This is a genomic window from Sporosarcina aquimarina (genome assembly GCF_019748715.1).
Lineage (GTDB): Bacteria > Bacillota > Bacilli > Bacillales_A > Planococcaceae > Sporosarcina > Sporosarcina newyorkensis.
Genome location: NZ_JACLBZ010000039.1, coordinates 1 through 57671 on the forward strand (window position 1 = coordinate 1; position 57671 = coordinate 57671).

49 protein-coding genes, 1 tRNA gene, 1 rRNA gene, 2 pseudogenes and 2 riboswitches (1 of these 55 running past the window's edge) are annotated in these 57671 nt (G+C 40.4%); of the genes and pseudogenes, 40 read left to right on the forward strand and 13 right to left on the reverse strand.

Translation table 11 applies throughout. From position 1 onward, the window contains the following. Nucleotides 1–35: 35 nt before the first annotated feature. From rrf to tsaD, 6 genes are all read left to right on the forward strand, one after another. A 5S ribosomal RNA gene (gene rrf / locus H7J92_RS16555) occupies nucleotides 36–151 on the forward strand. A gap of 25 nt (nucleotides 152–176) precedes the next feature. Next, a tRNA-Asp gene (locus tag H7J92_RS16560) sits at nucleotides 177–252 on the forward strand. 172 nt (nucleotides 253–424) lie between these two features. Next, a complete protein-coding gene (gene tsaE, locus H7J92_RS16565; protein WP_050804727.1) occupies nucleotides 425–841 on the forward strand; it encodes a tRNA (adenosine(37)-N6)-threonylcarbamoyltransferase complex ATPase subunit type 1 TsaE in 417 nt (138 codons plus the stop codon). Beyond that, on the forward strand, nucleotides 838–1539 hold the full coding sequence (gene tsaB / locus H7J92_RS16570; protein ID WP_221838080.1) for a tRNA (adenosine(37)-N6)-threonylcarbamoyltransferase complex dimerization subunit type 1 TsaB: 702 nt from the start codon (nucleotides 838–840) through the stop codon (nucleotides 1537–1539). Before tsaE ends, tsaB begins: the two co-directional genes overlap by 4 nt. Beyond that, on the forward strand, nucleotides 1532–1984 hold the full coding sequence (rimI, locus tag H7J92_RS16575; RefSeq protein WP_009498849.1) for a ribosomal protein S18-alanine N-acetyltransferase: 453 nt from the start codon (nucleotides 1532–1534) through the stop codon (nucleotides 1982–1984). Before tsaB ends, rimI begins: the two co-directional genes overlap by 8 nt. Next, on the forward strand, nucleotides 1981–3000 hold the full coding sequence (tsaD, locus tag H7J92_RS16580; protein ID WP_221838081.1) for a tRNA (adenosine(37)-N6)-threonylcarbamoyltransferase complex transferase subunit TsaD: 1020 nt from the start codon (nucleotides 1981–1983) through the stop codon (nucleotides 2998–3000). The genes rimI and tsaD overlap by 4 nt, the downstream gene beginning before the upstream one ends. Nucleotides 3001–3481: 481 nt before the next feature. On the opposite strand, the gene H7J92_RS16585 is transcribed toward tsaD, so the two are convergent. After that, on the reverse strand, nucleotides 3482–5407 hold the full coding sequence (locus H7J92_RS16585; RefSeq protein WP_221838083.1) for an ABC-F family ATP-binding cassette domain-containing protein: 1926 nt from the start codon (nucleotides 5405–5407) through the stop codon (nucleotides 3482–3484). Nucleotides 5408–5574: 167 nt separating this feature from the next. On the opposite strand from H7J92_RS16585, the gene H7J92_RS16590 reads away from it, so the two are divergent. The 4 genes from H7J92_RS16590 to dacB all read left to right on the forward strand — a co-directional run bounded on the left by H7J92_RS16590 (nucleotide 5575) and on the right by dacB (nucleotide 8910). Continuing rightward, nucleotides 5575–6222 carry a redox-sensing transcriptional repressor Rex gene (locus H7J92_RS16590; protein WP_009498844.1) on the forward strand — a complete coding sequence of 216 codons (648 nt, stop codon included), beginning with the start codon at nucleotides 5575–5577 and terminating at the stop codon, nucleotides 6220–6222. A gap of 64 nt (nucleotides 6223–6286) precedes the next feature. Then, on the forward strand, nucleotides 6287–6475 hold the full coding sequence (locus H7J92_RS16595) for a twin-arginine translocase TatA/TatE family subunit (protein WP_009498842.1): 189 nt from the start codon (nucleotides 6287–6289) through the stop codon (nucleotides 6473–6475). A 17-nt stretch (nucleotides 6476–6492) separates the two neighbouring features. Beyond that, a complete protein-coding gene (tatC, locus tag H7J92_RS16600; RefSeq protein ID WP_009498840.1) occupies nucleotides 6493–7299 on the forward strand; it encodes a twin-arginine translocase subunit TatC in 807 nt (268 codons plus the stop codon). A 120-nt stretch (nucleotides 7300–7419) separates the two neighbouring features. Next, nucleotides 7420–8910 carry a D-alanyl-D-alanine carboxypeptidase/D-alanyl-D-alanine endopeptidase gene (dacB, locus tag H7J92_RS16605; RefSeq protein ID WP_078818813.1) on the forward strand — a complete coding sequence of 497 codons (1491 nt, stop codon included), beginning with the start codon at nucleotides 7420–7422 and terminating at the stop codon, nucleotides 8908–8910. Between the two features lie 41 nt (nucleotides 8911–8951). Here the strand turns inward: dacB and H7J92_RS18000 are convergent, their stop codons facing one another. Continuing rightward, nucleotides 8952–9683 carry a CPBP family intramembrane glutamic endopeptidase gene (locus tag H7J92_RS18000; protein WP_176132628.1) on the reverse strand — a complete coding sequence of 244 codons (732 nt, stop codon included), beginning with the start codon at nucleotides 9681–9683 and terminating at the stop codon, nucleotides 8952–8954. A gap of 192 nt (nucleotides 9684–9875) precedes the next feature. Between H7J92_RS18000 and groES the strand changes: the two genes are divergently transcribed. Both groES and groL read left to right on the forward strand, forming a co-directional pair. Continuing rightward, on the forward strand, nucleotides 9876–10160 hold the full coding sequence (gene groES, locus H7J92_RS16615; RefSeq protein WP_009498837.1) for a co-chaperone GroES: 285 nt from the start codon (nucleotides 9876–9878) through the stop codon (nucleotides 10158–10160). Between the two features lie 51 nt (nucleotides 10161–10211). Beyond that, on the forward strand, nucleotides 10212–11846 hold the full coding sequence (gene groL, locus H7J92_RS16620; RefSeq protein WP_009498836.1) for a chaperonin GroEL: 1635 nt from the start codon (nucleotides 10212–10214) through the stop codon (nucleotides 11844–11846). A gap of 65 nt (nucleotides 11847–11911) precedes the next feature. Here groL and H7J92_RS18085 read toward each other — a convergent pair whose 3' ends face one another. Then, nucleotides 11912–12268: a tyrosine-type recombinase/integrase gene (locus H7J92_RS18085; protein WP_078818811.1), complete on the reverse strand. Its 357-nt coding sequence runs from the start codon at nucleotides 12266–12268 to the stop codon at nucleotides 11912–11914. Nucleotides 12269–12882: 614 nt separating this feature from the next. Between H7J92_RS18085 and pdxR the strand changes: the two genes are divergently transcribed. Further along, nucleotides 12883–14319: a MocR-like pyridoxine biosynthesis transcription factor PdxR gene (pdxR, locus tag H7J92_RS16630; protein ID WP_221838084.1), complete on the forward strand. Its 1437-nt coding sequence runs from the start codon at nucleotides 12883–12885 to the stop codon at nucleotides 14317–14319. 1308 nt (nucleotides 14320–15627) lie between these two features. On the opposite strand, the gene H7J92_RS16635 is transcribed toward pdxR, so the two are convergent. Beyond that, nucleotides 15628–17034: a hypothetical protein gene (locus H7J92_RS16635; RefSeq protein WP_221838085.1), complete on the reverse strand. Its 1407-nt coding sequence runs from the start codon at nucleotides 17032–17034 to the stop codon at nucleotides 15628–15630. A gap of 905 nt (nucleotides 17035–17939) precedes the next feature. After that, nucleotides 17940–18674 (reverse strand): SH3 domain-containing protein, encoded by a 735-nt coding sequence (locus tag H7J92_RS16640; protein WP_221838087.1) that lies wholly within the window; start codon nucleotides 18672–18674, stop codon nucleotides 17940–17942. Nucleotides 18675–18908: 234 nt separating this feature from the next. On the opposite strand from H7J92_RS16640, the gene H7J92_RS16645 reads away from it, so the two are divergent. Further along, nucleotides 18909–19625 (forward strand): toast rack family protein, encoded by a 717-nt coding sequence (locus tag H7J92_RS16645; protein ID WP_078818807.1) that lies wholly within the window; start codon nucleotides 18909–18911, stop codon nucleotides 19623–19625. A gap of 165 nt (nucleotides 19626–19790) precedes the next feature. Here H7J92_RS16645 and H7J92_RS16650 read toward each other — a convergent pair whose 3' ends face one another. Then, on the reverse strand, nucleotides 19791–20615 hold the full coding sequence (locus H7J92_RS16650) for an endonuclease/exonuclease/phosphatase family protein (protein ID WP_078818806.1): 825 nt from the start codon (nucleotides 20613–20615) through the stop codon (nucleotides 19791–19793). A 442-nt stretch (nucleotides 20616–21057) separates the two neighbouring features. On the opposite strand from H7J92_RS16650, the gene H7J92_RS16655 reads away from it, so the two are divergent. Then, nucleotides 21058–22527, forward strand: a complete 1470-nt coding sequence (locus H7J92_RS16655; RefSeq protein WP_078818805.1) for a carbon starvation CstA family protein — start codon at nucleotides 21058–21060, stop codon at nucleotides 22525–22527. Between the two features lie 136 nt (nucleotides 22528–22663). On the opposite strand, the gene H7J92_RS16660 is transcribed toward H7J92_RS16655, so the two are convergent. Beyond that, the gene (locus tag H7J92_RS16660; RefSeq protein WP_078818804.1) at nucleotides 22664–22957 is read right to left on the reverse strand and encodes a hypothetical protein; all 294 of its coding nucleotides are present in this window, start codon (nucleotides 22955–22957) and stop codon (nucleotides 22664–22666) included. A gap of 184 nt (nucleotides 22958–23141) precedes the next feature. Here H7J92_RS16660 and H7J92_RS16665 point away from each other — a divergent pair, with 184 nt between their 5' ends. Together H7J92_RS16665 and H7J92_RS16670 are read left to right on the forward strand one after the other, a co-directional pair. Beyond that, a complete protein-coding gene (locus H7J92_RS16665) occupies nucleotides 23142–24056 on the forward strand; it encodes a hypothetical protein (protein ID WP_246603100.1) in 915 nt (304 codons plus the stop codon). 89 nt (nucleotides 24057–24145) lie between these two features. Next, the gene (locus H7J92_RS16670) at nucleotides 24146–25192 is read left to right on the forward strand and encodes a hypothetical protein (RefSeq protein ID WP_221838089.1); all 1047 of its coding nucleotides are present in this window, start codon (nucleotides 24146–24148) and stop codon (nucleotides 25190–25192) included. A 337-nt stretch (nucleotides 25193–25529) separates the two neighbouring features. Here the strand turns inward: H7J92_RS16670 and H7J92_RS16675 are convergent, their stop codons facing one another. Next, nucleotides 25530–26186, reverse strand: coding sequence for a reverse transcriptase-like protein (locus H7J92_RS16675; protein ID WP_221838091.1), 657 nt, complete (start codon nucleotides 26184–26186; stop codon nucleotides 25530–25532). Between the two features lie 425 nt (nucleotides 26187–26611). Between H7J92_RS16675 and H7J92_RS18090 the strand changes: the two are divergent. The 9 genes and pseudogenes from H7J92_RS18090 to H7J92_RS16715 form a co-directional block, all read left to right on the forward strand. After that, nucleotides 26612–26920: pseudogene (locus tag H7J92_RS18090) on the forward strand (PAS domain-containing protein); the annotation flags it as partial. 60 nt (nucleotides 26921–26980) lie between these two features. Further along, the gene (locus H7J92_RS18095; protein WP_425441363.1) at nucleotides 26981–27352 is read left to right on the forward strand and encodes a methyl-accepting chemotaxis protein; all 372 of its coding nucleotides are present in this window, start codon (nucleotides 26981–26983) and stop codon (nucleotides 27350–27352) included. Nucleotides 27353–27438: 86 nt separating this feature from the next. After that, a complete protein-coding gene (bluB, locus tag H7J92_RS16685) occupies nucleotides 27439–28086 on the forward strand; it encodes a 5,6-dimethylbenzimidazole synthase (RefSeq protein ID WP_221838092.1) in 648 nt (215 codons plus the stop codon). Between the two features lie 313 nt (nucleotides 28087–28399). Then, a complete protein-coding gene (locus H7J92_RS16690; RefSeq protein WP_221838096.1) occupies nucleotides 28400–29761 on the forward strand; it encodes an ethanolamine ammonia-lyase subunit EutB in 1362 nt (453 codons plus the stop codon). 16 nt (nucleotides 29762–29777) lie between these two features. Next, nucleotides 29778–30635 (forward strand): ethanolamine ammonia-lyase subunit EutC, encoded by an 858-nt coding sequence (gene eutC / locus H7J92_RS16695; protein ID WP_221838099.1) that lies wholly within the window; start codon nucleotides 29778–29780, stop codon nucleotides 30633–30635. A 657-nt stretch (nucleotides 30636–31292) separates the two neighbouring features. Continuing rightward, nucleotides 31293–31790, forward strand: a pseudogene (locus H7J92_RS16700) (class I SAM-dependent methyltransferase); the annotation flags it as partial. 264 nt (nucleotides 31791–32054) lie between these two features. After that, the gene (locus tag H7J92_RS16705) at nucleotides 32055–32885 is read left to right on the forward strand and encodes an alpha/beta fold hydrolase (RefSeq protein ID WP_221838100.1); all 831 of its coding nucleotides are present in this window, start codon (nucleotides 32055–32057) and stop codon (nucleotides 32883–32885) included. After that, a complete protein-coding gene (locus H7J92_RS16710; protein ID WP_221838103.1) occupies nucleotides 32878–33861 on the forward strand; it encodes a sensor domain-containing diguanylate cyclase in 984 nt (327 codons plus the stop codon). Before H7J92_RS16705 ends, H7J92_RS16710 begins: the two co-directional genes overlap by 8 nt. A 489-nt stretch (nucleotides 33862–34350) precedes the next feature. Beyond that, nucleotides 34351–34638 carry a hypothetical protein gene (locus tag H7J92_RS16715; RefSeq protein ID WP_009498817.1) on the forward strand — a complete coding sequence of 96 codons (288 nt, stop codon included), beginning with the start codon at nucleotides 34351–34353 and terminating at the stop codon, nucleotides 34636–34638. Nucleotides 34639–34771: 133 nt separating this feature from the next. On the opposite strand, the gene H7J92_RS16720 is transcribed toward H7J92_RS16715, so the two are convergent. Together H7J92_RS16720 and H7J92_RS16725 are read right to left on the reverse strand one after the other, a co-directional pair. Further along, nucleotides 34772–35650 carry a DMT family transporter gene (locus H7J92_RS16720; RefSeq protein WP_009498816.1) on the reverse strand — a complete coding sequence of 293 codons (879 nt, stop codon included), beginning with the start codon at nucleotides 35648–35650 and terminating at the stop codon, nucleotides 34772–34774. Between the two features lie 186 nt (nucleotides 35651–35836). Beyond that, nucleotides 35837–36685: a pyridoxamine kinase gene (locus tag H7J92_RS16725; RefSeq protein ID WP_221838106.1), complete on the reverse strand. Its 849-nt coding sequence runs from the start codon at nucleotides 36683–36685 to the stop codon at nucleotides 35837–35839. A gap of 292 nt (nucleotides 36686–36977) precedes the next feature. On the opposite strand from H7J92_RS16725, the gene H7J92_RS16730 reads away from it, so the two are divergent. The 5 genes from H7J92_RS16730 to H7J92_RS16750 all read left to right on the forward strand — a co-directional run bounded on the left by H7J92_RS16730 (nucleotide 36978) and on the right by H7J92_RS16750 (nucleotide 42765). Continuing rightward, the gene (locus H7J92_RS16730; protein ID WP_221838109.1) at nucleotides 36978–37616 is read left to right on the forward strand and encodes a GGDEF domain-containing protein; all 639 of its coding nucleotides are present in this window, start codon (nucleotides 36978–36980) and stop codon (nucleotides 37614–37616) included. Between the two features lie 484 nt (nucleotides 37617–38100). Further along, complete coding sequence (locus H7J92_RS16735; RefSeq protein ID WP_221838114.1) at nucleotides 38101–38796, forward strand: GntR family transcriptional regulator; 696 nt, start codon at nucleotides 38101–38103, stop codon at nucleotides 38794–38796. Between the two features lie 16 nt (nucleotides 38797–38812). Then, on the forward strand, nucleotides 38813–39427 hold the full coding sequence (locus tag H7J92_RS16740; protein WP_221838117.1) for a sterol desaturase family protein: 615 nt from the start codon (nucleotides 38813–38815) through the stop codon (nucleotides 39425–39427). 334 nt (nucleotides 39428–39761) lie between these two features. Further along, nucleotides 39762–41885 carry an ATP-dependent Clp protease ATP-binding subunit gene (locus H7J92_RS16745; protein WP_221838120.1) on the forward strand — a complete coding sequence of 708 codons (2124 nt, stop codon included), beginning with the start codon at nucleotides 39762–39764 and terminating at the stop codon, nucleotides 41883–41885. A gap of 304 nt (nucleotides 41886–42189) precedes the next feature. Next, nucleotides 42190–42765, forward strand: a complete 576-nt coding sequence (locus tag H7J92_RS16750) for an exonuclease domain-containing protein (protein ID WP_221838123.1) — start codon at nucleotides 42190–42192, stop codon at nucleotides 42763–42765. A 41-nt stretch (nucleotides 42766–42806) separates the two neighbouring features. On the opposite strand, the gene H7J92_RS16755 is transcribed toward H7J92_RS16750, so the two are convergent. Next, nucleotides 42807–43367, reverse strand: a complete 561-nt coding sequence (locus H7J92_RS16755; protein WP_221838126.1) for an MEDS domain-containing protein — start codon at nucleotides 43365–43367, stop codon at nucleotides 42807–42809. Between the two features lie 378 nt (nucleotides 43368–43745). On the opposite strand from H7J92_RS16755, the gene H7J92_RS16760 reads away from it, so the two are divergent. Continuing rightward, on the forward strand, nucleotides 43746–44885 hold the full coding sequence (locus tag H7J92_RS16760) for a zinc-dependent alcohol dehydrogenase (RefSeq protein ID WP_009498806.1): 1140 nt from the start codon (nucleotides 43746–43748) through the stop codon (nucleotides 44883–44885). Between the two features lie 156 nt (nucleotides 44886–45041). Here H7J92_RS16760 and mgtE read toward each other — a convergent pair whose 3' ends face one another. Next, complete coding sequence (gene mgtE, locus H7J92_RS16765) at nucleotides 45042–46034, reverse strand: magnesium transporter (RefSeq protein ID WP_221838129.1); 993 nt, start codon at nucleotides 46032–46034, stop codon at nucleotides 45042–45044. A 231-nt stretch (nucleotides 46035–46265) separates the two neighbouring features. Then, a riboswitch (M-box (ykoK) riboswitch) is annotated at nucleotides 46266–46432 on the reverse strand. A gap of 467 nt (nucleotides 46433–46899) precedes the next feature. On the opposite strand from mgtE, the gene ahpC reads away from it, so the two are divergent. The 4 genes from ahpC to H7J92_RS16785 all read left to right on the forward strand — a co-directional run bounded on the left by ahpC (nucleotide 46900) and on the right by H7J92_RS16785 (nucleotide 51797). Next, on the forward strand, nucleotides 46900–47469 hold the full coding sequence (gene ahpC / locus H7J92_RS16770) for an alkyl hydroperoxide reductase subunit C (protein WP_221838132.1): 570 nt from the start codon (nucleotides 46900–46902) through the stop codon (nucleotides 47467–47469). 12 nt (nucleotides 47470–47481) lie between these two features. Continuing rightward, nucleotides 47482–49011, forward strand: coding sequence for an alkyl hydroperoxide reductase subunit F (gene ahpF / locus H7J92_RS16775; protein ID WP_221838188.1), 1530 nt, complete (start codon nucleotides 47482–47484; stop codon nucleotides 49009–49011). A 350-nt stretch (nucleotides 49012–49361) separates the two neighbouring features. Beyond that, a complete protein-coding gene (locus H7J92_RS16780; RefSeq protein WP_221838134.1) occupies nucleotides 49362–51008 on the forward strand; it encodes a catalase in 1647 nt (548 codons plus the stop codon). A gap of 237 nt (nucleotides 51009–51245) precedes the next feature. Beyond that, a complete protein-coding gene (locus tag H7J92_RS16785; protein ID WP_009498800.1) occupies nucleotides 51246–51797 on the forward strand; it encodes a biotin transporter BioY in 552 nt (183 codons plus the stop codon). A 92-nt stretch (nucleotides 51798–51889) separates the two neighbouring features. Here H7J92_RS16785 and dapA read toward each other — a convergent pair whose 3' ends face one another. Continuing rightward, nucleotides 51890–52774, reverse strand: coding sequence for a 4-hydroxy-tetrahydrodipicolinate synthase (dapA, locus tag H7J92_RS16790; RefSeq protein ID WP_040759873.1), 885 nt, complete (start codon nucleotides 52772–52774; stop codon nucleotides 51890–51892). A gap of 120 nt (nucleotides 52775–52894) precedes the next feature. After that, nucleotides 52895–53073, reverse strand: a riboswitch (Lysine riboswitch). Between the two features lie 509 nt (nucleotides 53074–53582). Here dapA and H7J92_RS16795 point away from each other — a divergent pair. The 4 genes from H7J92_RS16795 to hisC all read left to right on the forward strand — a co-directional run. Next, nucleotides 53583–54599, forward strand: coding sequence for a TRAP transporter substrate-binding protein (locus H7J92_RS16795; RefSeq protein WP_009498798.1), 1017 nt, complete (start codon nucleotides 53583–53585; stop codon nucleotides 54597–54599). A gap of 194 nt (nucleotides 54600–54793) precedes the next feature. Then, nucleotides 54794–55300 carry a TRAP transporter small permease gene (locus tag H7J92_RS16800; RefSeq protein WP_009498797.1) on the forward strand — a complete coding sequence of 169 codons (507 nt, stop codon included), beginning with the start codon at nucleotides 54794–54796 and terminating at the stop codon, nucleotides 55298–55300. Beyond that, nucleotides 55297–56577 carry a TRAP transporter large permease gene (locus tag H7J92_RS16805; protein WP_221838136.1) on the forward strand — a complete coding sequence of 427 codons (1281 nt, stop codon included), beginning with the start codon at nucleotides 55297–55299 and terminating at the stop codon, nucleotides 56575–56577. Before H7J92_RS16800 ends, H7J92_RS16805 begins: the two co-directional genes overlap by 4 nt. A 30-nt stretch (nucleotides 56578–56607) precedes the next feature. Continuing rightward, nucleotides 56608–57671: the 5' portion of a histidinol-phosphate transaminase gene (gene hisC / locus H7J92_RS16810; protein WP_221838138.1), read on the forward strand. 25 nt of this gene lie beyond the right edge of the window; the window shows 1064 of its 1089 coding nt (coding positions 1–1064); it begins with the start codon at nucleotides 56608–56610; its stop codon lies beyond the right edge, outside the window.

Below are 57671 nucleotides of genomic sequence, written 5' to 3' on the forward strand. Positions count from 1 at the left end.
TATTCAGTTTTGAGTGAACAAGCTTTACTCATCTGTCTAGTAACGATGGCGAAGAGGTCACACCCGTTCCCATACCGAACACGGAAGTTAAGCTCTTCAGCGCCGATGGTAGTCGGGGGCTTCCCCCTGTGAGAGTAGGACGTTGCTAGGCTTTTTATTTTTTTGAATTTTTTCATGGTCCCGTGGTGTAGCGGTTAACATGCCTGCCTGTCACGCAGGAGATCGCGGGTTCGATTCCCGTCGGGACCGCCATATTTTAACATTCCAAACGATTTCACCTTACCGGTGAAATCGTTTTTTCTTGTAGATGAACTTCCGCTGTCTAAGCTTTTGTTTTACTTTGTTTTTCTGTACACTAGTATTATGATGAAATTAGAAGGGTGCGTTGGCTGTGTGGAGAAAAGAAATAAAGTCAGTTGAAGAGATGGAAAAGTTGGCTGCTGAGATCGGCAGTTACTTGAAGCCGCCTGATGTACTGACACTTGAAGGCGATTTAGGTGCTGGTAAAACAACATTTGCGAAAGCACTTGCGAAGTCTATAGGTATCACCCGGACGGTCAGCAGTCCTACTTTTACGATTATTAAACAGTACGAAGGGAATTATCCCCTTAATCATTTAGACGTGTATCGTTTGGCTACTAGCGATGAAGACTTAGGGTGGGACGAGTTGTTTTATGGAGACGCGATTTCCATCATTGAGTGGGCGCAATTTATTGCAGATGAATTGCCTGAACAGCGCTTGGAGGTTGTTATTCATCATACAGGACCGGAAACACGCACAGTTGAACTAACGGCAAAAGGTGAACGATTTACACGTATTTGTGAGGAGATTTTTATATGATATGGTTAGGTATTGATACAGCGAACTCTCCATTGTCAGTAGCAATCGTCAAAGATGGCGAGTTACTGATTGAAGAGTCGAGTATGATGAAGGTCAATCACTCTTTGCGGGCAATGCCGGCTGTTGAAGAGGTCTGCCGAAAAACATCAATATCCCCTTCGGAAATTGATGCGATTGCAGTTTCTGAAGGACCGGGTTCTTATACAGGTGTGCGGATCGGTGTAACGATTGCAAAAACACTTGCTTGGACATTGGGCAAGCCGCTTTATGGAGTTTCCAGTTTGAAGTCTTTGGCTATGAATGGTCAGCTTTACAACGGGCTCCTATGCCCACTATTTGATGCTAGACGGTCTAATGTCTATTCGGCGATTTATCGTATGGCTGGAGAAGAGCTAGTGAGTGTGATGGAAGATCAGCACTGTGCACTGGCAGAGCTTTTAGAACAACTGAAAGAGATGAAAGAACCCATTTTATTTATTGGTGAAGATGTGAAGTTGCATGAGCAAAGTATTCGTGAGCAGTTGGGAGAACAAGCGAAATTCGCTTCATTTGCTGTGAATGTACCACGCGCTTCCTCTGTTATTTCATTAGCTATGCGGGCTGAACAAGCCGACTCTGTACATTCTTTTACTCCGCAATATAGACGCATCACAGAAGCGGAAGTCAACTTGGTGAAGAAGGAGCCTACCAATGAGTGAGGATGTAGTATTTCGGAAAATGACGTTAGCAGATATTACTTCGGTGGCGAGTATCGAACGTGAAGCATTTGCTACGCCCTGGACAGAAGAGATCTTTGAGCATGAGCTGGCAGGCAATGAGTACTCTCATTATATTGTAGCGGAACTGGATGGCGAGATTATTGGTCACTGTGGTATGTGGATTGTTTTGGATGAATGTCATATTACGAATGTAGCAGTTCGCTCATCATTGCGCGGAAAAGGAATTGGAGAAGATCTCATGCGAAAGGCAATGGAGTTGTGCAGACTAAATGAAGTACGAACAATGACGTTGGAAGTGCGTGTCAGCAATGAACCAGCGCGGTCTCTTTATCGTAAATTGGGTTTTCAAGAAGGCGGGATCAGGAAAAACTATTATACGGACGACCATGAAGATGGGCTCGTTATGTGGGTGGAATTCGAATGAAGAAAGATCATTATATTTTAGGTATTGAAACAAGTTGTGATGAAACGGCAGCTTCGGTCGTGAAAAATGGTACCGAAATTGTATCATCTATAGTATCTTCGCAAATTCAACAGCAGAAACAATTCGGCGGAGTAGTGCCTGAAATCGCTTCTCGCTTACACGTGGAGCAAATCACACTCGTTATTGAAGAAGCGCTACGGGAAGCTGAAATTGTTCCAAAAGATTTGGAAGCTGTTGCTGTGACGGAGGGTCCTGGACTGGTAGGAGCCTTATTGATTGGGGTAAATGCAGCGAAGGCTTTTGCGTTTGCTAACCAATTGCCGCTGATCGGCGTACATCATATTGCAGGTCATGTGTATGCCAACCAACTAATGCATCCAATGGAGTTTCCGCTGCTAGCACTGATTGTTTCTGGAGGCCATACGGAACTCGTTGTCATGAAGTCTCACGGGTCCTTCGAGTTGATTGGAGAAACACGTGATGATGCAGCAGGAGAGGCTTACGACAAGGTGGCCCGTGTGCTTGGATTGCCTTATCCAGGTGGTCCGCAAGTAGATAGGCTTGCATTGGAAAGTGAGCAAAGCATTGATTTTCCGCGCGCTTGGCTAGAGGCGGATTCGTATGATTTCAGTTTCAGTGGTTTGAAATCAGCGGTCATTAATTATAAGCATAATATCGAGCAAAAAGGCGGACAGATCGATCCTCAGCATGTAGCTGCAGGTTTTCAACAGAGCGTTGTGGATGTGCTGACGGTAAAGACTGTGAAGGCAGCCAAACAATTTGATGTAAAACAAGTAATCGCTGCAGGAGGCGTAGCAGCCAATCAAGGCTTGCGCAAGTCTTTAACAGAGGCACTGCAAAAAGAAGGAATTCCTTTCTATGTTCCACCTATTGCGTTATGCACAGATAACGCGGCCATGATAGCGGCAGCTGGGTATGAGATGTGGAAAAGTGGCGTCCGCAGCGACTCAACGATGAATGGTCGTCCTGGTATGCCATTGAAATCATGGAATTAATAATAATGAACACATATTTTGCTAATATTCAGCAAAATATGTGTTTTTTCATTATGCGCAAGAAGAATTGTCAATAGAGAACATTCGTACTTATACACAATTTGTGGATTAAATGTGGGTAAGTTTAGAAAGTTGTGCACGATACGGGTGTGTCACTTGGATAACTTTGTGGATGTTTAGCATAAACCCTGTGGATAATGTTCATAACTATGTTCATATGTATTCAAAATGGGATTTATACTGTGGAAAAGATTGTGGAGAAAAAAGGTGGATAAATCAAGAGAGCTCTTTGTGTATCAGTCATGTTGACGAATTGCGTTTGCAATTGTAATGTGAAAGTCGCAATTTGTCAGACTATAAGTTATCATAATTTGTTGCGGTGCAAACAATACTTTATGTCGCCCTTTCACTTCACTTACCCGGAATATAAGAAAAGGCTGTCACTGAAAGAGTATCTTACTTTCAGGACAGCCGACTTTTCTTATAAATTGTCTAATTCATCTTGCAGCATTAACCATTCTTCAGCTTGTTCATCGTGTGTTGCTTGCAACTCGTCGATACGTCGTTGAATCTCCATCAACTGGACGTGGTCGTTCGCGATATCAGGATTCAATAACTGGGCTTGTAGTTCGGCGATTTCATCATCAAATGTTTCCATCTTCTTTTCGATTTCAGCAATCGCTCTAGTTAGCCGACGTTCTTGACGCTGAAACTCTTTTCCGGCATTTTCTTTCTTTACAGCAGGTTCCTTTTCACGTTGCTCAACCTGTGTCACTGCGGCGATTTCTTCCATTTCTGTTTTCTTCTCGACATAGTAATCATAGTCGCCCAAGTATTCAACTGCGCCATGTTCGCTCAGTTCTATAACTTTCGTTGCGAGTCGATTGATGAAGTAGCGGTCATGCGAAACGAAAAGAATCGTGCCAGGAAAGTCATCCAGCGCGTTTTCAAGAATTTCCTTGCTGTCAAGATCCAAATGGTTTGTCGGCTCGTCCAAAATAAGTGTGTTGGACTTTTCCAGCATGAGCTGGGCCAATGAAAGCCTGGCTTTTTCTCCGCCTGATAACGACGTCACGTGCTTTTCGATGTCGTCGCCAGTAAACAGGAAGCGACCAAGCAAGGAGCGGATATCCTTTTCGTTCATCATGGGCCAGTCATCCCAGATTTCCTGCAGAACCGTACCAGACCCAATCAATGTTGCCTGGTTTTGGTCATAGTATCCGAACTGGACGTTGGTACCATAGCGAATATCGCCGTCAAGCAGCTCATTACGCTTGACGATGGTCTTCAGTAACGTCGACTTGCCGACGCCGTTCGGCCCGACAAAAGCAACGCGGTCTCCTTTATAGACGCGTACGGAAATATGTTCTGACACGGGCTGTGATCCATAGCCAATCTTTACGTCATCGAGAGAAAGGACATCATTGCCGCTCGGCCGATCCAATGAAAATGAAAAGTTTGCGGACTTTTCATCGCCTTCAGGTGAATCCATCCACTCCCTGCGTTCCAGTTGTTTGCGGCGGCTCTTCGCCATTTTGGAAGTCGAAGCGCGTGCGATATTTTTCTGGATAAACTCCTCAAGCTTCGCGCGCTCACCTTGTTCCTGCTCGAAAAGCTTTTGATCGCGTTCATAATTCTTCGCTTTCTCATCTAAGTAGGTACTGTAATTTCCACTGTATTTCGTCACTTTTCGACGAGATACCTCATAGACTGTTGTCACGACCTTGTCGAGAAAATAACGGTCATGCGAAACAATCAGAATCGCCCCTTCGTAAGCGGATAGATAGCGCTCCAGCCAATTTAAGGTCTCGATGTCCAAATGGTTCGTCGGTTCATCCAGTATTAATAAATCCGGCTTGCTCAGCAGCATCCTAGCCAACGCGAGCCGCGTCTTTTGGCCGCCGGATAATAGATCGACAGGCTTCTCATAGTCTTCCGGATAAAACCGCATTCCATGAAGGACAGAACGCGCATCGGCCTCAAACTGATAGCCTCCTGCTTCCTTAAATGCAATCTGCAGTTCATCATATTCAGCCATAACACGCGCATAGCGGTCTGCGTCTTCGTAGACGGAAGGCTCGGCCATTTGATGCTCGAGGGTGCGTAAACGTTCTTCTTTTTGTCGAAGCGGTGCAAATACTGTCATTACTTCATCCCAAATCGTCAATTCTGAATCAATGCCGCTATGTTGCTCCAAATAGCCGACTCGTATGTCTTTCGGGATGATAATATCGCCTTCGTCGGCTGATAATTCGCCTGCTATTATTTTTAATAATGTCGATTTTCCGGCACCATTGCGTCCAACTAGTGCAACGCGGTCTCGATGTTGAACTTCGAGACGCACATTTTCCAGCAGGTCCGTGCCTGAAAAAGACTTGGTCAGTCCATTTACTTGTAAAATAATCAAGCCTCACACCTCTATTCCCTTCTAAGTTTAATGGAATCGGTAGCACCATGCAATAATCGGCTTTACAACTGATGGGTTCTCCTGTACGATAAAAGCGGCTCACCTTCGTTTTCCTTGAGGATTTAAGCGGAGGATGTAATAGGGCAACACTGGGGGTAAGGAAAGCAGTGGGTACAAAAAGAATTCCGCAGGCAACAACGAAACGATTGCCTTTATACTATAGATTTTTACGCAATTACGCAGATGCAGGTGTACAGCGAATTTCGTCTAGTGAATTAAGCGAAGCAATGAAGATTGATGCCGCTACAATTCGCAGGGACTTCTCGCATTTTGGTGCGCTGGGACGTAAAGGATACGGCTATGATGTTGATTCATTATTGCAGTTTTTCCGCGAGACACTAGACCAAGATGAAGAAACAAATGTGGCTTTGATCGGGGTCGGGAGTCTAGGGAATGCATTTCTGAAGTACAACTTCCAAAAGATTCACAACACGAAAATTGTTGTAGCATTTGATCCGAAAGCGCCTTATGACGGCGAAGAACGGAATCATATTCCGATCTATCCGCCTGATCGACTGGAGGAGAAAATCCTTGAACTAGGGATCGAAATGGTTATTTTGACCGTACCGAAGAGAGTGGCACAGGAATTGACGGACCGCCTCGCTCAAACTGGTGTGAAAGGAATTTTGAATTTCACCCCTGAACGGCTGGCTGTACCCGATACGATCCGTATCCAAAGCATCGATCTTTCCGGCGAGTTGCAGACATTGATTTATCTCATCAAAAATGACGTAAAAGATTCACAAATGAACTGACCTGGCAATAGTAAATGCGAGGGTTTTCGTGTAGAATAGACATATTATGAGGAGGTGACCAATCATGGCTCCAGGCGTTGGTAGTTTGTTAATTATTGCGGTTATCGCATTGCTTATATTTGGTCCTAAGAAGTTACCTGAAATCGGTAAAGCATTCGGTTCTTCATTGCGTGAGTTTAAAAACGCAACGAAAGGTCTTGCGGATGACGATGAGGTAAAAAAGGTTGAAGACAAGAAAGAAGAAGTGCGCTAAGTTAGGGTGTTAGTCTGATGGCAGATAAAAACTTAACGATCGTTGAACATATAGATGAGATTCGAAAACGGCTGATGGTTATCGTCGTTTTCTTTATTGTTGGCGTGATTGCCAGTTTCTTTTTTGCAAAGCCTTTGATTCACTTTATCCAATATGATACACCGGCAGAAGAAGTAGTGTTGAATGCATTTAATGTCGTCGATCCGGTTGTCATTTATTTAAAGGTAATCATTTTCTTGGCGATCATCATTATTTCACCGGTCCTAATGTATCAATTGTGGGCGTTCATATCCCCAGGTCTTCGTGATTTAGAAAGAAAAGTCACACTGTCGTACATTCCCTTTGCTTTTCTTCTGTTTTTAGCAGGGATCAGTTTCTCGTATTTCGTGTTACTGCCATATATTATGAAATTCATGATTAATTTGTCTGATCAATTAAACATTGAACAGACAATTGGTATTAACGAATACTTCTCTTTTCTTTTTTCTATACTTTTGCCGTTCGGTTTCGTTTTCCAGCTGCCGATCGTCATTTTATTTTTATCCCGTTTAGGAATATTGCAGCCAAAAGTCTTGGTGAAGGTACGGAAATATTCCTACTTTGGCCTGTTCGTATTGGCGGCATTCATCACACCTCCTGACATCGTATCGCATTTGTTCGTCACGGTTCCTTTGTTCATCCTATATGAAATCAGTATCGTGATCTCACGTCTAGGATATAGGAAGTTTGAAAAAGCTGAACAACTGCGGAAACTGGAAGAAGTGAAAGCAGAGCAGCAACGTCAAATCGATGAAGTGATGAATCAAACCGATTCAAACAAATAAAATTCAAGTCCTCTTGCCTATGCAGGAGGATTTTTTGTTTCTGTTATAAATTGGGTTCAGTTGAAGTACGCAGTATGGTAAACTAGCAGGGACAACGAGATTGGGAGGAAATGAGATTCAGTGAATAGAAAAAAGACTCAACGTCGATTGAGTAAATGGTTACTAGGTGCAGTTTTAGTCAGTGCGAGTGTCTATACTCCTATAACAGGAGGTCAAGCGGTTGCTGCAGAGCAATCTTATAAAGCTATGGAAGCGGGAATCAATCAGGTTATTACGAGTCAGCGCATGCGCGGTACGAAGAGCAGTATAGTTGTACGTGAGGCGGATTCGAATAAAATCGTATATCAATACCGAGCGGATCAAGGCGTCACGCCGGCGTCCAATGTTAAAGTGTTAACTGCGACGACTGCTCTTGAAGTGTTGGGCGAAGATTATACCTTCCAGACAGATGTATTAGCGAGTGGGCCCGTGAAAAACGGTGTCCTGAACGGCCAGCTTTATTTGCGGGGAACAGGGGATCCGACCTTAATGGAACGGGATTTGCAGCAGCTTGCGAAAGAGGTGCGTCAGTCAGGCATCAAGTCCATCACAGGAAATATTGTGGCGGATGATACATGGTTTGACACAAAGCGTTTATCTCCGGGTATTTATAAATCGGATGAAACGCATTATTACGCTGCACAAATCTCGGCATTGACGTTGTCGCCGAATGAAGATTATGATGCAGGGACAACGATCGTTCAAGCAAAACCAACGAAAAACGGCAAGCCGGCAGCCGTTACGTTAACTCCACACACAAACATTGTTAAAGTTGTCAATCGAACGCGAACGGTTCCTAAAGGTAAGCCGAACACAGTGACAATGGCTCGCCAATATGGAACGAATACGATCATCGTCTCAGGAAACATCCCCGTCAACTCGAGCGGTAAACGTCAATGGGTGACGGTTTCGAATCCGAGTGCATACACAGCAGATGTTTTCAAACGAGCGCTTGCTAAACAAGGCATCAGTTTCAGTAAAACTACGAAAGTAAGTCGATCCAAAACTCCAGCGAATGCCCAATTGCTTGCAACGAAAAAGTCGATGTCCTTGTACTACTTGATGATGCCCTTCATGAAGCTTAGCAACAATGCACATGCTGAAATTTTAGCAAAATCGATGGGACGGGCTGTATACAATGAAGGCAGCTGGGATGCCGGCTTGCGTGTTATGAGAGAAACGGTACAAAAAGACGGCATCAGTTTGAAAGGTATTTATTTAGAAGATGCTTCGGGTATGTCGCATAAAAATAAGATACCTTCTGAGAAAATCTCAGAAGTGTTATTCGAAGCTCAGACAAAGCCGTGGTATCCAACATTTGAACGTTCTTTGCCAGTTGCGGGAATAAACGATCGGATGCTGGGCGGTACATTGCGTAATCGTTTGACGAGCCCTCTGGTCAAAGGAAAAGTGTTGGCGAAAACAGGTTCATTAAACCATACAGATGCCTTATCAGGATATGTGAAAACGAAGAGTGGCGAAGAGCTGATTTTCAGTATTCTGACGGAAGGTGTGAAGAGTACTGCAAAACCTGACATTGATAAAATGGTACAAGTGATGGCGGCTCAATAAAAAATCTCTCCTTGCGTAATAAAATGCGAGGAGAGAATTTTTTATAGTAGGAATGTGATGATGCTTTGCTGCATATCCTGTAGTTGCTGCAATTTTTCTGCATTCCATTGTACGACTGTCACAAAGCCGTTCATCAAAAAGTGAGCGATCATCGGTGTGAGCAGTCTTTTTGTTTTGTAGTAGACAAATGCAAAAGCGAGTCCTGGCATCAAATACATGAGTAGATGCTGCAACTCGTTATGCACGGCAGCGAATACGACAGCACTCGCAATCGCAGCAATCCAGAAGTTCGTCTTCCTGTACAAGCCTCCGAATAAAATGCGGCGAAACACGACTTCTTCAAGGAATGGTGCAAAGAGAACCATAGGAAAGATGATGATTGGAGCAGTTTTCGCAATGTTTGAAAGTAATTCAGTATTTTCAGAGCCTGCTTCGACACCGAACATCGACTCGATTGCGGCTCCTAAGATTTGCCCGGCCATCGCTAGGAAAAATCCAATGATCCCCCAAAGAAGAACATTTCCCATATGTGCAGGCTTTCCTTTAAATACAGGAATGAATTTCTTGTTTTTTAGCAGGATGATGACAAAAATAATCGCGGCAATCGTGTTGACGGTGAAAAGCGTCCAAGCGAAACCGTGTGATAGAGCTTCAACTTGCGGTAATCCTTTTTCCGAGAAATAAAAGACCAGTACTGGCGCGAGAAATATGCTAGCGATTTGCATAAGAACGTAGGTAATAAAAAGTATTAGAGCGACAACCCAGTTTTTCACTGTACACAACCTTTCTTCCATACATATTGACCATTTTAACGCGAAAAAAGACGTTTGGCAAAAAAGAAAATGTCGAAAGCTTTTACTTGCAATTCTAAATGGAATTCTTTATGATAAGAGTTGTGTTAGCACTCATAGTTACTGAGTGCTAAAATTTCAAAACTAAACAATATCTCGAGGAGGTTGTTTCATTTGTTGAAACCACTAGGTGACCGTATCGTAATCGAATTAATCGAAGCAGAAGAAAAAACGTCAAGCGGCATTGTCTTACCAGACTCTGCAAAAGAAAAGCCGCAAGAAGGAAAAGTAATTGCTGTTGGTACAGGCCGTGTTCTTGAGAACGGACAACGTGTGAACTTGGAAGTATCAGAAGGTGACCGTATCATCTTCTCTAAATATGCAGGCACAGAAGTGAAATATGAAGGTACTGAATACTTGATCTTGCGTGAAAGCGATATCTTGGCAACGATCGGTTAATCGACTGTTATAAAAACAAAAGATATGAAAAATCAGGAGGGAATCATTTAAATGGCTAAAGAACTTAAATTTAACGAAGAAGCACGTACTGCAATGCTACGCGGCGTAGATACATTGGCAGATGCTGTTAAAGTAACACTTGGACCAAAAGGACGTAACGTCGTACTTGAGCGTAAATTTGGCTCTCCATTGATCACAAATGATGGTGTTACAATTGCAAAAGAAATCGAATTAGAAAATGCATTCGAAAACATGGGCGCAAAGCTTGTGGCGGAAGTAGCTTCTAAAACGAATGAAATTGCAGGGGACGGAACAACAACAGCTACGGTTCTAGCACAGGCTATGATTCGTGAAGGTTTGAAAAACGTAACAGCTGGCGCAAATCCAGTAGGCATCCGTAAAGGAATCGAAAAAGCAGTAGTAGCAGCAGTAGAAGGGCTACAAGGCGTTTCCGATGAAATCGAAAGCAAGCAAGAAATTGCACAAGTAGCAGCTATTTCTTCAGGCGATGAAGAAGTCGGCGATTTGATTGCACAAGCGATGGAACGCGTTGGAAACGATGGCGTCATCACAATCGAAGAGTCTAAAGGCTTCACAACAGAACTTGATGTGGTAGAAGGTATGCAATTCGACCGCGGATATGCATCTGCTTATATGGCAACAGATACAGATAAGATGGAAGCATCTTTGGACAACCCGTATATCTTGATCACAGACAAGAAGATTACGAATATCCAAGAAATTCTTCCTGTACTTGAGCAGGTTGTTCAGCAAGGTAAGCCACTTCTTATCATTGCAGAAGATGTTGAAGGAGAAGCATTGGCTACTCTAGTCGTCAACAAACTTCGTGGAACATTCAACGCAGTTGCAGTGAAGGCACCTGGCTTTGGTGATCGCCGTAAAGCGATGCTAGAAGACATTGCAGTCTTGACAGGCGGACAAGTCATCACAGAAGACTTAGGACTTGATCTGAAGTCTGCAGACCTTACTTCACTAGGTCGCGCATCGAAAGTCGTTGTTACAAAAGATCACACAACAATCGTTGAAGGCAGCGGAGACGCAGGTGCAATCGAATCACGCGTAGGCCAAATTCGTTCACAACTCGAAGAAACAACTTCTGAATTCGACAAGGAGAAATTGCAAGAGCGTTTAGCTAAACTAGCTGGCGGCGTAGCAGTAATCAAAGTCGGAGCGGCTACAGAAACTGAGTTAAAAGAGCGTAAACTTCGAATTGAAGACGCATTGAACTCTACACGTGCAGCTGTTGAAGAAGGAATTGTATCGGGTGGCGGTACTGCACTTGTGAATGTTTACAAGCAAGTAGAAGCATTACTAGAATCAACAGAAGGCGACGTAGCAACAGGAGTCAAAATCGTTCTACGTGCACTAGAAGAACCAGTACGTCAGATCGCTACAAACGCAGGTCTTGAAGGATCTATCGTAGTGGACCGCTTGAAGCGCGAAGAAGTCGGCATCGGTTTCAACGCAGCAGACGGCGAGTGGGTCAACATGGTAGAAGCAGGTATCGTGGACCCGACTAAAGTTACGCGTTACGCATTGCAGAACGCGGCATCTGTAGCGGCTATGTTCTTGACTACAGAGGCTGTAGTTGCTGATTTACCAGAAGCAGCTGGCCCTGCTATGCCTGATATGGGCGGTATGGGTGGCATGGGCGGCATGATGTAAGTGAAACTCTAAGCCCTTGATATGACATGGGTTAGAGCACTGATCATCAAACCGTGTTCATTTTATTAGTCATAAGCGCCAATAAAATCACTCAAAATATAGAGGTCTCTCATTAATTCACTGAATTTTTGAGAGGTCTCTTTTTCTAATCCTCTTGTTAGATGTCCGTAAATTTCGTCCGTCGTCGCTACTGAAGAATGCCCGAGCCTATGGGAGATAACTTTCATATTAACATTTGCTTCAATTAACAACGAAGCATGTGTATGCTGGAATGAGTGTGGCGTGATGTGCTTACATAAGTCAGGCATTTTTGCTAGCAGACGCTGTAGACGGTTGGAAAATTGCTTAATTGTACATGGATAGCCTTCCGAACAAGTGAAAATGAAACCCTGATCTTTGTATAAGCGTTTATTTATCTTAATAAATTCATTTTTCTAGTAACATTTACAAGTATCTGTCACTGTCTTGTGACAAGCTGTCTGCACTGGCATCATTGTAGTAGGACTACATAATTAGGAAAATGGACTTTATGCAAAGAGGAGGGCAGATGTATGAACTTTAAGATGGTTAATAACAAGGGAGATAATACGCTGCTGAATCTATTGAAAACAGAGATTGAGTCTAAATTAATAGTAGCGTTAGCAGCTGCGTACTTTAGCCTCTACGTCTAAAATGAATAGGTTTCGGTAAATGAATTGCGCTTTCCGATAAACCAACAGTCGCCAATATTTAAAAGGACAATGCCGCTTGTAATTAAAATTAACCCGGCAATTCTTTTCTTATGTAATTTTTCTTTATAGAGAATTGAGTCTATACTTGGTATCGATCGCTTAAATTTTGAGCGCGAAAAGCTGTAAAAGTAAAAAGGTAGAATTAAAACAAAAAGTGACTTCGTTAACGTAATGGCCGAGGTCATCTTTAACACTTCTATAGGGATACTGATGTCAGGAGATGAGATAATAACATTTAAAATTTCACTATGAGCATAATACGAAATTTGTTATATTGAAAAATTATAAATAAAGGATGGAGTTTAATGCAATTTATGCTAGACCGTTCAATAAGAAAACCTATGTATAGGCAACTTGCAGAACAAATAGAGAATGGGATTATATCGGGAGATTTATCTCAGGACCAGCCATTGCCATCTGAACGTGAGTTAGCAAAAAAGTTACAGATAAATCGGAGTACAGTTGTGACTGCTTATGATGAGTTAGAGGCGATTGGATTAATTGTCAGAAGAAAAGGAAGCGGCACTTATATAAATACGGATATATGGGGACTAACTCATAAAAGAGTCCCCAATTGGGGTAGATATGTAGAAGATGGCTCATTTCTTCCGAATCTTCCGTTGGTTCAGAAACTTCGTAATGAAACTGAGCAAGAAGGAATGATTAACCTATCAAGCGGGGAACTTGCAGCAGACTTACTACCTAACGTCCAATTCGCTAGGATTCTTAAAGATCATGCGTTTGATGAGCATTTAGGTTACGATCATCCTTTAGGCGATGCGGGATTACGGGAGACAATTTGTAAACATGTAAAAACCTATAAAAATATGGTTGTTGAGCCAAACTCCATACTGATTACATCGGGCGCTCAGCAAGCAATCCACCTAATCGTTCAATGCCTGTTAAAACCAGGTGATACAGTAGCTATTGAAGATCCATCCTACGCATACTCTTTACCGATCTTTCAATCGTTTGGTATTAGAACGCTATTACTCCCAGTTGATCAATATGGCTTAAATCCTGATGATATTGTAGCTTTACAAAGAAAACATCGAATTCGTATGCTTTTTTTAAATCCTGATTATCAAAATCCTACTGGCACAAAAATGTCTCTGGAACGTCGAAAGAGAATATTGGAATTATCATTAAAGTACGGTATTCCCATAATAGAGGATGATCCTTATAATTTGACGTCATTCGATGGGCGCATTGGACCCACGTTAAAGTCAATGGACGATAATGAAAATGTTGTATACATTAGTTCTTTATCAAAAGTTGTTGCATCAGGATTACGCATTGGTTGGATTATTGGACCAGAAAAAGTGATTAAGCGTTTATCAGATGGCAAACAGCAAATTGACTTTGGTCATAGTGTTTTTCCTCAATGGATAGCGAATCAATTTCTAGATTCCCCTCAATTTGACAAGCATGTTTCAAATTTAAGGATTCAACTGAGGGAGCGTAGGGATGCGTTAATTTTAGCATTGGACAGTTTAACTAAAAATGAGGTTACATATTTAGTGCCACAAGGCGGAATTCATTTATGGTGTAAAATAAATCACGAAATTGATGGATATAAGTTACTTGAAGAATCTATGAAAAAAGGCGTTTCATTTGTACCTGGAAGAATAATGGGTTCAACAAATGGATACGTTCGATTTACTTATGGAAAAGGTAACGGAGCCTCAATACAAGAAGGCATTTCAAGGTTTGTCTACGCGTTGAGAAGTTACGGGATATAATGGTATTTTATTCTCGGGTATTGTTTAAAAAAATGTTTAAATTTTAAAGACTGCCAATGATTTTTCAGTGAACCCAATTATTCCCTAGAATTGTGTCGTTGTTGTATTGTTACGTCAACAACATAATTTAGGGGACGATTGTGAATAATCCACCCCTCGGTCAAAGAGTCTACAGGAAGAATCTAAAGAATGTATCATTGAAATACGAACTTTTTCAGTGGGTTTAGACGGTTCCTGAGACTCGAAAAAAACATGTGCTTTTTCACTGGTACCGAACCGTCCTCCGTTATTAATAAAATATAAATATAGCTATAAGGGTCAATACAACAATAAATGGGATTGATAAAACATAAACCCACAGCAAACTGGAAAAACTTTTTTCACTATTGTAATTTTCATTCCTAGAATTAGCAACGGATATGGTCAAGATTACTCCGATAGCTAAAATAATGACCACGAAAATCATTGATACAATAAGGGCTAACTTCATGCCTTCCTCCTTTTTAGAAATAAATTTCCTCGTTCTATATGTTATAATTCTATAATATAAAGCATTTTTGAGGACCATCCACTTAGGGGTTATTTAAACCAACCACTTTTTATGTAGCGAGTATCTTGTCGTCGAGTGCCAGTCACTCACACAACTAAGAATGTAAAAGAGATTAAATAATCATTCATGACACAGAAAATAATTTGTATAATTTTTTTACTTTCTAAAAATTTTTAAGGGTTTACTTATTTTAATAAATGAATGTTAAAAAGTATTGGACCTAAGACTTACTACTGCTTTTATCAGCCTTTATATTAGTTTCTTTTAAAAGACTTATAAATGGTTAAGGTTTATAGTGTCCAGGGATTAAAGTAAATCTCCAAAATTGAAATAGTAGCAAAACGTATTTGTTAATATAGAGAATCTCATCCATATATATGGTGAGATTTTTTATTATCAAATAAATTCCTTTTATTGTCACAAAAGATTGATTCATCATTTAGAATTGTTTATCGATTTTCTGTGAAATGTTGATATAACGGTGTTTCTTTGTGGTTGTTTTAGAGGATTTTAGTTGCTAACTTAGGGGTGGCATGATGTAATTCACCCGCACCGATTGTAATAAAGTGAACAAAACCCCTTCCAAGGCCGATTACGGATTCGGAAGGGATTTTTTACATTTTGGTGCTATCTTTCATATCTTAGACAATTGATTATGTTGATAAAACAACTCCCTATTGATTACAGACAGGTTAATGCGATAATGAATTCAAGGAGTACTAATAAGTGTCACATTCAATTGTATAAGAAGATTTAATTTATTTTTTTAATAAGCTAAATAGAGAGTTGTACGATATAACGACTTGTTGGTAATAGCCGACCAACTTGTCCCGAACTGTTGTTTGTCTATCCTCTTCAACAGATTCTTCCTCTTCGTCAGCTGGTTGTTCAGTAGCCTCTTCGCCATCGGCAGGTACTTCAATTGCATCTTCTTCGTCAGCTGGTTGTTCAGTGGCCTCTTCGCCATTGGCAGGTACTTTAACTGCATCTTCGTCAGCTGGTTGTTCAGTGGCCTCTTCGCCATCAGCAGGTACTTCAACTGCTTCTTCTTCATCAGTTGGTTGTTCCGAAGTGTCGTCAGCATTGCCAGGTTCCTGCAAAACATTGTCTTCATCTTCTGGTAAGATCATTTCAAGTTGATCCTGAATTAGGAAATCATAATACTCGATTAAACTTACATAGTTTTGTATGACAGACCTATATTCATTTACTAGCTCATCTGTTATAATAGTGCTATCGGTAGATTGGTCAGTTGTCGTAATATCTTCATTGATATTATCGTCAGCTGGCCTTTCTGTTTCATTAGTTTCATTTGCTGTCTCATCTTCACTAGCAGGCTCATCAGCAGGTTCTTCTTCAATCTCTTCTTCAATCTCAGTTTCATCTGCTGTCTCATCATCAATTATAGGTGCATCTGTTGCATCGTCTTCCTCAACCGGCACCTCTGTTGCTTCATCTTCGATTACTGGTAGATCCGTTATTTCATCCTCATCAACCGGTGTATCCGTTGCACCGTCTTCCTCAACCGGCACCTCTGTTACCTCATCGTCGATTACTGGTAGATCGGTTGTTTCATCCTCATCAACCGGTGTATCCGTTGCATCGTCTCCCTCAACCGGCACCTCTGTTGCTTCATCGTCGATTACTGGTAGATCGGTTGTTTCATCCTCATCAACCGGTGTATCCGTTGCATCGTCTTCCTCAACCGGCACCTCTGTTGCTTCATCGTCGATTACTGGTAGATCCGTTGTTTCATCCTCATCAACCGGTGCATCCGTTGCATCGTCTTCCTCAACCGGCACCTCTGTTGCTTCATCATCAATTACTGGTAGATCCGTTGTATCTTCTTCCTCAACCGTTACATCCGTTGCTTCATCTTCATCTGTAAAATCATCCGAATCATCTTCATTTTGTGCTTTTTCCTGCAAATTTTTATTTGCAATTGTACGCATTAATGATCCTTTTTCAGGTGAGCCCGGAGTGCTAGTTGCAAAAGATGAAACTTCTGCACCGTGATTTTTAAATTCTTTTTCCTCACCTTCTTCAGCTGCAAAAGCTGATCCGCCTGCACCGAAAATAGCAGCTGTTAACATTGAGGTTGACATCACGAATGGCAAAATTTTCTTGTTTGTGCTTTTCTCTTTTTGAGTAGTTTCTTTAACCAAATTTCATCAAACACCTTTCTGTTTTAAGTTTTTTTGAAGCTCAATTATTAAACTTGTTCTCTTAAATTGCTATGTACAATCTACCTCCTTTTAATCAAGAGCTTAAAATTAGGGCTATTTTTTTAAAATGTCCATTTTGAATATGAAGCTTTCAATTGGATAATTTAGCAGTGCCCTATCTGCTTACAAACTACAATAACAAAAGAAAACTACGGCCGCGTAACAATCAAATGACAAGTTTCCATGGAAATATTAACCTTTGTCATAATTAAAGAAATACTCCATCAGACCTGTCCAATACTTGACGATAGACCAAAAAGAGGTCTAACCTAATAGATTCCCTTCATATATTCCATCTTATTCCTTTTGCGAAAAACATCGGTAATGTGCTCTGGAACATGTTCGGATTACTTTATTGACACGTTCCCTCAATGGTTCGAACGGTCTAATGTTATTCAATTCAAATATTACGCTTTCAAAATTTTTGTAAAGATTATGCTCTGGAGAAGAGGGTAAAATTAATAATTGTGCTTAAAAGTGCTCATAAGAATCCCTTACAAGTTATTGAATAAATACTAAGTCAGCATAGAAAAAAATGTAAGTGTGTTTAAGTGGAAGGGGCAATTTGTGTGGGAATGAGTATCTGGTCATCTTAATTGAGTGGGCAAGAATCGTAGATGGGTTAGCCACCTCAAGCCTCCTGTAATCACGACTGTTTTGTCCATGAATTGTTTATAGTATGTATTGCACGCGTAGACAACATCGGGCTGAAAGTTACCATCGAAAAGAATGGCAACAACTGTCGCTGTCAAATGTCAATCACGTTATAAAATATACTGATCAATGGTTAGGAGTATCACCAGAAAAACGCCGCCCCAGGAGAGCACGGCGCCGCGATAGATGTACTATTTTTCCTGCTTTACAGATGCCAGTTCTATAGTAATTTTTCCATTTCCATCTGTACTTTTAATAACTCCGTTCCCTTTTGCAAGATATACTCTGGAGCCATCTGGGAAGCGGAGAATAACGACATTCCTGAAAGAGCCTGCTTTCACTGTGATGGTTTTCGTTGTACTCTCTACTAAAACCTTCTCCTCAGCCATAAAGGACTGATTTTTTGTGTATGCTCCTTGTTTCAACGGATAGGAAACATTCAGAAAGATAAAATCCGAACTCGATACCCCCATGAGAAGCCTTTCATTGTCCTCAATGTATGTTAAGTTTGACAAATAAGGGTAAACGGAACTGTTCTTATTATATAAATAAGTGTACTCCTCTTCTTTTTTCGCAAAGAACGTCTCTTTCTGATCGTCGAGGAAAGAAGGCGCATATGTGAGAATCAGACCGTCTGCAGGCGTTAAGTTGCCGGTAACAGTTGTTGGAACAGCTTTCTGCTCTTTTTTGGATAAAGCCGAAGTATAAACATACCCTTTATTCTTACCAGTCTGAACCAATGACCATCCATTTGAAGAAGACAAGACAGTCACCTTGGAATGATTTTTAATAGTCCCCAACTTATCGGCATGTTGATTCGGTTTCGTACGCAGGAAAATGTCATTCTTCGCATATACATACATTTCTGTTGTTGCTGCGGCTGTTTGTGTTGGAAGGAAAAAAGAAAGACCGAGTACCAACAACATTATTGCTAAGCCCATTTTTCTTATTTGAATCACTCCTTGGAATTAGTTACTCATATAAGAAACTATGGAAGGTGTGCTTTAAGTAGAACTGAAAAGGAACCTTATCCTAAAATATCCGGACAGAAATCTTCATATACTGGCATGCTCAGCCCTTAGACTGATGTTAAGTTCAGGCATTTGATGGATTCAACTTTATGGAGGTTGATTTATGATTGAAAAAAGGGGGAGACTGGTATGAGAAAAACTGTGATTATTTTAGCAGGGGTAGGACTTCTAGCCATCGTTGGATTTTGGGGCTATGGCTGGGTAAAAAAAGATCGGGTGTCCGGTGATCTGTCGATAGAAAAAGACAGTGCAAAATCATTGGACGTTGAAATTGGCTTTGGTGCTGGAAATCTTTTGATTGAGGGCGGTGCTGAAGGGTGGGTGGATGGTGTCATTGATACAAACGTGAAAAAGTGGGATCCATCGATCTCTTACAAGAAGAAAGGAAAAGTCGGTCATGTGGTAATTCGGCAGAAAACAAAAGGTCTCTTGGCTTTCCGGAACGCACGAAACGATTGGAATCTTCAACTGACAAATGAAATACCCGTAAATCTCGCTGTCGAGATGGGTGTCTCCGATTCAGAATTGAACTTGGCGGGAATCCGTCTCAGTCATTTATCGATTGATGCCGGAGTCAGTGATACCACAATCAATCTAAATGACGATTGGCGGGAAAGCTTCGAGGGGGAAATCAATCTTGGCGTGGGGGATGCGGAAATTCACTTACCGAAGGAGACTGGTGTTAAATTGACCATCTCAAAAGGGCTCGGTAGCTTAGGAACGAAAGGCTTCATCTCTCAGGGAAAAGGCGTCTATGTAAATGAAGCGTACGACCATTCAGATACCACCATTAATTTGAAAATCGATGTAGGGGTCGGTGATTTGAAATTTGTGCTTGGCGAATAGTTCGCAGCACAATAAATGTTAAAAACAAAAAAATATAAAAAATCATGGTTGTTGAAACAACCATGATCGTTTTGAAACAGATACCATAGTGAAAGGTACCAGATTCCGAAGCAATTATGAATTGCCTCAGGATCTGATACCTTGATTAAGACCTCCTAAGTTTCCCTATATTAAAAGATCCGCAATGATTGGCAGGTGGTCGGCAACCGGAGTGTCAAGTACTTCAGTTCTTTCTATAGTTGTAGTTTGGTCTGTGAAGATATAATCGATCCGGGAGGCAGGCTCAGTGCAGACAGCTGAACTGGCATCCTCATAACGAGCTGGGAATGTATAAGCTATGCCCATTCCCATGCTTCCGAAAGTGTCAGTATAAGTCTTTCTGAAGTCCTTTAATTGGAGGTGCTCGGGGGATAAGTTAAAATCACCAGTTATAATAGTAGGAAACAATGAAGCATCGGTTATTTCCAGCAGTTGTTTCAAGTTTTCCCGCTGACCCTCTTCTCCCAGTGATAAATGTGTATTGAAGAAACTTAGAAATGTGCCGTCCAAATCAATAATTGATTCAAGCAACCCTCTCGGTTCGGGATCCTCTATTAAACTTGAGGGGCTGGTGTACGCATGATTCTTGGAGTATTTCACCGGAAATCTGCTGAGTAACGCATTACCGTATTGCCTTTCCGGTTGTCCCGGCTGCACAGGTGGTTCAATTAGATTTGGTCCATAGCTATAGTCCATTTCCAGCCATTTTGCCAGGACTGCCGCCTGATTTTCAAATCCGCTGCGTTCTGAAAAATGATTGTCCACTTCCTGCAAACCAATAATGTCAGCTCCAGAATTCCGGATCACCTCTGCCGTACGGCGAAGATCCACTTTCCCATCCATCCCCAATCCATGAGCTATATTGAATGACATTACCCGCAATTTACGAACCTGGGTAGACCCAGCGCTGCCGAATGTTCGAGTCACGGGTTGTGTCATATGTCCTATCATAAAATCTCTCCTTTTTGTATGGTTGTTTCAAAATCTCTTACGATTACTATAACCATACAATATGAAGAAATTGTAATCCTGTCATTAAGAATTGTAAAGAATACTGGCGAAAGGTTCACAATATCGGCACTTGGTACCTGCATTTGATACATATTACTGCCTGCTAAATAGTCTATTTAAAGAATATAAAACATAGTATAAGTCAGTCATCTAGGCTTAAAATAGCTAGTGATTTCATAAGTGTACAACGAAGTTGGCGTAAAACTCATGTAGAAGCTTGTTGGAGTTATATACAAGACAAGTACCTAAACTTTATTCATCTATCCACTATTTTCAATATTGCATTCTCTCAATGAAAATGATATTTTAGAATGGATAAAGTTTTCTAAATATATCTTTATTTGAAAACGATTACAACTAGAATGGCAAGGGGGGCTATTGTATGATTACTTTTTTGGCATCAATTGTACTGCTCGTGATCGGTTATTTTACTTATGGAAAGTATGTAGAAAAAATATTCGGTCCGAATTCACAAAGAAAAACACCTGCTTATGCAAATCATGATGCAGTGGACTATGTGCCGATGGGCAAGCAGAAGAACGCGTTGATTCAGTTGTTGAATATTGCAGGTACAGGTCCGATTTTCGGTCCGATTATGGGCGCATTGTTTGGTCCTGTTGCATTTTTATGGATTGTGCTCGGTTCAATTTTTGCGGGAGCGGTTCATGATTACTTGACGGGGATGATTTCCATTCGAAATCGCGGCGCGCATATTCCAGAGCTTGCAGGAAAGTTTTTAGGTAAATTAGCGAAACACTTTGTTAACTTTTTTGCATTATTGCTTTTGTTATTAGTCGGTACTGTGTTTGTGACGACTCCGGCCTCTTTATTAAACATTCTAACTGACGGGAAAATAGGCATTCTCGTGTTGACTTTGTTGATTTTTGTATATTATTTCCTATCAACTATTCTGCCTATTGATAAGATTATTGGCCGTTTTTATCCGATTTTTGGTGCTGTTTTGCTGCTTGGGACAATCGGAGTCGGGGGAGCGCTTCTGTTTTCCGATCACAAAATTCCAGAATTGACGCTTCAAAACATGCATCCAGGTGGCCTTGCCATTTTCCCAATGCTATTTTTGACGATCACATGCGGAGCACTTTCAGGTTTTCACGCTACGCAATCGCCAATCATTTCGAGAACTACTCAGAATGAATCGCAAGGACGCTATATTTTCTACGGCATGATGATTACAGAAGCTGTAATCGCTATGATTTGGGCAGCAGCTGCAATGAGTATGTTTGACGGTCAAGGTCTTCAAGGGTTAATCAATGCAGGTACGGCATCTGCGGTTGTCAATGAAGTGTCAATGACGCTACTTGGCGCGGTAGGTGGTACGATTGCTGTTCTTGGTGCGGTTGTACTACCGATTACTTCAGGCGATACAGCATTCCGTGCGGCACGTTCAATTATCGCGGATTACATCCAAATATCGCAGAGCAAAATCGGTAAACGTTTACTCATAGCCATTCCATTGTTCGTTGCTTCTTATTTATTGACGTTAATCGATTTCAATATACTTTGGAGATATTTCTCTTGGGCAAATCAATCAACCGCAGCAATCGCACTTTGGATTGGCGCGATGTATCTGTACGTAAAGAGGAAAAATTATTTTATCGCGCTCTTGCCGGCTATGTTCATGACCAGCGTCGTGACGGTCTTCATTTTAATGAACGATACGATGGGATTCGGTCTTGAGACTACGGTTGCTTATATCGGAGGATTTACGATTACAGCAATATTCACTGTACTCTTCTTTATGAAGGCGGAAAAAAATGTAAAAGAAAATCTGCAAGTGGATCTTCTTGAAGAAAACCCAGTCGAAGAAGATGGGAAATTAGAAACTGTATAAAAAAGACGAGCGATTGCTCGTCTTTTTTGTGTCATTAAATGAGGTTCTATACTATTTGTTGTGGTGATATTTGGCGACTCAAACATCGTATTCCTTAAAGTGATTCAGATTTGAAGCAGGTGGATGTCATCTTACACTAATTCAGACGTTGAATTTCATCGGCAACTGCAAAAGCAAGGTCTTCATTACCGAAAAGTTGGAGTACGTCAAGCATAGTTTCGTTATCGATTTGGAGCTCATCCAACCCGTCATCTTCCTCCATGACACTCAATAATGCAGCATTGTCTGGTTGGTTTGGATAAGCGTTTCGATAGAGCATTTGCGGATCCAGTTCATGATTCGCACACCATTGTACAAAGAGGCGAATCATAAGCGTTTCGTCCTCTTTGTATTTCTGTATTATTTGTTCATTGATATCTCTGAATTCCATTGTCCGACCCTCCATTGATAAGTTGTGATTCTAAGTATATACGAAATAGGGAATGTTGGTGAATGGGATGAGACCCAATCTTTTGGGGTCGCTACTTTTCCTATTACAAGTTTTAAATATGTTTAAGAATTCGACAACTTATGCTACGTTTATATACACATACAGGACCTAGAGGTGATACGCTTTGAAAAAAACAAGAACGATTTCGTTAGCGCCTGTCGCAGATTTATCGGGGGAAATGCAAGATTTTTCACCTGTTTCAATTGCGATCGGTCCACAAAATGAATGGTGTTTTTTATTGGTGAGAGAATACCCTCCTTTGATAGGAGGAAGTTTTCCTTCCACCGTCACAAAGGAACAATACCATTACAAAGTGATCATCATGAAAGGCAATGAAAAGAAGGTGATAGATCTGCCTGATGAAAAATGGAACTATCATTATGTGCAGACTATTGACGATGATCAAGTGTTATTGGCCGGAGCCCGCTCTTATTATCACGATGCTGATCATATTGAAAAAAATGCACGGGTATATACTAGTGCAGGTCAGTGTATCCGTTCGTTTTGTTTGGGAGATGGCATTCAAGATTTGTATGTGACAGACAGCAATACGATTTGGACGAGTTATTTTGACGAAGGTGTTTTTGGGAATTATGGCTGGGATGAACCGATCGGAAGTAAAGGGTTAATTCATTGGGATGCTTTCGGTCGCCAACTGGAGTGGCACGATCCAAAAGGAGAACATTATATTGATGATTGTTATGCAATGAATATTGTATCCAATGAGGAAATATGGTTTTACTATTATTCGGATTTTCACATCGGGGTCCGTGTTGAAGGTCATACAGATTATTATGTGCCTGACGTAAAAGGAGCTAACTTGTTTGCTGTAAAAGAAGATATGTTGTTGATGGACGGGGGATATGGACACCACGATGGATTTTATGAATTAAAGCGAAAAGGTTCACGCTATAGAACGCAGAAACATATTCGATTTATAAAACCTAACGGAGTAGCCATTCGGTCCAGTGCAAGAAGTAATCGCGGAAATCAGTTATTGTTTTTAGATGGCACGGAAGTGTATTATTATGAGATTTGATGCGCGATACCAGGTCCACGAGTAATTTGAAATACAAGACGGATCTGGAATCTTTTATTAGTGTTCGCTGGATGAGATGCTAAAGGAGGATGAACATTATTTCTACAGGAATCACCAAATTTTTAACGGGCATTGGCTGCATACTTCCCATACTTGCTGTGGGATTCTTCGTTATATCCTTGTTTAATGGGTTTGGATTTATTGGATTTGTTATTTCAGTCATTGTATTTTTAGTTGGTCTCTTTATTATCGGACAAGGCCAACTAATGCAGGACGGTTATAAAGAAAAACAAAAAAAGATCTTGCTTTCATTGAACAGTGGTCAACCTCGTTTTGAGAAAATGCCATCCATCATGTCAATTGATTTATTAAAGAGAATTGTAATTGACCATGATAAACAACGTATATACATATGGTACGCTGAAGACGGGGAAGGCAACGTTTTACGAAAACCGAAATTAGGAATGTCCTATAAGTTGTTGAATTATGACTTCACAGATCTTGTGGCTGCCGCGATCGTGGAGGATGATACTATTATTATGTCATCTCCAGAGTTTGCCGATATTTCAACGATCAGCGGAGAAAATAAGAAACATGCATCGACCAATACTATGAACATGCCGATGGACAAAGTGAAGACCATGGAACTGATTCTTCAGATAGACGATGAAATATTTCCTTTCTTTCAATTTAAATTTTATGATGCGTCTTATAAGGATTTGCTTAAGGAATCGATTGAATATAACGCTGTGTTAAAAGAAATGAGAAAGGCATATAACAGGTTTGACTCGATTTTGAACGGGTCAGCGGAAAATCTTGTACCTGTAGCCCCACTTTCTTATCAAGAGGTATCGAGTAAATCGGATGAAGTCCCTGCTGTAATGGAACCGAGTAAGATTCAGCCGATAGAGAGGGAAACAAAACGACATGAAGAGACCGTTGCTCCACCACACGAAATTGATCAACCAACCTACACTTTCTCAGATGACTTGGCGGATCAATCCATAATAGTTGAAAGATCAGAGATAGAGAAGGATTCATTTCCAGATCAAGATATACATGCTGAACAAACTGAACTATCCTATTTCGAAAGAATTATAGCTGAAAATAAAAGGCAATTGACAGAGAGGAAATGATTAACACAAAGTAACGGGTACCGATTCGATTCAGCTAACACCTATCATAATCCAATAGTAATTTTAGTGTGCTCGTGACGCGACATAGAATGTGTCCAGAAGAGTAATTACACTTTAAAGATCCATTTGGAGACTTGGTAATCAGCCAAGTAAAGAGCAGGCAAAAATTTTATTTTTTTTATTTTATTAATAGAGGTGCCGGGTCCCAAGGTATTCTAAAAATCCATTTGGACCCAGTGCATTTCAGTGAATTTGTAACGGACAGATTTCACGAATCTTCACATTGCTCGTTTTTATCCCACATTACTTACACTTACCCGGTCCCTCCTGTATTTTCCTATACCATTTCACTAGTTGCGATGATTTCAATCCCAGCCAATGCTTGTGCAGCCAGCCGATCAGCTTCACCATTTGCCTTTCGTGAAACGAGCTCATACTGCGGTTGAAGCTCAAGCGATTTCATCTTCGCCTCAATCTTATCTGCCCAACTGTATAAATCCTGTTCAATAACCGGCCACTCCTCACTCATATGATTGATGACGACTCGGGAATCTCCGATAATCTGGACAGGTAAACGTTGGATCCCAAGAAACTCAAGCTCTTGCAGGCAAAGATGAAGTGCTGCATATTCAGCCTCATTATTTGAAGTTAGCCCGTCGACAGATGCGTTTTTTCTAAGTCTGTATGACTTTCCGTTTTGGTCATAGTAGATGACACAGCCTAAGCCGGCTGCCTTCGATTCCCAGTTGAATCCTCCATCGAAATAGACAATGATATTATGTGGCTCCGTCTCAATCCCTTTCAAATAGCCCTTCAATTCCTTTACTGTCCATGAACTGTCAAATTGGTCGATAAACACCAACTGTTTTGCACGTCCGGTCTTCTCCAAATCATTAGCAATTAATAATGCCTGCGCTGCTGGCATTTCCTCAGACTTGAAGACAGTTTCTGTCCCCTTCGGTGATCTATACGTCCATTCAATTAGCACCTTCATCAAAATCCCTCCAATATAATCAGTGTGGCTAGTAAAGAATGTTTTTATAGCTTTAATAAGACTAATCTGTACCCAAGTCCTTATAGTGATATGTTTTTTCTCTCATCTTTAAAATTGTATACCCGTTCTACACGTATTTTTATCTTAAGTGGCTCCTGGGCTGTTTTATGCTGCAAGCATGGCTATATAACTCGCTTTCCTGTAGTATTGACTTAGTGATACTAAAGTTTATCCTGTCGGAAAAATAATAGGTCTTATTACTATTTATTAAATAATTTAATATAATTAGAAGAGCTTATTTAAATGAAGTTAAATAAACTAGTGAAAGGGTGTTTTACTACATGCGCGTCTCTTCAAGTATAAATTTAAGTACTCAAGTATTAGATAAAACAAATGTTTTAGCAGCCTTAGAGTTTAATTTAGCGATGATAGAATTCAATCTGAATCAAGAAGTTATTTGGGCAAATGAAAATTTCGCAAAGACTTTAGGATATACTGTAAATGAAGTGAAAAGTAAATTACATAAGCAATTCTGCACCGCAGATTTCGCTAACAGTAAAGAGTATAATGAGTTATGGAGTAATCTGAAAAAAGGGGTAAAGTTTCAGCAGAAGATTCAAAGGGTCGGTAAAAGTGGTACTTTGCTATGGCTGGAAGCTACCTATATTCCTGTGTTGGATGAAGGGGGCAAGGTACAAGCTGTCCTCAAAATTGCTACCGATATTACAGAACGTGAAAACCAAGTGCGGACCATCGTTTCTCAATTAAAAGACCTGTCTATAAATTTAGGTAATATGGTTAATGAAAATTCTCAGGAAAATATGAAGGCATTTGAGTTATTGAGAGAACAGATTAATTCTATAAGTGACACGGCTAATACAATACGAAATATCTCTTCACAGACAAATATTTTGGCATTGAATGCAGCTATTGAGGCAGCTAGAGCCGGAGAACATGGACGTGGTTTTGCTGTAGTGGCGGAAGAAGTGCGAAAGTTAGCAAGCAATGTAGACGAAGCGATTAAAAAAGTGAATTTAAACGTAGAAACCATTACAAAGGGAGTCGGAGTAGTTCGTAATGTAACCAAAGAATCTCAAAGCGAAGTCATTGAGACCCAATCTGAAATTAGTAATACGATGGAGGAATTTGAGAGTCTGGCTAATTAGTAAGGTTTGTCTGAATCCTGGATAAATGAGGATTTAATGGGACCTGAGCAGCATATAATTTATGAAAATAGTAGGAGAGATGGTTTATGTTTTCTAACGAAGAAAGAGATTCGATTTATAAAGTTATTTATAATAGGAGAGATGTGCGAAGTTTTTTATCCACTCCTATTCCTGAGGACACGATACATAACATATTACAGGCGGCTCATCATGCACCCTCAGTTGGATTTATGCAGCCTTGGAACTTTATTTTAGTTTCATCTGATGAAACTAAAGAAAAATTAGCGTGGGCAGCGGAGAAAGAAAGACGGGCATTGGCTATTCATTATGAAGATGAAGGCGCCAAAGAAACAAAATTTCTTGGTTTAAAAGTTGAGGGGTTAAAAGAAGCTCCGATTACTATTTGTGTAACTTGCGACCCTACGCGAGGAGGCTCGCATGTACTGGGACGTAATTCCATTCCTGAAACGGATGTTTTATCGACAGCTTGCGCTATTCAAAACATGTGGTTAGCTGCTTGTGCAGAAGGTCTTGCAATGGGCTGGGTGAGTTTTTATAAAAAGAACGATGTACGAGATATTTTGGAAATACCACCTCATATCGATCCTATTGCGCTCTTATCTATCGGTTATACTGAAAATTATCCCGATAAGCCTATTTTGGAATCAGCTAATTGGGAGAAAAGACGATCATTAGAAAATCTTATCTTTGAAAATAAATGGGGTAAAAACTAATAAAAAGCATTGCTTTAAAAGAGATCTTTTATTTTTGACAAACGTCAGATCCTGACATAATTAAGATTTTAAAATGAAGCCATCATAATGTACTCCTACTATCATTAAACTGCAGATGCTTCTATAATATTATGTCGTTTTTGAATAGTGAAAATACTCTTTGCGAAATTAATATTAGTAGTGTAAGATAGTGATGAATTAACAAAATGATATTCAAGGCAAAGGCGCCTTTCCTCCTCTGAAGAGTATTTTCAGGGGATGAAGGCGTTTTTTTGTTTTGTTGTAAGCGTTATCAAAAAAGGAGTGTTATACGTTGAAATTATCCTGTGTGATAAAAGGAACTCATTATTCGTTTTCGTCGGTAAGAGACGTCTTGGCAAAAGCAAGTGAACCAAAATCAGGTGATGTGATGGCGCAGGTCGCAGCTGAATCATCACTTGAGCGCATGGCATCAAAGGTAGTACTCAGCGAGATGCTACTGAAAGATATTTTTGAGAATCCAGTTATTCCTTATGAGACAGACGAAGTGACACGACTGATTTACGATGACATTAGTGAGACGATTTATAAAGATATACAAAACTGGACAGTTGGTGAATTAAGAAATTATATTCTTTCGTATGAAACAGGTCCGGATCAATTAATAAAAATTTCAAGAGGATTAACAAGTGAAATGATTGCGGCAGTCAGCAAACTCATGTCAAGTATGGACCTTGTACTTGCTTCACAGAAAATGAAATATCAAGCCCATTGCAATACGACGATAGGGGAGCCGGGCCGACTAGCATTTCGGTGCCAGCCCAATCATCCAAATGATGTGCCGGAAGGAATTTTGTATTCAATAAAAGAGGGGCTGTCTTACGGAGCGGGAGATGCGGTTATTGGTATTAATCCGAATGTGGATACGGTTGAATCACTAAAAAGACTTTATACATTGTCGCATGACTTTATGGAAAAATGGAAAATCCCAACGCAAAACTGTGTGTTGGCTCATATCACGACACAAATGGAGGCTTTAAAACAGGGTGCACCTGTTGCACTGATGTTTCAAAGTTTAGCCGGTACACAAAAGGGCAACGAAGCATTTGGTATTTCTAAAGGAATTGTGGATGAAGGGTACGAGATGATGGCTCGATATGGCACATCGACAGGACCGAACTATATGTATTTTGAAACGGGACAAGGCTCGGAAGTTTCGTTAAATGCAGCTCATGGTGTCGACATGCAGACCCTTGAAGCGAGAACTTATGGATATGCACGTCACTGGAAGCCTTTCATGGTGAATAACGTTTCAGGTTTTATTGGTCCGGAAACACTTTTTGACGGACGCCAGCTAATCAGGGCAGACCTTGAAGATCTATTTATGGGGAAATTGCACGGACTGCCGATGGGCATAGCACCAACTTACACGAATCATATGGATGCAAACCAAAATGATCAGGAAATAGCCGGTATGCTCACTGCACTTGGAGGCGCCAACTTTTACATGGGAGTACCAGGCGGAGATGATGTCATGCTGAACTATCAAGATACAAGCTACCATGACGATGCCAGCTTACGCGAGATGTTTGGGTTACGACCACTTCGCGAATTTGAAAAATGGATGGAGAATATGGGGTTGATGGAGGACGGAAAGCTAACAAGTCGTGCTGGAGATTTATCAATTTTTGATTAAAGGAAGGAGGGGCAAGATGGATATTCAGGAGATTGTACGAAAAGTAGTAGAAGAATTGTCGAAGGAAAAGAAAGTGATAAAAGAATACGTCGAACCAATAAAAGAGGACAGTATACGTTTTCCGGAGAAACAAATAAAAGGGGTGAAAGAGCCGCATAATGCTGCATCCATTGATCGAGCGCAAAGTATTACGCCTGCCCGAATTGGTATTGGAAGAACTGGAACACGTATGCAAACAACAAGCTATTTACAATTTTTAATTGACCATGCAGCTGCCCAAGATGCGGTTTTAAAAGATGTAAGTGATGAATTCCTTCAAAAAATAGAACTGAAAAAACTAGAGACGAAAGCAAAGGATATGAAGACTTACTTAATGGATCTAGACTCTGGACGAAAGTTGTCTGATGAATCTGTTGCATGGTTAAAGGAGAATGGAGATAAGGATAAAGATGTCCAAATTATTGTCTGTGATGGGTTAAGCTCTTCTTCTATAGAGGCAAATATAGAGGACTTGCTTCCTGCCTTGATGCAGGGCTTGCAATTGAAAAACATTAGCACCGCAAAGCCAATTTTTATTAAGCGAGGGCGTGTATGGGTACAGGACGAAGTAGCAGCCATCATCAATTGCAATCTTGTCATTTCATTGATAGGTGAGCGCCCTGGCTTAAATACAGATGAAAGCTTGAGCGCCTACATGATCTATCGACCAGATGAAAAATCAGTAGAAGCCGATCGGACAGTGATTTCTAATATTCATAAAGAGGGACTTGCCCCGGTTGAAGCTGGTGCCCATTTGTCTGAGCTGATTGAGCAAATGCTTCGAGCTGAGTGTACAGGAATTTCATTTGCCCGAAAAAGCAATATTAACTTATAGAGAAATACTAAACTGGAATAGGAGTAATCACGGCGGAGCGTTTAGAGCTGATAAGTTCTTTCTTTTAAAGAATAAAAATTAGAGTACAGTTCCTATTGATGAAAAAATACTTTTATAAAGTAGTTGACGCATCAGCTCTTAGCAGTGAGTGAACACTCAAGAGACAACAATGTTGGTAAATGCAGTCGAAATGAAGTAATGGGTTTTAGGCGTGAGCTGCGGAAGTGGCACACATTAATGCAGAAGGTATGGTGCAACGCGAAACACGAAACACAACTGTAGGAAGGTCATTTGAATGGCTACAGTTATGTATTCTCCGGTATGGGAAAAAATGTAGAACAAGTGACTGATCCTCCATACAAATCGAGCGCGACCCTGAAGTGAAAAAACACTAACAGTCAGCTGTCGGTATTATACCGGTGGCTGGCTGTTTAGTTTAATTCTACTCTGAGGAAAGATAGAATAATCGAACCATCTACTATTTGCTTCAATAAGTGGTAAGTATAACAGTATTTATATAGACTTTTCGTGACCAATGGAGATCATCCTTAAAGTTAGTGGGGCAGAATAATGCTTTACAGTACTGGTTTTTGCTATAATAACTACTAATATCGCTATGAAATTTTAATAAACAGGGGACTGAAATATGGAGAATAACGTAATAGTGAATCAAAATCTTTAATAGACTATGGGAGCGGTACTGGTCTAATTAGTTTAGAATTAACAGATTTAGTAGAGTCTATTTTGTTGGTAGATTCCTCACAACAAATGTTGGAGGTCGCGAAAGCCAAAATTTCCTGCAAAGGAATTACCAACACAAATGTGTTGTATTCAGACTTTATTGAAGAAACACCTGACCTTAAAGCGGATATTGTGTTGATGTCACTAGTCCTTCTCCACATACCGGACACCGAAAAAATTTCACAAGAATTATTTAGCGTTTTGAATAATGGCGGAAAGTTAATTATCATTGATTTTGATAAAAATGATAAAATAAATCATCCAAAAGTTCATAACGGTTTTTCGCATGACGAACTGAAAAAAAGATTAACCGAAGTTGGATTTCAGCAGACTGAAATCAGGACATTTCATCATGGAAGTCGCATTTTTGTGAAACAAGATGCCTCAATGTTTATTTCCAGTAGCATAAAGTAATGAGTATCATATCTCCAAACTATTAGATGAGCAGAAATGTTAAAAATGTATTGTGCAAAATGAAAATTTTTTTCCACAATCACATTAGAATATTAGGCTGATCCGGTATCTTACTTCTAGAATAACTTAACTTGCAGGGAATGCAGCTGTCATTGAAAGTATATACGATTTAAGATACAATTAGTATCAATAGACTATAGTTATTTATGTGAAATTATAACTACTAAACTGAATTTATACTTTTGAATCAATGGGGGTTCTTTTATGAATCAAAACATCCTTATTCGTAATAACGTAAATGTTGCGGGGAGAGGCACAAAGGCAATGTTATTTGCGCCGGGATTTGGGTGTGATCAGAATATGTGGAGGTTAGTGGCATCTTTTTTTGAAGAACATTTTCGTGTCATTCTATTCGACTATGTTGGTTCGGGAAAATCCGATTATAATGCCTACAGTCCTAGTAAGTATAGGGATCTTAAAGGATATGCGCAAGATATACACGACATATGTGCTGCACTGGAATTGAAAGATGTAATTTTCGTTGGACATTCGGTTGGCGCTGTTATTGGTATGTTGGCGTCTATTCAAGAGCCCGATCGATTTGAACAACTTATTATGATTGGTCCTTCACCTTGTTACCTGAATGACCCTCCGAATTATAGTGGTGGTTTTGAAAGAGAAGATCTTGAGGCTCTAATTGATATGATGGAGATGAATTACATCGGTTGGGCAAATTATCTTTCTCAAGTTATCATGAAAAACCCTGAACGGCCGGAGCTGTCGAAAGAATTAGAGGAGAGCTTTTGCTCGACGGATCCAACTGTCGCCCGGCAATTTGCGATAGCGACATTTTTCTCTGACAACCGGGAAGACGTACTAAAAGTTACGGTACCCTCACTCATTCTTCAATGTTCCGATGATGCAATTGCTCCGATTGAAGTTGGAAGGTATATGCATCGGACGCTTTCAGAAAGCACGCTTTACTTAATGGAAGCAACAGGACATTGTCCTCATGTGAGCCATCCTGAGGAAACTGTCCGTTTGATAAATAAATATTTGACAACTACTTTTGCGGGCTACACTTCAAATGGATGAACAATTAAACGTTGCACCATGCGGATATTTATCGCTTGATGACGAAGGTGCAATTCTGGAAATTAATGAGACGTTGCTCGGTTTACTAGGGTATAATTTTCACGAGGTACAGGGCCGGCATATCAATCTGATTTTACCTATTGCTAGCCGATCATTTTATCAACTTTACTTTTATCCGATGATCCGGCTTCAGAATAAAGTGGAAGAAATGTACATTTCACTTAAATCAAAGACTGAACAGGACATTCCCATACTCCTTAATGCTTTCAGAAATGAGCGTGACGGGAAGATGTTCAATGATTGTGTATGTGTACCGATGAAGCGGCGATATGAGTATGAGCAGGCGCTTCTTGCAGTCAAGAGGGAAACGGACACGCGTAATAAGATGAAGAAAAAGCAAATAGCTGAGTTGGATCTTCTGCGACATGAATTGGAGTCCAAGCAAAATGAGTTGCTGGAGTTAAATAAAAAGCTTCAAAAATTAGCTGTTACAGATGAACTAACTGATCTCAAGAACAGACGCAGCTTACAGGAAAATTTAAGTTTAAACGTCACCTTACACTCAGAACGGTTCCAAACACTTTCACTTCTACTGATTGATATAGATTATTTCAAGAACATAAACGATAATTTTGGGCACATGATGGGCGACAATGTTCTTCGTGAGTTGGGGAAAATACTGAAAGACGAATCCAGAAAAGATGATATTGCCGCTCGATATGGAGGAGAAGAATTTGCAGTAATTCTGCCGAACACTAATAAATCAGAAGCCTTGAAAATCGCGGAGAGGATTCGTTCCCGGGTTGAAAAAGCAAATTGGGACATGCCCAACATCACGATAAGTATAGGAGTAGCAACAAGCTTATCAGGAGATACTGAAAATACTTTGCAATCAAGAGCAGATCGTGCACTCTATGTTTCAAAGAACCGCGGCCGCAATCAAGTCACCCATGCTAATGATTTGGTACACAAATAAGGAGCCCGTGTTTCACTGGTGCCATTTTAATTGGTTCGGATATACCGTTACGTTTAGTCAGGTATAAACCTGACAATCGACTGAAGACAAGAAATACTAAACAGCCAGCTGGCGGCATTGCACCGTCGACTTGCTGTTTTATTTTGTTTGAGACTATTCTGATATGCCGCTATAGTGGAAGTGAATGTAAGTATGGAAAACGTGTGTAATAAAGTTAGCCCGAAATAAAAAGGTATACATCCTATCGAATACATTCTGAAACATCGCATATTCAAGACTCTGGTAAAACACGAGTGAATTGATTTGAATAAAAACGAATTGAAAGAAAGAGTGTTTGTGTTTAAATCATTTGGCGACGGCAACTATTTTTTCACTGGTGGACTGAGTATTGAGGCTGTTTACAATGTTAGTAGAGGCTGATATTTTTTCTTCATTGAGGACACTAGTTTTTAAGAAAGACGCATTTCTTAAAGAAGGAGAGGCATTCTTATGACGAATACGATAAAAGAGGAAGTTAAAGAGATTCTTGAACAGATGATTGTTGGAAGGAAAAATGTCGTTAAAGGCTGTGCTGAATTATGTACCTTGCGACAAGAAGGTTATGAATTTATTTATTATGATTTTGATGAGTTTTATAGTCAGTTGCAACATCATCCTTTACCAGAACAGTATTATCAATGGGATAAAGAGGCATTAGATAAAAAGCTAAAAGAACTGGAACAGTTAAAAGTTAAAGTCATTGCTTTATCATTTGAATTATTAGAGGAGCTAAAATGATAACGCCTTATTAAAGTAACGAGCACAACGCCATACATCTTCGCTATTGTTCATTAAAGAATTGAATTAATTGGACAAAAAAGCGGATCAGACACTGTTCTTCTTGTTGAAAGGTATCTAACCCGCAAAGATTTTATTTTTTCGCCAAATCTGCAGAAACTTCTTCTCCGCCTTTATTTTTCAAGAACATATAGAACGAAGCTCCAAAAATAATCACATAGCCAATAATGCTATAAAAATCTGGTACTTGACCAAGGAAAGTAAAGCCCAATAGTGCCGTGAATACGACTGTAAAGTAGTTGAAAACAGAGACCTCTTTTGCAGGAGCGTATTTATATGCGAGTGTGATGCCGAATTGTCCAACTGTCGCAAAGACACCGCCAATCAGTAAGTAGATCGTCTGCTGCATTGTCATAGGTTGGTATGCATAAATGACAAATGGCAGCAGGATAACTGTCGTGAAAGTCGAAAAATAAAATACGATTGTGTAGAACTGTTCGCGTCTGCCGAGCGCCCGCAGTGCCGTATAAGCCCCTCCGGCAAAAATAGCAGACAAAATTCCGGCAGCATACGGAACAATATCGAGTGAGAATGACGGCTTGATAATGAACAGAGTTCCTAAAAAGGCGACGAGTATACTATAGATCTGAAATGGCTTAACATGCTCTTTCAAAAAAATAGCTGCAAAAATAATGGTGAAAAACGGACTCATTTTGTTAAGCATATCGGCATCTGCCAGAACTAGATGGTCAATTGCATAAAATAGCAAAATGATGCCGAGTGCCCCAAGTCCGGAGCGCAATAGGAGGAGTGGTTGATTTTCCCGCTTGCCAAACAGACTTTCTTTGAAATGAATGACAAAGAAAAATGAGATGATCATCGACACGCCATTGCGGAAAATAGTTTTTTGCAAGGTCGGCACGTCGCCAGATAGTTTCACAAAAAGCGTCATGAGTGAAAAACCTAATGCTGATGCTATTAATAATAAAATACTTTTATTTAGATTGGTCATAATACCCTCCGATTAAAAATGAGTGCCATTAAGCATGGTATCATAACCTGAGAAAGCATGCCGGTTTTCAGATTTAGCGATGGGACCCTAAACAATCGCGTACCTACCACGAACTCTAATCAGATATATTAGACACTGGTTCCAATTATAAGTCATTAAGCCCTTAAAACACTCTTTTGAGCAACTTCACAATAACAGTCTCAAAAACTTTTCAAAATTAACCCCCGCCACAGCAGGAGTTTTTTCCGAGTCTGTGTCCTGAATGGCTGCCGTTAAAAATGTTTCTGCAAGCTGAATTGCGTGTGCTAGATCTTCTCCGCGCATCAGACTGCCCATCAATACCGATGAAAATAAATCCCCGGTGCCGGAATAACTTCTTCCGTTGTACGGAACGGAGCTATAGACGGATTTTGCATCGCTGATATACATATTTCCAATCGATTGCGTAACCGTTTGAGCAGTTGGCGGATTGATTCCGGTGATAATGATGTGGGCATCGGTTTCTCGCTCGAGTTGCTGACCTGCTTCTTGAATCGCTTGTAAAAAGTCTTTTTCATTTGTATAACGATGTAGGGACTCATACGATAATCCAGTCAGCAGGCAGCACTCTGTTACGTTCGGTGTAATAACATCTGCCTGTCTGACGAGTTCCTTCATTTGCTTCAGTAAGCCATCATCAAAGTTTTTATAAGCTTCTCCTATATCTCCCATCACGGGATCTACAAGCAAAATGGTATTGTCTTTATAAAAACTATCCAAAAAATTGATAATATGGGTAATTTGCTCTTTTCCTGTAATGAAGCCGGTGTGGATTCCATCAAAAGTTTCATGCAGCTTACTCCACTCCTCTGCAAAACGTGGCATGTTAGCTGTTAAATCCTCACAGAAGAAACTCGGGTATTCCGTTTGTGCAGAAAAGATGGCCGTCGGCAAAGGACACGCTTGGGCTCCCATCACCGAAAGAACAGGAATCGCAGCTGTCAGAGAGCATTTGCCGAGCGATGACAGATCTTGTATAACAGCGACTTTTTTCATAACTTCCTCCATGAATGTGTGTAGTGAATTTATTCCATCATACCATACCCGTTTTCATATTGAATTTTAAAACTTCCAGCACGTCAGGTAGTTTTTTTCGCTGATCAATAATGGAGAAACCTTCCAATTAAATTGTGTGAAGGATGGGTATCGGTAGGTGAATGATAAAGGCTTGGATGCTTCCCATAAAAAACATTCTATTATAATCTTCAAGACAGTAGTGTCCGAGGTGTTTTTACTATATGATGTAGGATAATAATAGATAGGAGTGTTTGAAGTTGGGAAGTGAGGTATGAGTTACAGAGGAAGGTTCATTGCTGTTGGAATTGTCATTCTGTTTAATGTGATACGGTACTTCTACTATCATCAATACATGGGGTTACCCTTTGAAGCAAGCTTCTTTATTTTAACAGCTATTTTCTTTGCTGTTGCATGGGTTGGAGGGAAGCAATACGATTTAGTTAAGTTCTACGCGGAAAAAGATCCCCTGACGAATACATATAATAGACGTACAGTTGATATAGTATTTAAAAAGCAGGCCGGCATTTGTAAAATGAAAAATAAAAAGCTTGGGATTGTACTTATAGATCTGGATGATTTTAAAGAAGTAAACGATAAATTAGGCCACCAAAAAGGAGACGAACTGTTACGATGCGTTGCCGATGTTATTAAAATGAATGCAAAGAAAGAAGACTTCCTAGTTCGCTGGGGAGGTGACGAATTCGTGCATATAATTCCTGATAGTAAAGAAGATTTTCATTTAGATTATATTCTAAAGTTAAAAGAGGATTTGTCTCATGCAGGAATACATTTGAACATTTCCATCAAAGCTTCGATCGGCATTGCTGTCTATCCCGATGACGGTGAGAGTTTTGACGTGTTGATTCGGAAAGCCGATACGTCGATGTATGATATGAAAAGAGAGAAATAGTATATGCGGTTCAGCAGGCATTTCTACAATATATTAAATTCGGTTGAGTAAATAGTGAAAAGGAGCTTCTCATGAGTCATTAGACTTTTGAGAGGCTTCTTTTGCTATTAGTGAAGAATACCGGATCTCAAACAATTCAGCGACTACTATATAACTATATAAACTGAAATAAATAACTCACACTCAAAGTAAAACGTAGAACCCGTTGATCTACGTACCAGGCGGACGCTTTCCGGGGGGCGCAGGCGAGCCTCCTCGTCGCTTCGCTCCTGCGAGCATAAGCAAAGCGTTGGGAGCATATTTTTCCTTTTCGCCGCCTTCCACTCCAATCAACTGAGTGTCCATTTCTGAACAAACTCATGTAAAAACTATAATTCAACATATATAGTTCAAATAAAATTATCATATTGACTATCTTTTCAGAATATTATACAGTGTTGGTAATACCAAAGAAAACTTTTGGTCTTACCAAGAGGGGGATTCAATGAGTAGAACAAAAAATATTGAAAAAGAGATAATCAAAGCAATTATTCAGGGAGAATTTTCAGCAGGAAGCCAGATGGAGACAGAAAGAGAGCTGGCAATAATTTATCAGGTGGGACGGCCTACAATTAGGGAGATTCTACAACGTTTAAATTATGGGGGTTGGTTAACATTAAGAAAAGGCCAACCGGCAATTGTGAATGATTATTGGCATGATGGAAACATTACGACAATTATAGATATTGTACAGCATTTTGATCATATACCAGATACTTTCGTTCTGTACTTTTTGGAATTAAGAATTGCATTGACACCGCAATATGTCAAAAAAGCTGTCATGCTAAACCATCCAAAAGTCGTCTCCATACTATCTCAAGTGGATGAATTGATAGATTGTAAGGAGCAGTTTGCGCTCTATGATTGGAAGATGCAGAAAGAATTAGCAAGATTATCGAAAAATCCAATTTTTTCTTTAACACTAAATAGCTTTGAACCTGTCTATGTTAAAATGGCTATGAAATACTTCTCCCTTTCTTTTTGTCGAAAAGCTTCATTAAATTACTATAAAAAATTGATGGAGGTAGCACTAAAAGGGGACTATCAACAAGCAGAAGAACTTGCACATTCGATGATGCGAAAAAGTTATGCTTTGTGGGATCGCCATATTTCTACTGAAAAAAACAGGATGAGAATATGATTTTGGGGGAAATTAAATGAATGCAAAGTATTATAAAGAGTTTGCTGCCTTTCCCGATATTTTGATAATGCTTTTGCTGTTTTTTCCGCTCGTTAACTACACCATTTTAAATATGTTGCAAATTGGAACTTGGATTGCTTTCATAATTGGGATGACGGCATATGCGTTAAGTGAGTATTTAATTCACAGATTTCTATTTCATATGAAAACACCGACAAACCCTTTTTTGCTGAAAACGATCAAGCGCTTACATTTCGATCATCATGTAGATCCTAATAATTTGAAGTTATTATTCTTACCAGTTTGGTTCAGTCTACCCAATTTTATCATTGCTTCAATTATCTTTTATTCAATAACAGCGAATCTGCAGCTGACGATGGCTTTTCTTGCTGGGATCATGGCTTATTTTTTGTATTATGAATGGAAGCATTATATCGCGCATAAGCCAATTCAACCACGCACAAAAATAGGAAAGAAAATAAAGAAAGCGCATCTCTGGCACCATTTTAAAAATGAAAACTACTGGTTCGGTGTAACGCATACATCTGTAGACAAAGCCTTTGGTACGTATAAGAAGCAGAATCAAGTTGAGAAAAGTGCGACAGCCAAAAATTTAGAGGGGCGAAGTTGAATACAATAAGGTTTATCTGTTATTGATTAACGTAACAAATGAATAATAATTAAAACGAAATGTACCCTTTTCTCTCTAATTAGAAGAAAGAAAAGGGTATTTTCATGGCATATTTAAGCATGAAAAGGATGGGAAGTAATAAAAGGGTGTAAGGTGTCGCTAGTGTGTCTATACAAAATCTATAAGTGCATATCTACAATACTGATAAGCGATGAAAACGAGCAAATTTCTTGAAAGTCAAAGAAGGTCAGTATAAAATAAAAACTAGGTCAAATATAGTCAAAGTCAACATCCGTTGTCTTATATAAAAGAAAATCATAAGGAGGAACTAATTATGAGATGCCAACACTGTGGAAACAACGAAGCAACGATGAGTTTGAGACTCCAAGTGAATCACCAAGCGATGCAAATGCATATTTGCCATATGTGCTTTCAAGAAATGCAAGGTCAATTGACAGCAGGGAAAGTGCCGACATTCAATACTGAAGCAAATAACTTCTTCCAAGCGAGTGGCGGGAAAAAAGCACAGACCAAAGTGAGACAAACAGAAGAAAATCAAACCCCGGGTTTGTTGGACCAACTTGGTAAAAACTTATCAAATGTCGCAAGGGACGGATTAATTGACCCCATCATTGGAAGAGATCAGGAAGTAAAACGTGTTATTGAAACATTAAACCGAAGAAACAAAAATAATCCTGTGCTGATTGGGGAACCAGGTGTCGGTAAAACAGCAATTGCCGAAGGGCTTGCCTTAAAGATTTATGAGGGCGATGTGCCGGTGAAATTGATGAACAAAGAAGTGTATGTGCTGGATGTTGCGTCTCTCGTCACCAATACTGGAATCCGTGGTCAATTTGAGGAACGGATGAAACAGCTAATTGAAGAACTGGAAACACGAGAAGATGTCATTTTGTTCGTGGATGAAATTCACTTGCTCGTTGGAGCAGGAACTGCAGAAGGATCGCAGATGGATGCGGGTAATATTCTAAAACCGGCACTGGCACGAGGCAGTTTACAGCTCATTGGGGCTACAACCTTGAAAGAATACCGTCAAATTGAAAAAGATGCAGCACTTGAGCGACGATTCCAACCGATTCTCGTAAAGGAGCCATCCGCTGAAGATACGATTAAAATTCTAAACGGAATTAAGGACCGTTACGAAGATTTTCATGAAGTGCACTATCCAGACGAAGCAGTGCATGCTTTTGTGAACTTATCGCAACACTATATTCAAGATCGTTTTTTACCGGATAAAGCGATTGATTTGATGGATGAAGTGGGTGCTCGTTTAAACCTTACACTGATGTCCTCAAATTCGGATTCTCTTACAACTCTCCTTCAGGAAGTGATCCAACAAAAAGAGCGAGCGGCTGAGCAGGAGAATTATGAAAAAGCGGCGAGTTTACGTCAGGAAGAGATGCAGCTGCAGGAAAAATTGGAAGCTTCAAAACAGAATGGTGAAATGAAATATGCAGAAGTTTCTGTCGCGGATATCGAGCTAATTATTGAAGAGAAAACGGGAATCCCTGTAACAAAGCTACAGGCGGCAGAACAAGCAAAAATGAAAGGACTTGCGGATAACCTTGGCAAACAAGTTATCGGTCAAGCAGAAGCAGTCGATAAAATTGCAAAAGCGATTCGCCGTAGCCGAGCTGGTCTCAAATCAAAAGACCGTCCGATTGGATCCTTCCTGTTTGTTGGTCCTACGGGTGTCGGTAAAACAGAAATTACGAAAGTCTTGGCAGAAGAATTATTCGGTTCGCGCGATGCGTTAATTCGTCTCGACATGAGTGAGTACATGGAAAAACATGCGGTGTCTAAAATTATTGGCTCACCTCCAGGGTATGTCGGTCATGAGGAAGCTGGTCAATTGACCGAACAAATCCGACGAAATCCTTATTCCATTCTATTGCTCGATGAAATTGAAAAAGCACATCCTGATGTGCAAAATATGTTCTTGCAAATTATGGAGGATGGCCGATTGACCGATTCACATGGTCGCACTGTCAGCTTTAAAGATACGGTCATTATTATGACGAGCAATGCCGGTACAGGCGTGAAAAAAGTAAGTGTAGGATTCAACCGAACAGAACATGAATCCGTAACTATGCTTGAAACTTTAGGCGATTACTTCAAACCAGAGTTTCTTAATCGTTTCGATGCGATTATTGCGTTCAATGAGTTAACAGAAGAGGATCTCCTGAAAATAGTGGACTTGATGCTGATGGATTTACAAGCCGCCATCCAGGAAAAGCAAATCGATATTACGATCACTCAAGAAGCAAAACAAGCGTTAGTTAAATTAGGCTACGACAAGCGTTTCGGTGCCCGTCCATTACGCAGAGTGATCCAAGACAAAATCGAAGACCCATTAACAGACCTTCTTTTAGAAGAAGAAAATATAGAAAAAGTTAACGTGGATGTTGTGGAAGAAGAAGTTGTAGTACAGAAAGTGTAATGAATGCTGTTTCAGTAAAGAGGCGAGGTGCGTCAACAACTGTTCAACTGACATACGTAAGCAGTTGAACAGTTAAAAAAGGTACTTAAAGTAATCATTCTGCTATTACGGCGGGTGATTACTTTATTAAAACTGTAAGGTGCAAGTGATACAAATCTTTGTCACTATTGCTTTACATAAAAGCATCACACTTTCTCTGCCTGTGTTCTCGCTGATATAATAGTAGATAGGATTTCGTTGGCGGATAACTTCAAGTTAACGAAAATGAGCAAATAGAACAACATAGTCTAAAAGGAGTTTTCCTATGAGTAAACATATAGCGTTCATCGATGTGGAGACAACAGGTATGAGTTCGGATAATAGTGAAGTGATTGAATTAGGGGTTATGTTAGGTGAATTTGAAAACAATCGGATCAGCAGGGTAACGGAAGAGTACTGTGAATTTCAAGAACCGTTCTTTTCTATTCCTTCAATCATCACAAATATCACAGGAATTACGGATCGAATGGTACGTGGAAGAGTGCTTGATATGGATAAAATTCTTTCTATGTTGCGAAAAGCAGATGGCATTGTAGCGCACAACGCTACTTTTGATAGAGGTTTTGTCAGCAAATTATTGCCTGAAACTTTGGATATGAATTGGTATTGTTCTGTCAGGCAAATTAGATGGAAAGATTATGGTTTTGAAAATGGCAAATTGCAACAACTATTGAAAGTGCATCAAATTGAAGTGGACCATGCGCATAGGGCACTTGACGATGCCAAAAATTTAGCCAAATTACTGAATTTCTCTCATCCAACTTTAGCTGAGGATGCTACGTATATTTCCTACTTAATGAATAAAAATCCGTTGAAAAAACCTATGAAATTGCGAAATTAAATAGATCAAAATAGCCTCCTGAAATCTCCCATGTGAAAAAGTTACATGGGAGATTTTCGTTGACAGAGGGATAGTTCATCTTCCCTCAATATATAGGAATGGGTTTCTAGCAATAACTTGGTAAGATTGGCTGGAGTTCTATTCTTCGCATATGCGCACACTTGGGGAAACGCATGCTCTTTGATCAGGCTGTCACCTGCCATCTCGCAATCTCTGACCAGGTGGTGAGGCTCATTTGCGCTAGGCCATTCAACGTGGGCCCATGATCTGAATAGTATATCTTTGTCAACATAGGGCTGAATAGTTTCCTGATAGTATTTAAAAATAGCTGAAGGGTTATAACTGCCGGTAGAACTGTAGAAGTACAAGCTATTGACGAAGTGGACGGCACCCAGTTCTATACTTGAAAGGTGACTATTCAGCACCTTGAGCAGCTCGACGGTAAATTTGTCATTTTCTATTACAATAACCTGTTCGCCGGCTGCAATACCTTCTTCAATGAAAGTGAGAATTTGGCGTTTATATTCTTCGTCATCCATGTATAAGTACAAAATATGTAAATCTCTTTTTTCTGAAATTAACTGTTCTAAAGAAATTTTCAAGCCACTACCCCCTCTTTATTATCAATAGTTCCATTATACGTAAAACTTACAAATGGCACTATAGGGGGTTTGACTCCTATTAGGCCATATAAAAATCTGAAAACACTCAGAATAGCCTACGATCATCTATAGGTACTCACCGCTTGTTTGAAAGTTATTCAATAGCTATGAAAACCTTTTTCCTAAAGAAGCGGTAGAATAAAATTGATTTTCTTAACCTAAATGTGGGTATACCTCTTACTAGGGCACGTCAAACCGCTATTCAGGCTGGCATTCAAACCACCTGAGTTGAATTCAGACGCGGGAAAGTATGCAGGTGCTTGGTACGTATAGATCTTTAATGAAAGGGAAGCTTAAATTGAATGGAGGCGAGACAGTATGAAGGCAGTGACATTTCAAGGAGCGAAAGATATTCAAGTGAAAAAAGTGGAGGCTCCTAAAATTGAAAAGCCGGATGATATTATCGTTCGGATTACTTCTACAGCAATTTGTGGATCGGATTTGCACATCTACCTAGGTGCAATGCCAACACATAAAGATTACGTCATAGGGCACGAACCTATGGGAATCGTCGAAGAAATTGGTCCAGGCGTGGTGAAGGTGAAGAAAGGGGATCGTGTTATTATTCCTTTCAACTTGTCCTGTGGGGAGTGTTTCTTTTGCCAACATGACATGGAGAGTCAATGTGACAATTCCAATCCGAATCCTCACGTGGACACAGGTGGTTTTCTAGGATTCACAGAGCGTTATGGAAATTATCCGGGCGGGCAGGCGGAGTATTTGCGTGTACCGTACGGAAACTTTATTCCTTTCGTTGTTCCTGAGAGCTGCGAGTTGCCGGATGAATCACTCTTATTCTTATCTGACATCATGCCAACTGCGTATTGGAGTGTAGAGCATGCCGGAGTGAAAAAAGGAGACACCGTCATTGTTCTTGGTTGCGGACCGGTTGGACTTCTTACTCAAAAGTTTGCGTGGCAAAAAGGCGCAGAGCGGGTCATTGCGATCGATCATGAGCCCTACCGACTCGAGCACGCCGTTCGAACAAATAAAGTGGAAGCGTTTAACTTTGATGAGATGGATGAAATCGGCAATCATATGAAGGAATTGACACATGGTGGAGCTGATATCGTTATCGATTGTGTCGGTATGGATGGCAAGAAAAATGTTCTCGAGAAGGTCGGACAAAAGATGAAACTGCAAGGCGGTACGACGAGTGCGATCGAAATCGGACTGGAATCTGTCCGTAAGTTTGGAACCATTCAGCTGACAGGTGTGTATGGATCTCTGTATAATGCTTTTCCGCTCGGTAAGATTTGGGAACGAAACGTAACATTGAAAATGGGTCAAGCTCCAGTCGTTCATACAATGCCGTTGCTTTTTGAGCAAATTACTTCAGGTAAATTCGATCCGACGGACATCATAACTCATGTTGTACCACTTGACGATGCGGCGGATGCCTACCAAAAGTTTCACGATCACGAAGATAATTGTATAAAAGTGATATTAAAACCGTAATATTTTGAGTGGCTTAATGAAAACCCTTCATGAGTGTGTAAACGAACGATTGATTTACAGATAAGCAGAATGATTTTTTAGACATCAGTGAGAGGCAACAGATCCCTAAACAATTTAGAACCTTTAATGGATCTGGTGCCTCTCACTAAGTTTTTTTCACATTAGTTTCGAAATGAATATGGTCGCGACGCCAAAGTAGATGAGAAGCGACAAAATATCATTAATGGTTGTGATAAGCGGACCTGATGCTACGGCAGGATCGACTTTGAATTTGTAAAGAAGGAGCGGGATAACCGTTCCTGCAAGTGTCCCGATTATAAGTGTGGCAAGAAGTGATGAGCCGACGACAAGACCAAGCGTCAAACTCCCCCGCCATACAAAGGCAATGATTGCGATAACAATCGCACATGTAATGCCTATAATAATCCCAACAATCAATTCTCGAAATAAAAGCTTCATCGACTTATTAAACGTAATATCCTCTGAAACAAGACCGCGGACAACAACAGCGAGTGATTGTGTTCCTGTATTTCCGGTCATCCCGGCAATCATCGGCATGAAAAATGCCAGTGCAACAACCGCCTCTAATGTAGCTTCAAACCTTTCAATAATACCACCTGATATAAGACCGATGAATAGTAATAAAACAAGCCAGGGCAATCTTCTCCAAGCAGCAACGAAAGGATTCGTCCGAAAATCGATTTCTTTCCCGGAAGCAGAAAGCTTGCGGATATCTTCATCAGCTTCCTGCTGAATTACATCTAAAATCTCTTCAACGTGGATAACACCGATTAGTTGGTTTGCACGATTGACGACAGGAATCGATACGAGGTCTTTATCACGGAAAACTTTTGCCGCCTCCTCTTGGTCTAAATCGGTTGGAAACGAAATGATATCTGTCTCCATAATGTTTATTATCCATTCATCATCTGAAGCGCCAAGTAGTTCGCGGATGGATAATACACCTATCAGTTGACTGTCCGAATTAAGGATATACAAGTAGTGGATATTTGTTCTTCCTTGTACGTTTTTCCGAAGATGGGAAATAGCATTCTCAGCTGTATACGTATCTTGAAGGGCGATAAACCCTTCTTTCATAAGTGTGCCGGTCGTTTCGTGTTTGAAAACGCCATTCGTCATGTTGTTCATGATGTGGGCCTCCTTAGTCCGTCCACTTCCGCACGAGATGAGGGGGAGTGGACGTATTCTCTTTAATTTTCAATTCTTTGGATCTTAACCAACTGGGGGGTTCTGAGCTCGTCGGACTACACATCCCCATCACCTCCTTTCATGAATAGCGTCTAGCTGTTGATTCCTCGAAAAATGAAAAAACACCCCTCTACGAAAGAAGGGTGTTCAATAGAAAAACAATATCATCAAATAAACCCTCTTCGTAGAGCTTTAGCACTATATGGCATAGGATGATATCATCCAGCTACATTAAAAACTACCTTAGGTCGATAGTTCCTGTTGACCCATTGGTGTCTTTCGACATTTCTGGGCAGTAGCGTATCTCCATATAGGAGCCTCACCTAACGAGGAATCCTAACTTCAATTATCAATTGCAAACCCACTATACAGGCCATTCAATGCTTTGTCAAACCAAGGCGGACTTTTACTCAATATGGTACTAGGATACTGTCTAATTAAAAAATTAATATAGATCTTTCATTAGGGGTAGGGAATATTCTCCGAACAATAATTCAGCACGTTAATTGAGAAATCGAAGGTTGAAATAAATACATTCCTTTCAGTTTAGAGATCGTAAATAACATATTATTTTGTAGTCCGATGTAATTTTGTGTCTCATTATTGGCGTATTAACACAGTTTTCCGAATTGCCGAGAGTATTATTATTGACAATGAATAGAGTTTATATAATAATGAGTATGTAATTAGAATTATTATAGTTAAGCAGTGATAGTTGGAATTTAATTATTACTGTAGTTTAGGGCGCGATGAAATGTCCTAAACTAACTATGCAAAAAAACACAACACATAGGAGGAATTTTTCATGTCTTTAATTGGAAAAGAAATACTTTCATTCAATGCATCAGCGTACAATAGTGGTACTGGCGAGTTCATCGAGGTCTCTGAACAAAATCTTAAGGGTCAGTGGAGTGTCGTTTGCTTTTACCCAGCAGACTTTACATTCGTTTGCCCAACTGAATTAGGAGATCTTCAAGATCAATATGCGACACTTAAAGAACTTGGTGCTGAAGTATATTCTGTTTCAACAGATACGCATTTCACACATAAAGCATGGCATGATCACTCAGATGCGATTAGCAAACTTGAATATATTATGATCGGTGATCCTTCTCAAACAATTTCACGCAACTTTGATGTGTTGGATGAAGCAGCAGGTCTAGCACAACGCGGTACATTCATTATTGATCCAGATGGCATCGTCCAAGCAGCTGAGATCAATGCAGACGGAATCGGTCGGGATGCAAGCATTCTTGTTAATAAAATCAAAGCAGCACAATATGTTCGCAACAATCCAGGTGAAGTTTGCCCGGCTAAATGGAAAGAAGGCGAAGAAACACTTAAGCCTAGCCTAGACCTTGTAGGTAAAATTTAAGGAGTAGATTTAATAATGCTTGATGCAGATATTAAAGCACAATTAGCCCAATATCTTGAAATGATGGAGGGAGATGTGCTGCTAAAAGTTAGTGTGGGAGAAGACAAGGTTTCGCGTGAAATGGCGTCATTAGTGGATGAATTAGCCACTATGTCCTCCCGCATTAAAGTAGAAATGGTGGATTTGGAAAGAACACCAAGCTTTAGCGTCAATCGGATCGGTGAAGATACGGGCATTACGTTTGCCGGTATCCCACTGGGACACGAATTCACTTCATTAGTTCTTGCTCTATTGCAAGTGAGCGGCAGAGCTCCGAAAGTAGACGAGAAAGTAATCGAACAAGTGAAAAACATCGAGGGTGAGTTTCACTTTGAATCATATATCAGTTTGAGCTGTCAAAACTGTCCAGAAGTTGTACAAGCACTTAACGTTATGAGTGTGTTAAACCCGAATATTACTCATACGATGATTGATGGCGCAGTGTTTAAAGAGGAAGTAGAAAGTAAAAACATTCTGGCTGTCCCAACGGTATACTTGAACGGAGAACCATTCTCGAGCGGTCGTAAATCACTAGAAGAAATTCTAGCCGAGATGGGAAGCGGACCAGATGCATCAGAACTCGCTGACAAAGATCCATTTGATGTACTCGTTGTTGGCGGTGGACCTGCTGGTGCAAGTGCTGCAATTTATGCGGCACGTAAAGGTATCCGTACGGGTATTGTTGCCGATCGTTTCGGTGGTCAGATCCTTGACACGGCTGCGATCGAAAACTTCATTAGTGTGAATCGCACGGAAGGCCCTAAGCTTGCCGCAAGTCTTGAAGAGCACGTCAAAGACTATAATATTGATGTGATGAACTTACAGACTGCGAAACGTTTGGAAAAGAAAGACCTCATTGAAATTGAGCTAGAAAACGGTGCCGTTCTAAAAAGTAAATCCGTTATTCTTTCAACTGGAGCTCGTTGGCGTAATGTCGGCGTCCCTGGTGAAGCTGAATTCAGAAATAAAGGAGTCGCATACTGTCCACACTGTGATGGTCCTTTGTTTGAAGGCAAAGACGTTGCTGTCATCGGCGGAGGAAACTCCGGTATCGAAGCCGCAATTGACCTAGCAGGAATTGTGAACAAAGTAACCGTTCTTGAATTCGCGTCTGAGTTGAAAGCTGATTCTGTTCTGCAAGAGCGTCTGTATAGTCTTCCGAATGTAACGGTTCACAAGAACGTTCAAACGAAAGAAATTACAGGCACGGACAGCGTGAATGGTATCACGTACATCGAACGAGACTCAGGTGAGGAAAAGCATATCGAACTAGCTGGCGTATTTGTTCAAATCGGTCTTGTGCCGAATACAGATTGGCTAGGTGATGCAGTCGAACGCAATAAATTCGGCGAAATCCTTGTTGATAAGCGCGGAGCGACAAATGTACCTGGAGTATTTGCTGCAGGAGACTGTACAGATAGTGCGTATAAACAAATCATTATTTCAATGGGATCAGGAGCGACTGCATCTTTAAGTGCATTCGACTATCTAGTCCGGAATTAATGAATGGGTATGAACCATCGTATGGTTTGAAACGATACAAAGAGGAACAGGTCGAAATTGACCTGTTCCTTTTTGGTTTGTTTTTTATCAGTGAACCCACTGTCAAAATCAAAAGAGAGTAGACACACTAAAAAAGTCCATATAAGAGTGAAAAATGCAAGTGAGAGAATTATAGACTTGTATGCAGGAGGGATAGTTGTCAAGATAATCCACGGTAAATAGGTATCCTGAAAATGCTTTCTCAGTGTTTGTAATCTTTGCAGATAGGGTAACATAGTACTAATACTGGTTACTAACGGTATATTGCTTTTGTGCGCTTGATTTACAACATTTACAGAGGAGGTATTCTGTTGGGAAAAGGTAAAGACAATGAGAAGCAGAATGGGCAAGAGGTGAAGCGCGAAACCCTTACGACGCGGCAAGGGCATCCAGTTGTAGATAATCAAAATATACGTACGATTGGAGACCGTGGTCCAGCTACATTGGAGAATTACCACTACATCGAGAAGATCTCTCACTTTGATCGTGAAGAAATACCTGAACGTGTCGTACATGCTCGGGGCAGTGGCGCGTTCGGTTATTTTGAGACATACGGAAAAGCCGGAGATGAACCGGTAGAGAAGTATACACGTGCCAAAGTATTTTCGGGATCTGGTAAACGGACCCCGGTTCTCGCGCGCTTTTCGACGGTCGCTGGCGCAAAGGATTCCCCTGAAACTGCTCGGGATCCACGAGGCTTTGCGGTAAAGATGTATACCGAAGACGGTAACTGGGACTTGGTTGGCAATAATTTGAAGATTTTCTTCGTCCGCGATGCGATGAAATTCCCAGATATGATCCATGCATTTAAAGCGGATCCTGTTTCCAATGTGCCTCACCCGCAACGAATGTTTGACTTCGTTTCACGCTCGCCGGAATCGATTCATATGATTACCTTCTTGTTCTCTCCGTGGGGTATTCCAGCAACATATCGTCACATGCAAGGCTCCGGAGTCAATACGTATAAGTGGGTCAATGATAAAGGAGAAGCTGTTCTAGTGAAATATCACTGGGAACCGAAACAGGGAATCCGCAACTTGACACAGGAAGATGCGAATGCCATTCAAGCAAAAAATGTTGGACATGCGACACAGGATTTGCATGAAGCAATCGAGCGCGGAGACTTTCCTGAATGGGAAATGTTTGTACAGATTATGGAGGATGGCTATCATCCTGAACTTGACTTCGATCCGCTCGATGATACAAAACTTTGGCCTGAAGATAAATTTCCATGGCTGCCAGTTGGGCGTATGGTACTCGATCGTAATCCGGAAGATTTCCATACGGATATTGAACAAGCTGCATTTGGAACAGGAGTATTAGTAGATGGCATGGATTTTTCGGATGACAAGATGCTGCAAGGCCGTACGTTTTCCTACTCCGATACACAGCGTTACCGGGTAGGAACCAACTACTTGCAGCTACCTGTGAACGCGCCTAAAACAGCAGTCCGAACTAATCAGCAACGCGGTCAAATGGATCACCGCGACCCGCGTGAATCAGGTGAAAATCCACATATCAATTACGAACCATCTATGCTTGGCGGATTTAAGGAAAATGGTGCAGAACGACCTCCGCATCGACCAACATATAACGCAGCTGCAATGAGCGCACCGATTGACCGCCCGAATAATTATGGCCAGGCAGGCGAAACGTTTCGCAGCTTTGAAGAGTGGGAACGAGAAGAATTAATTAAAAACCTATCGGACGCACTCGCTGTTTGTGATCCAAGCATTCAAGACGCAATGGTGGAGCATTTTACGAAGGCAGACGAGAACTATGGCCGTCTTGTAAAAGAAGGCATTGACCAGAAAATGAAGGAACTGAAGGAAATGTCGGCAGAGCAAACCATTCCAGGACGTGAATCCGGACAGTCGAAATTTGGACAAGGCACGCCTGAAGCAAAAGAGGCTGTTGAAGACGCAGTAGAAAAAGGACATGAGGCAGACCCTTATTAAGCTGCCAAACCAGTATCGCCCTTATCTCTCTTCCACTGAGAGATAAGGGATTTTTAAATTCAGGAAAATTCAAATGTCAATGTTTGTAGGCATTGCCGCAAATCTTAAAACAAAAAAGAATAGCCTTACAACCGGTATTTTATTAATGAAAAACAATTGACATACAAATTTATGTAATATAAAATAATTGTCAACCGAGTGGTTTTATTAGTTGACTAAAGTAGGGGGATACTGGGAATGACAGATTCAAGATCTAAACTTCAAATGATGATTGTCACTGCATTATTTGCGGCAATTATTGGGGTAATGGCACAGCTGACCATTCCGCTGCCGTTGGTTCCGATTACCGGGCAAACATTGGCAATTGGTTTGGCTGCAACGATTTTAGGTTCTCGTTATGGAACTATTTCAGTGCTTGTTTATTTAGCGATGGGTGCGGTAGGAATTCCTGTGTTTTCAGGGATGTCTGCAGGATTAGGTGTCGTTTTTGGTCCGACAGGTGGATTCCTCGTTGGCTTTATTCCGGCTACATTCATTATGGGGTATTATATGGAACGCACTAGTTTTTCTTTTGGACAGGCCATGATTGCAAATGTTATTGGAATGTTCATCACGTTGTTCTTCGGAACAGTTTGGCTGAAATTTATAGCTGAACTTTCTTGGACTGCTGCATTTATGGCAGGATTTGTACCGTTCTTAATTGGCGGGTTCATCAAAGCGTTTCTTGCTGCATGGGCAGGGATATTGATACGTGGTCGATTAATGGCTAATCGGTTATTGCTTGCTTAAAGTGAATAAGGTACCAAGTTCGCAGAAGGATCTGGATACATTGCGAACTTGGTACCTTTTATTGGGTTTCAGCATAATTGCAGAATTTACTTTTAGAAAGTTATTTCCTCATGGATAGCTAAAACTTGCTTTAAAGATTTTAGCTGTGAGTCAGGTAAAGGGAGTATAGGCAAACGTACGCCCCCGACAGGTACCCCTTTTAAGTTTAATGCCGCTTTAACAGATGATGGGTTCGGTGCGGCAAAGAGTTCTTTCATGATTGGCAGAAGACAGCGGTGTTCGTTGGCTGCTTCCTGGACGTTGCCATTTTTGAAATGGTTGATCATCGTTTGCATTTCATTGCCGATCACGTGTGCAGACACGGAAACGACTCCTGTTCCGCCGATTGCTAGTACGGGAAGTGTTAGTCCATCATCACCGCTATATAAGGAGAAGTCCTTAGGCGTATGGTCAATGATCTCAGCCATCGTATCTAAATTTCCGCTCGCTTCTTTGACAGCAACGATGTTCGGAATTTCGGCTAGTCTGATGATCGTCTCTGCACTCATGTTGACAGCACTGCGTCCAGGAATATTGTACAGCATAACTGGCAGTGAAGTAGCTTCTGCAATTGTCTTGAAGTGCTGATACATGCCTTCTTGACAAGGCTTATTGTAATAAGGCGCAACGAGCATGATCGCATCGACTCCGGCGTCCTCCGCTTGTCTTGTCAGTTCAATTGATTCTCTCGTGTTGTTTGTACCTGTTCCAGCAATGACTGGTGCTCTTCCACCGGTCACTTCCACGGTGAACTTGAATAGCTCCACTTTTTCTTCGTTCGTCAACGTAGGCGATTCTCCCGTTGTACCTGAAACGACCAGACCATCCGATCCATTGGCAAGTAAATGATTGATCAAGTTTTTGGTAGCGGCAAAGTCAATTTCTCCTCGTCCATCAAACGGAGTTACCATAGCAGTTACAATTTGTCCAAAATTCATCTTTTCTCCACATCCTATCTTTTTATTAAAAAACATAGAGGGTGGAGGGCGGGTAAGTCATTGAACGCAAAAAGCAGCAACGAGGGGCTCGTTACTGCTTTGAAATAATGAATTATTTCTTTGCAAGATAGCCCTCCATATAGTCGCCTATATGACAATTCTGCACTTGTTCAGCCCAGAACCAGCTTCGAGACAATGAGAATCTCTTCCGCTTCGGCAAATTCCCCTTTCCACAATCTTCATAGGATCTCATCATCCTCGAATTGTGTACTGATGGTTTTTGCGCCTCTATCCTTACTTCGAAGGTTTCGAAATAAGTGAATGTTTAATTACTACCACTCTACCTGTTATCTAATGCAATTGCAACTTAAACTTATTGAAACTATAAATGCTGAATCTTATAGAGATTTTTGATGTTCTTTTTTGTCTTTATAAATGCTAAAGATTTATTTTCGTGAACAACTTTTTATCAAAAATCAACGATGCTTAAGTTGGTAGTGATGGTATAGCTTTCCATATATAATCTAAAAAGTTAGATAACGCATAGTTAAATGCTATAACCTTATATACAAAAGTTATTTGTAATGTTTAGACTATTAAAATATACTTACAATAAGATGATGATGTGGTAATAAAAGTTTTTTAGTGCATAAAAATAAATAGGGGGTTAAGGGACTAAGGTTGAACTTCATTATCTTGAGGCCAAAAATGTAAGCGGTTAAATTGTCTGAATCGACATCTCGTATTAATTTTTCGTTTTATTTTTTAAAAAGTTTAGTAGTTTTAAAAACTATTAGGGGGTAATTACATGATGAAGAAAATCTTGATGTTTGCAATAATGGCATTCGCTCTTATTATTGCTGGTTGTGGAGATTCTGGCGACACAGCCGAGGGTGCTGAAAGTGGATCCTCAGATAAAAAGTACAAGATGACTATTTCTAACTCAGTTGAAGAAGATTCTGCACTTCATAAAGGGCTGATGGAGTTTAAAAAAGTAGCAGAAGAAAAATCTGACGGAAGATTGCAAGTTGAAGTGTTTTCTAACGGAGAGCTTTACGCATCTGAAAGAGAAGCCATCGAAGCTGTGCAGGCTGGTAATATTCAAGCAGCGAGTCCAGCCACTGCACCTCTTACAAACTTCGTAAAAGAATTTATGGCTCTTGATTTCTTATTCGTATTCGATGATGTAGAAGATGCGAATAGCAAATTGGATGGTGAGTTAGGGGATCTCCTAAAAGAAAAGTTGGAGGAGAATCAGCTGAAAGGTATAGGTTGGGGCAGTGCAGGTATGACTCAGATGACTAACAACATAAAACCTATTGAGAAGATTGAAGATTTTAAAGGAATGAAACTTCGTACGATGGAAAATAACATTCACTTGGACAGCTTGAAAGAGTTGGGAGCTAATCCACAACCGTATGCATTCGGTGAATTATATTCTGCACTCCAGCAAAATATTTTTGACGGCATGCAAACGACGGCCCAATTGATCGATAGCTCGAAAATTTATGAAGTTCAGGAATATATGACAGTGATGAATCATTCATTTACAGCGGAATCACTTGTTATGAATAAAGCTTTTTACGATTCATTGCCTGAAGATCTTCAGTCTGTTGTCGATGAAGCAGGAGATGCATTTACAAAGCATGAGAGAGAAGTATCCGTAGAGTATGATGAAAAAGCAATGGAACTTTTAGAAAAAGAGCTTAAAGTAAATGTTTTACCTGAAGAGACAAAAAAGGCGATTATTGAAAAGTTAAAGCCTGTTTATGACAAGTATGAAAAGGAACTTGGCCACGACATCATGGAATTAGTAAGAAACTAATATATTAATTATGCAAATTCATCCCGATTGTCAATTCTATATCGATAATCGGGAGAAATTTTAAACTAAAACATTTCGGTTGTCGTAATAGTAAGAACGCAATAATGCGTCAAGCGTATAGTAGTAAACACTCTATATAAATGCATCTAAGAGCAAGAAAGTCATGCTATATATCGAATGAGTGGAGAGGGTAAATGGTGAAGAAATTTCTACATTTCATAAAGAAATTCGAAGAGATATTTTTAATACTTACAATGGTTGCTATTTTACTTATGATTTTTAGTCAGGCTCTATTCCGTTATTTCCTAGGAAGTGGTCTGATTTGGGGCGAAGAGTTTGCAAGGTATATCCACGTTGCCCAAGTTTGGATTGGTGCAAGTTTAGCCATCAAAACAGGCGGCCATATCCGAGTAACTGTTTTTAGAGATTTACTTAACGAGAAATGGAAAAAACTATTAGATCTTTTGGCTACATTTTTATTTTTCTCGTTCATGGTATTCATCACCTTTAAAGGAACACAGTTTATTTTACAGCTGGTAGAAACAGGTCAAAAAGCGCCTTCTATGGGGATTCTTATGGCGATACCATACACGGTGATACCTCTTGGTGCATTTTTAATGGTTCTTCGATTAATCCAGCAATTTAGAAACATTATAAAAGGCGATTTATTGGAAGAAGATATAGAGGGGGTAGAACAATGACGATAGCGGTTTTATTTATCAGTTTTTTTGTTCTCATGTTAATTGGCGTCCCCATCGCTATATCTCTTGGTGCATCCGCTTTATTTACTATGATAGTTGCTACTGATCTACCATTAGGTTCCATAGTGCAACAAGCATTTACTTCTCTCGATTCATTTTCTTTACTGGCAATTCCATTATTCATTTTAGCGGGAGTTCTAATGAGTCAAGGCGGCGTCTCAAAGCGTTTACTGCGCTTGGCGGATGTTTTGGTAGGCTACTTAACTGGTGGATTAGCTATCGGTACAGTCCTTGCAAGTATGTTCTTTGCCGCTATCTCAGGATCTGGACCTGCGACAGTAGCGGCAATCGGTTCATTTATGATCCCTTCTATGGATAAAAAAGGATACGACAAACCGTTTGCTGCAGCAGTAACAGCTACTGCTGGTTCCATCGGAGTTATTTTACCGCCGAGCATTCCGTTCATTATGTTTGGAATCGTAGGTGGAGTATCCATTGGAGGCCTATTTTTAGCAGGGATTATTCCTGGAATCTTGGTTGGGCTCGCTTTAATGTTCGTTTCATATCGGACTGCTAAGAAAAGAAATTTTCCAACAGAGGGTAAGTTCCCTACTTTCATGGAAGTTCTAAAAGCGATTAACTATGCGAAATGGGCTCTGTTGATTCCAGTAATTATTCTTGGAGGAATTTATAGTGGCTTTTTCTCTCCAACTGAATCAGCGGCTGTCGCTTGTATGTATGCACTGTTTATCGGGCTTTTTGTATACAAAGAGTTGACTTTTAAGAAATTATACAGTGTTTTCCTTGAAGCAACTCTATTAAATATTCCGGTTATTATCATAATCAGTTTCTCTATTTCTTTTGCTTATTTATTAAGTATCGAGCGGATTCCGGCAACGATTGCACAGTTCATTACCGGCATATCGGAAAATATGATCATCACCATGTTATTGGTCAGTGCATTTTTATTCGTAGTCGGGATGTTTATCGATACGATTTCGGCAGTGGTCATATTAACACCAATCCTATTGCCTGTCGCTGTGGCGGTAGGTATCGATCCGATTCATTTTGGCGTCATCATGGTATGTAACTTGGCAGTCGGCTATGTTACACCGCCACTTGGAGTCAATTTGTTTGTAGCTTCACATATTAGTAAGGTTTCAATTGAGCGGATAAGCCGCGCATTGGTACCGTTTATTATAGCGATGCTTGTTGTTATCGTAATTATTATTATGATTCCTCAACTATCAACTTTTATTCCTAATTTAGCTAAGTAACATCACAGAAGACAGGAGCTGTATTTGCACATGAGATGGAGAAATACTGTAAAAGAGATTGCCCCTTATATTCCGGGAAAATCAATCGAAGCGGTGAAAAAAGAATTACAATTCGAGCATGTGCATAGACTTGCATCGAATGAAAACCCACTCGGCCCATCCCCGAAAGCAAAAGAAGCAATGGAGCGGGCGATCCAAGAAGTTCATTTGTATCCAGATGCATCTGCAACAAAGTTACGGGAACGGCTCGCCCAGTTGTATGCAATCCGGCCTGGACAAGTGATAACTGGCAATGGAGCAGATAATATTATTTCATTAGTAATCAGCGCCTATATCGATGAAGATGATGAAGTCGTGTACTGTAGTCCGACTTTCCCGGCGTACCGTTCCTCCACCCTATTAATGGGTGGAAAGCCGGTGGAAGTACCACTAACAGAAGAGTGGGCATATGATTTAGATGCTATACGAGAAAAAATTACTGACAAGACAAAGCTGATTTTTATATGTAATCCGAATAATCCTACAGGAACAATCGTAGAGGATTCAGCTCTTCTGCAGTTTATCCAAGAAGTTCCTGAACATGTGACCGTCGTGCTGGATGAGGCATATATCGAATATATTCGAAAAGATCAATATAAGACAGGAATCGATTACTTTAAGGCTGGCCACCCCATCATCACAATTCGAACATTTTCAAAGTTTTATGGCTTGGCGGGGTTGAGGATTGGGTATGCCATTGCATCAGAAGAACTTCTGGAACCGATTCAGCGTCTGCGCGAACCATTTGCTTGTAATCGAGTTGCGATCGAAGCAGCAGTAGCTACATTGGATGATCAAGAATTCACTGAAGAACATTATGAAATGAATGAGGCAGGAAAAGAATACTTAACTCAAAAGTTTTCAGAATTAGGGTTTTCCGTGTTTCCTTCCTATACAAATTTCTTATTTGTTCATGTGAAATCGGATGCACAAAAACTATTTAATAAGCTGCAAGAAAAAGGATTGATCGTTCGCCCATGTACTCCATGGGGATTAGAACAATATGTGCGTGTGTCGATTGGGACGCAAGAGCAAAATGAACTGCTAGTGGAGAT

Excerpts from the sequence above, each read along its gene's own strand:
- tsaE (WP_050804727.1), top strand. The coding sequence starts at position 425 with ATGGAAAAGTTGGCTGCTGAGATCGGCAGTTACTTGAAGCCGCCTGAT.
- mgtE (WP_221838129.1), bottom strand. The coding sequence starts at position 46,034 with ATGAACAACATGACGAATGGCGTTTTCAAACACGAAACGACCGGCACA.
- pdxR (WP_221838084.1), top strand. The coding sequence starts at position 12,883 with ATGCAATTTATGCTAGACCGTTCAATAAGAAAACCTATGTATAGGCAA.
- H7J92_RS16750 (WP_221838123.1), top strand. The coding sequence starts at position 42,190 with ATGAGTAAACATATAGCGTTCATCGATGTGGAGACAACAGGTATGAGT.
- H7J92_RS16715 (WP_009498817.1), top strand. The coding sequence starts at position 34,351 with ATGACGAATACGATAAAAGAGGAAGTTAAAGAGATTCTTGAACAGATG.
- H7J92_RS16595 (WP_009498842.1), top strand. The coding sequence starts at position 6,287 with ATGGCTCCAGGCGTTGGTAGTTTGTTAATTATTGCGGTTATCGCATTG.
- tsaD (WP_221838081.1), top strand. The coding sequence starts at position 1,981 with ATGAAGAAAGATCATTATATTTTAGGTATTGAAACAAGTTGTGATGAA.
- H7J92_RS16795 (WP_009498798.1), top strand. The coding sequence starts at position 53,583 with ATGATGAAGAAAATCTTGATGTTTGCAATAATGGCATTCGCTCTTATT.
- H7J92_RS16720 (WP_009498816.1), bottom strand. The coding sequence starts at position 35,650 with ATGACCAATCTAAATAAAAGTATTTTATTATTAATAGCATCAGCATTA.
- ahpC (WP_221838132.1), top strand. The coding sequence starts at position 46,900 with ATGTCTTTAATTGGAAAAGAAATACTTTCATTCAATGCATCAGCGTAC.
- H7J92_RS16710 (WP_221838103.1), top strand. The coding sequence starts at position 32,878 with ATGGATGAACAATTAAACGTTGCACCATGCGGATATTTATCGCTTGAT.
- groL (WP_009498836.1), top strand. The coding sequence starts at position 10,212 with ATGGCTAAAGAACTTAAATTTAACGAAGAAGCACGTACTGCAATGCTA.
- H7J92_RS16800 (WP_009498797.1), top strand. The coding sequence starts at position 54,794 with ATGGTGAAGAAATTTCTACATTTCATAAAGAAATTCGAAGAGATATTT.
- H7J92_RS16655 (WP_078818805.1), top strand. The coding sequence starts at position 21,058 with ATGATTACTTTTTTGGCATCAATTGTACTGCTCGTGATCGGTTATTTT.
- tsaB (WP_221838080.1), top strand. The coding sequence starts at position 838 with ATGATATGGTTAGGTATTGATACAGCGAACTCTCCATTGTCAGTAGCA.
- eutC (WP_221838099.1), top strand. The coding sequence starts at position 29,778 with ATGGATATTCAGGAGATTGTACGAAAAGTAGTAGAAGAATTGTCGAAG.
- H7J92_RS16760 (WP_009498806.1), top strand. The coding sequence starts at position 43,746 with ATGAAGGCAGTGACATTTCAAGGAGCGAAAGATATTCAAGTGAAAAAA.
- dapA (WP_040759873.1), bottom strand. The coding sequence starts at position 52,774 with ATGAATTTTGGACAAATTGTAACTGCTATGGTAACTCCGTTTGATGGA.
- H7J92_RS16745 (WP_221838120.1), top strand. The coding sequence starts at position 39,762 with ATGAGATGCCAACACTGTGGAAACAACGAAGCAACGATGAGTTTGAGA.
- rimI (WP_009498849.1), top strand. The coding sequence starts at position 1,532 with ATGAGTGAGGATGTAGTATTTCGGAAAATGACGTTAGCAGATATTACT.
- H7J92_RS16735 (WP_221838114.1), top strand. The coding sequence starts at position 38,101 with ATGAGTAGAACAAAAAATATTGAAAAAGAGATAATCAAAGCAATTATT.
- H7J92_RS16805 (WP_221838136.1), top strand. The coding sequence starts at position 55,297 with ATGACGATAGCGGTTTTATTTATCAGTTTTTTTGTTCTCATGTTAATT.
- H7J92_RS16670 (WP_221838089.1), top strand. The coding sequence starts at position 24,146 with ATGAACATTATTTCTACAGGAATCACCAAATTTTTAACGGGCATTGGC.
- H7J92_RS16645 (WP_078818807.1), top strand. The coding sequence starts at position 18,909 with ATGAGAAAAACTGTGATTATTTTAGCAGGGGTAGGACTTCTAGCCATC.
- H7J92_RS16660 (WP_078818804.1), bottom strand. The coding sequence starts at position 22,957 with ATGGAATTCAGAGATATCAATGAACAAATAATACAGAAATACAAAGAG.
- H7J92_RS16705 (WP_221838100.1), top strand. The coding sequence starts at position 32,055 with ATGAATCAAAACATCCTTATTCGTAATAACGTAAATGTTGCGGGGAGA.
- bluB (WP_221838092.1), top strand. The coding sequence starts at position 27,439 with ATGTTTTCTAACGAAGAAAGAGATTCGATTTATAAAGTTATTTATAAT.
- H7J92_RS16650 (WP_078818806.1), bottom strand. The coding sequence starts at position 20,615 with ATGATAGGACATATGACACAACCCGTGACTCGAACATTCGGCAGCGCT.
- H7J92_RS18095 (WP_425441363.1), top strand. The coding sequence starts at position 26,981 with ATGGTTAATGAAAATTCTCAGGAAAATATGAAGGCATTTGAGTTATTG.
- H7J92_RS16640 (WP_221838087.1), bottom strand. The coding sequence starts at position 18,674 with ATGTTGTTGGTACTCGGTCTTTCTTTTTTCCTTCCAACACAAACAGCC.
- H7J92_RS16725 (WP_221838106.1), bottom strand. The coding sequence starts at position 36,685 with ATGAAAAAAGTCGCTGTTATACAAGATCTGTCATCGCTCGGCAAATGC.
- H7J92_RS16785 (WP_009498800.1), top strand. The coding sequence starts at position 51,246 with ATGACAGATTCAAGATCTAAACTTCAAATGATGATTGTCACTGCATTA.
- H7J92_RS16730 (WP_221838109.1), top strand. The coding sequence starts at position 36,978 with ATGAGTTACAGAGGAAGGTTCATTGCTGTTGGAATTGTCATTCTGTTT.
- H7J92_RS16675 (WP_221838091.1), bottom strand. The coding sequence starts at position 26,186 with ATGAAGGTGCTAATTGAATGGACGTATAGATCACCGAAGGGGACAGAA.
- tatC (WP_009498840.1), top strand. The coding sequence starts at position 6,493 with ATGGCAGATAAAAACTTAACGATCGTTGAACATATAGATGAGATTCGA.
- H7J92_RS16740 (WP_221838117.1), top strand. The coding sequence starts at position 38,813 with ATGAATGCAAAGTATTATAAAGAGTTTGCTGCCTTTCCCGATATTTTG.